Consider the following 56,879-nt stretch of genomic DNA (forward strand, 5'->3'; position numbering starts at 1 on the left):
GAGGGCAACGAAGTCGAACTCGGCGAGACCGAGGCCAACGGCTACCTGGTCCTCGACCAGCCCTGGCCGTCGATGTTGCGCGGCATCTGGGGCGACAACGAGCGCTACAAGGACACCTACTGGTCCAAGTACGCCGATCAGGGCTGGTACTTCGCCGGTGACGGCGCGAAGCTCGACAAGGACGGCGACCTGTGGGTGCTGGGCCGCGTCGACGACGTCATGAACGTCTCCGGCCACCGCATCTCCACCGCCGAGGTGGAGTCCGCGCTGGTCGGGCACTCCGGCGTGGCCGAAGCGGCGGTCGTCGGCGCGTCCGACGCCACCACCGGCCAGGGCATCGTGGCCTTCGTGATCCTGACCGCCGAGGCCAAGGACACCGGCGACGACCTGGTCAAGGAGCTCAAGGCCGAGGTCTCCCGCGAGATCTCCCCCATCGCCAAGCCGCGTGAGATCCACGTCGTGCCGGAGCTCCCCAAGACCCGCTCGGGCAAGATCATGCGCCGCCTGCTCCGCGATGTGGCCGAGGGCCGCGAGCTGGGCGACACCTCGACCCTGGTGGACCCCAACGTTTTCGAGGCCATTCGGGCCGGTAAGGCGTAAGTCCCCCGCTACTCGAGGTAGCCGGCGAGAGCATCGACGGCCCCCTGACCAGACGGTCAGGGGGCCGTGTCGCGTGCAGATCAGATGAGCCTCGCCGACCTGCGGATTCGTGGTGGCGCGTGCGGGCGGTGGTCAAGAAGTTCCCGGCAAACCGTTAGAATTGCGCAAAAGGTGTGCCGGGAAGTCTGGTCGGCATGCGGTTTGCCTACCTCCGATGGATTGGTTACGCACGCCGCTTTTTCGTCGACCGACCGACCGAAAGGTGTGCACGTGATTGTTCAGGTCCGCTCGGAGCTATCCAGATATCTACGGACCGAAACCTTCGGTGGCGCACTGCTTCTTATAGCCGCGGCCGCCGCACTCATCTGGGTCAACTCCCCTTGGGGAGCGAGCTATACGACCCTGATCGAGACCGAGCTGGCGATTCCCGCGCTGCATCTGGATCTGACGCTGGCGGATTGGTCCAAGGACGGGCTGCTCGCCATCTTCTTCTTCGTCGCCGGCCTGGAGCTCAAACGCGAGCTGGTGGTGGGCGAGCTGGCGGATCGCAAGAGCGCCACCCTGCCCATCGTGGCGGCGATCGGCGGCGTGGTCATGCCCGCGGTGCTCGCGATGGCCATCGGCTGGGGTGTGGAGGGCATGGATCGCGGCTGGGCGATTCCGGTCGCCACCGATATCGCCTTCGCGCTGGCCGTGCTGGCCATGACCGGCTCCCGGATCCCGGCCAGCGCGCGGGTGTTCCTGCTCAGCCTGGCGGTGGTCGACGACCTGATCGCCATCATCCTGATCGCGGTCCTGTTCACCACCACGTTGAAGATGCTGTGGCTGCTGACCGCGCTGGTCTGCTTCGCCGCCTGGTTCGTCGCGCAGAAGTACCGTGTCGGCACCCCGCTGGTCTACATCCCGCTCGCCCTGCTGTCCTGGTATGCCCTGCACGAGGCCGGGATTCACCCGACGCTGGCGGGCGTGGCGTGCGGCTTGCTCACCCGCGTCAAGCCGGATCCGGGCGAGGACGAGCACTGTGTGCCCGCCGCCAAGCTGGAGCATTTCTTCCAGCCCATCTCGGCGGCGATCTGCGTACCGGTGTTCGCGCTCTTCGCCTCCGGCGTCCCGCTCGATTCGCAGGTGTTCTCGAAGCTGTTCACCGATCGGTTGTCGCTGGCCATCATTGCCGGGCTGCTGGTCGGCAAGACCCTCGGCATCTTCGGAATCAGCTGGCTCGCAGTGCGTGTCGGCATCGCCGTGAAGCCCAAGGATCTCGGCTATCGAGACATGTTCGCCCTCTCGGTATTAGGTGCGATCGGCTTCACCGTTAGCCTCTTGGTGGCAGAACTCGCACTGGAGGATGTCGGCGACGGGTCGGCGGCCGAACTCGCGAAAGCAGCGGTGTTGCTGACGTCATTGGCGGCTTCCCTGGCGGGTTCGGCGCTACTGTTGCGTCGTGGCCGTGCTCACCAGGCACGACGCGACGAGCGGGCGCTGCAAGATCAACAGTGACCACCGGAGCAGTACCGGGACGACGGAGAAGGGTCGGGCAATTGAGCTTCACACAGGGCGGTAACGGGCAGGACGGGCGTCGCCCCCGCACCATCACCTCGATTCCGTTGTCCGGTGTCGACTCTCGCGACGAGAGCTTCGGCGACCTGGTGCGCGACGCCACCGAACAGATGTCGACGCTGGTGCGCGCCGAGGTCGAGCTGGCCAAGGCCGAGGTCACCGGTGAGATCAAGAAGGGCTTGCAAGGCAGCGTCTTCTTCATCGGCGCGCTGACCGTGCTGCTGTTCAGCTCGTTCTTTTTCTTCTTCTTCCTGGCCGAGCTGCTCGATGTGTGGGTGTACCGCTGGCTGGCGTTCCTCATCGTCTTCCTGCTGATGATCGTCACCGTGGCGGTGCTCGGCCTGCTGGGCTATCTCAAGGTGCGCAAACTGCGCGCGCCGGAGAAGACCATCGAATCGCTGAAAGAGGCGAAGAGCCTGGTGCCCAGTGGTTTCAGCGGCCACGGCAAGCATGAGGCCGACGCTCCGGCGCAGCTCGACACCTACCGCGGCTAGTTCTTCGATTACGCTCCTTCGGCGTGTCGTCGAATTCGCTGCCGGATCCGTCCGCCGTCCGTTACGACGGACCGTGGACCCATCGGGACGTGCATGCCAACGGCATTCGCTTCCATGTCGTCGAGGCCGTGCCCGCCAGTGGCGCGGCCTACGCGGATCCGGATACGCCGCTGGTCGTGCTGCTGCACGGGTTCGGTGATTTCTGGTGGTCGTGGCGGCATCAGCTGACCGGGCTGACCGAGCGCGGGTATCGCGCGGTGGCGGTGGATCTGCGCGGCTACGGCGACAGCGACAAGCCCCCGCGCGGCTACGACGGCTGGACCCTCGCCGGTGATGTGGCGGGCCTGATCCGGGCGCTCGGGCACACCGACGCCACCCTGGTCGGGCATGCCGAAGGGGGCCTGGTCTGCTGGGCCACCGCGGTGCTGCATCCGCGCCTGGTCCGGTCCATCGCGCTGGTGAGTTCCCCGCACCCGGTGGCGTTGAAGCGCGCCGTGCTGCGCGATCGCCGCCAGCGCGCGTCCTGGCTGCCGAACTTCCTGCGCTATCAGCTGCCCCGCTACGGGGAACGGCTGCTCACCGCGCACGACGGATTCGAGATCGAACGGCTGCTGCGGGAGCGCTCGGGCGAACGCTGGTCCGCCACCCCCGAATTCGCCGATACCGCCCGCCGCATGCGCACCGCCATCCGGGTGCCCGGAGCGGCCCACTGCGCCCTGGAGTACCAGCGCTGGGCCTTCCGCTCGCAATGGCGGCCCGACGGCGCACGCTTCATGGCGGCCATGGGTGAGCCCATCCGGGTTCCGGTGCTCGCGCTCTACGGCGATCGCGACCGCTACATCCTGCCGAGCAGCATCCGGCGCGGCGGCGAACTCTCCCCCGATCGCCGTATCGTGCCCATCCCGGACGCGGGGCACTACGCGCATCAGGAGAATCCGGAAGCCGTCACCGCCGAATTGGCGAAGCTGCTCGACTGACCATCCCCGTCATCCCGGCGTGGTTTCGGCCGGGATCTCACTTCCCGCAGTGAGATTCCGGCTAAAAACATGCCGGAATGACCAGGGAAAGTCAGCTGAGTACGCAGCTCCCGGTGCCCACCGGGGTCGAAGCGCCCGGGGCCGCTTGCACTTCCGGCCGCACCTCGTCGAGGGTCAGCACATAGCCGGTGTCGTCGTCGGTCACGGCCGCGCCGAAGACCACGCCGAGGATATTGCCGTCGGTGTCGACCAGCGGACCGCCGGAGTTGCCCGCACGGACCTGGCCGCGGATCGTGTAGACCTCACGCTGCACCTCGCCATCGCGATAGATGTTGGGGCCCTTGAGGTCCAGGGTTTCGCGGACGCGAGACGCGGAGGCGGTGTAGCGCCCGCCGCCGGGATACCCGAGCACGATGGAGGATTCACCCGAGGTCGCCGGCTGCGGGGCCAGCGGGATGACCGGCGCGGTCAGCCCGGGCACCGCCAGGATCGCGATGTCCTTGGACGGATCGAAGAGCACCACCGACGCGTCCAGCTTGCCGCCGGCGATATCCACCGACACCGAGCTGGTGCCCGCCACCACGTGCGCATTGGTCATGATGCGTTCCGGCGCGACCACGAAGCCCGAACCCTCCAGCTGCCGTTGGCAACTCGGGGCGATGCCGCGGATGCGCAGCACGCTGGTTTGCAGGTTCTGGGCGACCGGGAGTTGCAGGACGCTGGCGTCCGGCGGCTCCACGGCGGCGATCGGGACCCGGCCGAACGGGCCGATGACATCCGGCAGGCCCGAGGTGTTGAGCAGGTTGCTGAACTCGTTGGGGATCTTGCGGAGCCAGTCGGGGGCGACCGTATCCACCTTGATCAGCACCTGGGAGTTCTTGACCGCGGCCGCGATTCCCGGTTGCGAGGAGTTGGTCAGCGGCAGCGCCAGCAGCCAGGCGGTGGCGAGCACCGCCACCGCTTGCAGGCCCGCGCCCACCACACTGTCCACGCTGCGGGTGAACGGATCGCGCATCCCGCTGCGGGCGGCGCGGCCCAGCACCATGCCCGCGACCTCGCCGACGATCACCAGCGCCACGATCAGCAGCACGCCCACCAGCACCCGGCTGCGGCCTTCGCTGAGATGGATGAGGATGTGCGGCGCGATCAGAATGCCCGCGACCGCGCCCAGCACCACGCCTAGGAACGCGAGCGCCGAAGCGACCGCGCCCTGCCGCCACCCGGAGGTGGCGGCCAGCAACGCCAGAATGATGATCCCGATATCGAGCCAGCCAGAGGCACTCATAACGTCATCCCAACCGCAGCCAGCGAGGCTTGCAGATCACGCACATCATGGTGGTCCCACTCGTTTTCCCAACCGGACACCGCGAAGAGCCCGGCAAGCACGCCCGCGGTGAAGCCCCACACCAGCATCCCGTCCACCGCGAAGGCGGGACCCATGTATCCGAGCGGATGCCGGACGACGAACCGGTTGGCCGGATCCAGCAGTTCCGACAGCGGTACCCGCACGACGCGGGTCGCCTCGTTCTCACTGACCACGCCCACCTCGCCGGGCGTCCGCCAGTAGGCGACGACCGGCGTCACGTCGAAACGCGACGGCGGCACGAAGATCTTCGGGAGCAGGGCGATCGGTTCGATGCCGCCCGGATCGACCCCGGTCTCCTCCTGCGCCTCCCGCAAAGCGGTGCTGACCGGCCCGTCGTCCTGCGGTTCGACCCCGCCGCCGGGAAAGGCTACCTGGCCGCTGTGCGTGCGCATGGTGGCGGCACGCTGAGTGAGCAATACGTCCGCATCGCCCGGAAGTCCGCCCGGCCCTTGCGGATCCGGCTCCGGCGACCCGCCGAACAACACCAGCACCGCCGCATCCCGCGTCTTGCCGATCGCGCCCAGCGCCCGCATGGCGGTCCGCCGCAGCACCGGATTCACCCCGGTGGGATCGGCCGGATCATGCTCGGCCACCCCGCGCAGCCACTCCGGGACGGCCACACCGTTCGTATCGAGTCTCATCAACACACCTCAACCACAGAAGCCACACCGCAGACCTCACCGAGTATCACCGCTGCGATCGGTTCGGGCGATGTCGGCCATCCGGCGGGTGCGCTCCGATCGACCGCGTTCCGAAGGGGCGAAGAGACGCTCACGCACGCACCCCGAGTTCCGCGGCGACCGTGGCGGAGATGTCCTCAACGCTGGTGAAGGGCCGCACCACGACCTTGGCGACGGTACCGTCGGCGCGCACCAGCACCGAGATGGGCAGCACGGCGGGCGCGCGAACGGCGGTGCGCACCTGCGAGTTCGGGTCCTCGACGCCGGGCAGATGCACGCCCAGACCCGCGAGCCGCGACAGTCCCTTCGCCGTACCGGGATCGCTGTGCACGGTCAGCACCGTGACCGCTCCCCCGGCCTGCTCGGAATACCGTTGCAGCAGCGGCAATTCCTCGGCGCACGGCCCGCACCAGTAGGCCCAGAGATTCAGCAGCGCGGGTTTGTCCGCGAGTGCGGCGGTGAGATCGACGGGCGCGCCGTCCGCCAGGCAATTCAATGTGATGCCGCGCAGCGGGCTGTCCGCTACCGGTGCACCGGTGGGCTGTGGACAGGTTGCGAGCGCGGCGGCCGCGCGATCGGCGGCGGAGACCGCGGCGGCGGGTGGCGTGCCCGCGGCGGTCGAGGCGGTTCCGGCCGATTCGTCATCGGACTTCCCGCCGACCACCGACCACGCCACGATGCCGACGGCCAGCGCGATGACCACGCCCGCGACCGCCCAGCGCCATCCGTTCCCACCGCCGGGCGGCTTCAGCTCACCGCCCGGGTACGAACCCGACGCGCCGCTGTCCGTGGCCTTCGACAGGCCCACGGGCGTGGGTTCTCCGCCGGACGGCGAACCCGCACCGCCGGACGAGGACTCAGCGCTCACAGGCCCACCAGTTCGAGGAGGTGCTCGGTTTCGGGGCCCTTGACGAGTTTGGCGGCGGTCACCGGATCGGTCGGGCCGGCGCCGAAGGACGGGCAGTCCTTGGCGAGGATGCAGGCGCCGCAGGCGGGTTTGCGGGCGTGGCAGACGCGGCGGCCGTGGAAGATGACGCGGTGCGAGAGCATCGTCCAGTCCTTGCGGTCGATGAGTTCGCCGATGGCGTGCTCGACCTTGACCGGGTCCTCCTCACTGGTCCACCCCCAGCGGCGGACCAGGCGGCCGAAGTGGGTGTCGACGGTGATGCCGGGGACGCCGAAGGCATTGCCGAGCACGACGTTCGCGGTCTTGCGGCCGATGCCGGGCAGGGTGACCAGGTCTTCGAGGGTGCCGGGGAGTTCGCCGTCGTAGCGTTCCACCAGGGCTTGGCCGAGGCCGATGAGGGAGCTGGTCTTGTTGCGGTAGAAGCCGGTCGGGCGGATGTACTCCTCCAGCTCGGCCCGGTTCGCCTCGGCGTAGTCGCGGGCGGTGCGGTACTCGGTGAACAGCGCCGGCGTGGTCATGTTGACCCGCACGTCGGTGCATTGCGCCGAAAGGATTGTCGCCACCGCCAATTCGAGGGGCGTGGTGAAGTCGAGTTCGCAGTGCGCGTCGGGAAAGGCGACGGTGAGTTCGCGGTACATGCGCCGGGCACGGCGCACCAATCCGATTCGAGTTTCCTTATCGCGTTTGCGAGCTTTGGTGGGCCGCGCCACATTCCGGGCCGTCGCCGATGGCGCATCCGAGACATCGCCCGGCACGGTCTCCGCTACCGCGGCCGCGCCGGAAACGCCCGGGTCGGCCCCGTCAACGGCCGCATTGGATTCGGTGACACGCACGCGTCCACCTTACGGAACCACTCGGTGGCGACAACCGGGCTGCACACTCCCCGTGTTCCATCTGAGACCTTCGGCGTGTTTACTCACCCCTATGCAAGGACTCGCCGTGGTGCTGTTTCCGATAGCACTGATGCTGTTCGCGTTGGTGATGGAACGGGTCGAGAACCGGCTGCGTAAGCTGCTCGAGCCGGATCCGGAAGTTCAGCAGTACCTCGATCGAGCCACGAATGCCGAGGTCAGTGACCTGACCAAACTGGGTCTTCCGGCTGCGGCGGCTCGGCCCCGGCGCGCTCGCCCGGCCCCCAAGGGTTTGGACGTGGCACAAGCCAGCTGATCTTGCCGATCGGTGTTCTCAGATCCGGGTAGCCACCGGGATTTCCCCGGTCGGTGCCCGGATTTTGATCTTCGCTACCGAATGGGTGCGGCGTGTCGCTAGATTGAAACTCGCGTGTCGCAAAACCGTCCCCGTGTGTCTCGTTATCAAGCGTCGCGTGTCGCGTAATCCGGCCCTGCGTGTCGGAGAATGAGCGTGCCGCGTGGTGTCTATCACTACCCGGCGGTATTGCAAAGTAGACTGCACTGTCGGCCGAGCTCGCTTCGGTCCAGGACAGAGCCATTTCCCATAAGGAGCACATTCGTGGACGAGGCCCTCGCCAGAGCAGGCATCTTCCAAGGCGTCGAGCCCACCGCGGTGGCGGCTCTCGCCAAACAACTTCAGCCTGTGGATTTTCCGCGCGGCCACGTCATCTTCAACGAGGGCGAACCGGGCGATCGGCTGTACATCATCACCTCGGGCAAGGTGAAGATCGGACGCCGTTCTCCGGACGGCAGAGAGAACCTGCTGACGATCATGGGCCCGTCGGACATGTTCGGCGAGCTCTCGATCTTCGACCCCGGTCCGCGTACCTCGACGGCCACCACCGTCACCGAGGTCCGCGCCGTGACGATGGACCGGGACGCGCTCAAGGCGTGGATCGACCAGCGTCCGGAGATCGCCGAGCAGTTGCTGCGGGTGCTCGCCCGCCGCCTGCGCCGCACCAACAACAACCTGGCCGACCTGATCTTCACGGACGTGCCCGGTCGCGTGGCGAAGGCGCTGTTGCAGCTGGCTCAGCGGTTCGGCACCCAGGAAGCGGGCGCGCTGCGCGTGACCCACGACCTGACCCAGGAAGAGATCGCCCAGCTGGTCGGGGCTTCCCGCGAAACCGTGAACAAGGCCCTGGCCGACTTCGCGCACCGCGGTTGGCTGCGACTGGAGGGCAAGAGCGTGCTGATCTCCGACTCGGAGCGGCTCGCCCGACGCGCCCGGTAGGGATCGGAACTTCGGACTCGAAGGGACCGGGTCGTCATCCACCGGGTGGCGTCCCGGTCCCTTCGTGTGTGCCTGCGTCCCTTGGACGTTCGCGGCCCCCGCTGCCGGTCGCAGCGGGGGCCGGGACTCGCCGGTGGAGCGCCTAACCGTGCGAACGGATATAGGCCAGTTGGGCTTTCACCGAGCTGGTCGCGGCCGGCCAGAGACGCTTGTCGACATCCGCGTAGACGAGCGCGACGATCTGCAATGCCTTGGCCTTGGGGCCGAGCTTCTCCAGCGCCGCGCGGACCTGGTTCAGGCGCTCCTCGCGATGCGAGATGTAGTAGCGGATCACCGGTTCCGCGTCGGCGTGCTCGGGGCCGTGCGCCGGGAGCAGGGTGCGGCCGGGTGCCACTTCCAGCAATCGATGCATCGACGACAGGTAGTCGGCCAGGGCGTCGTCGCGCGATTCGAGCACCGTGGTGCCGCTGCCGAGCACCGTGTCGCCGGTGAGCAGCAACCGCTCGCCGTCGGGCCCGTCGACCAGGAAGCTCAGCGAATCCTGGGTGTGCCCCGGCGTAGCCAGCACGGTGATGCGTACTCCAGCAGCCTCGATGACCTCGCCGTCGACGAGTTCGGTGCCGCTCCCACGCAGGAATTCGGCGGACGCGGCGCGCACGGGTGCGCCGGTCTCCTTCACCAGGCGGTCGATGCCCCCGGTGTGGTCGAAGTGTTCGTGGGTGATCAGGACGAGCGCGATGTTCCCGCCCGTCGCCGCGACCACCGCCTCGGTGTGCTTGCGGTCCTTGGGACCCGGATCCACCAGCACGTACTCCGCGCTGCCGGGCGCACGCAACAGCCAGGTGTTGGTGCCTTCCAGGGTCATTCCGCTCGGGTTGTCGGCCAATACGACCGCGGCGGACGGAGTCACTTGCCGCAGTTGCTCATACGCGGGATGGGTGAGCGTCATCTTTACGTCCTAACGCAGGAAGCGCGATGCGTCCAGAGTTGAACGCACCGCGCTTTTGTTATGTCCGCCAAGCACTTTCGCCGAGGAGCCGGTCAGCGCACTTCCGCGATCAGCTCCACCTCGACCGGGGTGTTCAACGGCAGCTCCGAGACGCCGACGGCGGAACGGGCGTGCACGCCCGCGTCGCCGAAGACCTCCCCGAGGAATTCCGAGGCGCCGTTGATCACCTTCGGCTGTCCGGTGAAACCCGGTGCGGAGGCGACGAATCCGACGACCTTCACGATCCGCACCACATTGTCGAGTCCGACCAGGGCGTGCACCGCGGCCAGCGCGTTGAGCGCGCACAGCTTGGCGGCCTCGGCGGCCTGTTCGATGTCGACCTCGGCCCCGACCTTGCCGGCCACCGACAGCTCACCGCTCACCAACGGCAGCTGGCCGGAGGTGTAGACGAGATTGCCGGTCTGCACGGCAGGCACGTACGCCGCGACCGGGGGCGCGACGGGGGGCAGTTCCAGTCCGAGCTTGGCCAGGTTCTCCGCCCACGCGGTTGCCGCGGCCATCAGTTCTTGGGTCGCTTCAGGTAGGCGACATGCTGTTCGCCGGTCGGTCCGGGCAGCACGCTGACGAGTTCCCAGCCATCGCTGCCCCACTGGTCGAGGATCGCCTTGGTGGCGTGCGTCAACAGCGGCACCGTGGCGTACTCCCACGCGGTCACATCACTCATGGTTGGAGATTAGCCGCGCGGCGGGTCGCGCAGGAGGCCGGGACCTCTGGAGTAGCGTGCGCTTTCAGGAAATCCGAGTTTCCGGAGTGGTGTACCAGACAGTTACGCGTCACTCTGGGCAGGAATCAGGAACGAGTTATAGGCTCGCGAGCGTGGGAGTACCGATAGCAGTGCCCGTTTCGGTTGAGCCGGGGGTCGAAGCAGGTTGGCCGGAGCGGGCGGACAAAGCCCGCCTGCATTACGTATCCGGAAAAGGGGGGACCGGTAAGTCCACGGTCGCGGCGGCGCTCGCACTCGCGCTGGCCGCGGGGGGACGCCGGGTGTTGCTGGTGGAGGTCGAGGGCAGACAGTCGATTGCCCAGCTCTTCGACCTGCCGCCATTGCCGCCCACCGAGACTCGGATCGCCACCGCGGAGGGCGGCGGCGAGGTGCTGGCGCTGGCGCTCGACGTCGAGCATGCCTTCCTGGAATACCTCGACATGTTCTACAACCTGGGTTTCGCCGGTCGCGCCATGCGCCGGGTGGGGGCGATCGAGTTCGTCACCACCATCGCGCCGGGTCTGCGGGACGTGATCCTGACCGGGAAGATCAAGGAGTGCGCGGTGCGCGTCGACAAGGCGGGTAAACCGGTTTACGACGAAATCGTCATCGACGCACCGCCGACCGGCCGGATCGCCAGCTTCCTGGATGTCACCCAGGCCATGGCCGAGATCGCGGGCGGGGGCCCGATCGCCTCGCAGGCCGAAGGCGTCTCCAAGCTGCTGCATTCGCCGCAGACCATGATCCACCTGGTCACGCTGCTGGAGGCGCTGCCGGTGCAGGAGACCGCCGACGCCGTCGCGGAATTGACCGCCAACGACCTGAATATCGGCACGGTGATCGTGAACCGGGCCAGCGAGGGCTACCTGCCGCGCGCCGTGCGCGAGCGGGCCGCCACCGGTGATTTCGATGCCGAGGCCCTGCGGCAGGGGCTGGCCGAGGCCGGAATCAGCTTGTCGGAGGCCGATTTCGAGGGCCTGGTCGCCGAGGCAGTGGAGCATTCCGCGCGCCTGGCCGCCCAGGACGAGAGCGCCGCCGACCTGGCGCAGGTGAACATTTCACGCATGTACCTGCCGTCGCTCACCGACGGTATGGATCTGGGCGGGCTCTACGAGCTGGCCGAGGTATTGAGCGCCCAGGGGGTCCGCTAGTCATGATCGTTCCGGCAAGCACTGTGCCCCTGGACATTACGAAGATCATCACCGATCCCACCGCGCGCATCGTGGTGTGCTGCGGCTCCGGCGGCGTCGGCAAGACCACCACGGCGGCGGCCATCGCGCTGCGGGCCGCGGAGGCCGGGCGCAAGGTCGTGGTGCTGACCATCGATCCGGCGCGGCGGCTGGCGCAGTCGCTCGGGGTCAGCGATCTGGGGAACACCCCGCAGCGGGTGGATCTCGGTCACGAGACCGATGGCGAGCTCTACGCCATGATGCTGAACATGCGCCGCACCTTCGACGAGATGGTGCTCGAGCACACCAGCCCCGACAAGGCCGAGCAGATCTTCGCCAACCCCATCTACCAGACCGTGGCCTCCTCTTTCGGTGGCACACAGGAGTACATGGCGATGGAGAAGCTGGGGCAGCTGGCGGCCAAGCGCGAGTGGGACCTGATCGTGGTCGACACGCCCCCGTCGCGGAACGCGCTGGACTTCCTGGACGCGCCCAAGCGGCTCGGTAACTTCCTGAACGGCAAGATGATCCGCGTGATCATGGCCCCGGGCCGGGGTGTCGGTAAGTTCGTCGCCGGCGCCATGAGCCTCGCCTTGCGCGGGGTCTCGACCATCGTCGGCGGCCAATTGCTCAAAGACGCCTCTGTCTTCTTGCAGTCACTGGAATCCATGTTCGGCGGTTTCCAGGATCGCGCCGATCGCACCTACGCCATGCTCTCCCGGCCCGGCACCCACTTCATCGTGGTGGCCGCGGCGGAACCCGACGCACTGCGGGAAGCCTCGTTCTTCGTCGATCGCCTCTCGCACGACAAGATGCCCCTGGCCGGTTTGGTCCTCAACCGCACCCACCCGGTGCTGAGCTCGCTCTCCGCCGAGCAGGCGCAGGTCGCGGCCGATCGTCTGGCCCCGCAGCCGAACGGCAACGGCGCGGCGGCCGACAGCCAGGACACCTCACCGGCCGCGGTCACCGCCGCCGTGCTGCGCATCCACGCCCAGCGCGCCGCCACCGCCAAGCGCGAACAGCATCTGCTGCACCGCTTCACCGGCGCGCACCCCAGCGTCCCGATCGCGGCCGTGACCGCGCTCCCCTTCGAAGTCGCCGACCTCGAAGCCCTCCAGGCCGTGGGCGACCAACTCGCCGAAGCCGGATCAGCGAAGTCGGCTTAGCTCGCCGGGCCGATCCGGGGGTACAACGCCTTCCCCACAGGGGCGTGGGGCGCAGACCCGATCACTCTCACCTGGAACATTTCCGGATGAAACTGCCCGGTCTGGCGCAGATGCCCGATTCGACCCCGGAAACGGACCGAGCCCGCAAGATGCGGGCTCGGTCCGTTCTGCCTATGGGGGGATCGGAGTTAGGGGATACTGCTTACATCGCTACTTTCTGCGAACGCTGGGCGAAGAAGAAGTCGGCCCAAGACGTCACTTCGGGGTGTTGCTTGAGCAGCGCGCGGCGCTGCCGCTCGGTCATGCCGCCCCACACACCGAACTCGACACGATTGTCCAGGGCGTCGGCCCCGCACTCCATCAGCACCGGGCAGTGCCGGCAGATGGTCGCCGCTTTACGCTGCGCGGCGCCTCGCACGAAAAGCTGGTCGGGATCTACTTCCTTGCATCGGGCCTGGGAAACCCAGGCGATTCTCGCTTCGGCCTGCTCCACGTCCAATCGAGCGATCGGGGTAGTCATGTGCATTTGGTGTGCCCCTTTGCAGTCCGAACACCGGGTCACGGCGCTCCAGAATCGCGTACAGCGCGCAGTTACCCAACCCCACTGCGTTCTGCACCACATTCCACTTTGAGTGTTAGCTCTATCACACTGGGTTCTCAATCTAGATAAGAGTGTGAGGCTTGCGCAAGACCGTCCCGAGATTTTCTGGTACGTCCGTCCATGCATTCGTCACCTGAAACCGGGCAGTCGGCACCATTCCGGACGAATGGACACCCCGACGCGAGGGCACCGAGTGTCCCGACGGCCAATTAGGCTGTGGCACGTGCCCATCACACGAACGCTCTGGAGACTGGCCGGCAGCTGCATTCTGGCCGCCGTGCTTCTCGCCGGGTTGCTGTTCCCACTCGCGGGCGGATTCGGTTTCATCTCCAACCGCGCCGCCGACGCCGTCGACAATGTCTCCGCCGAACTGGTGGAGGGCACCGTTCCCGCGGTGTCCACCATGGTCGACACGAACAATCAGCCCATCGCGTGGCTGTACGAGCAGCGCCGGTTCGAAGTGCCCAGCGACAAGATCTCCAACGACATGAAGCTCGCGCTGGTGTCCGTTGAGGACCGACGCTTCGCCGAACACGGCGGTGTGGACTGGCAGGGCACGTTCCGCGCCTTCCTGACCAACACCTCCGGCGGCGAAGTGCAGCAGGGTGGTTCGACCATCGACCAGCAGTACGTGAAGAACTACCTGCTGCTGGTGGTCGCCAAGACCGATGCCGAACGCCGCGCCGCCACCGAGACCACCCCCGCCCGCAAGATCCGCGAGATCCGGATGGCGCTGACGCTGGAGAAGGAGCTCACCAAGGACGAGATCCTGACCCGGTACCTGAACCTGGTGCCGTTCGGTAACTCCTCGTACGGCATCCAGGACGCGGCGCAGACCTACTTCGGCGTCGACGCCAAGGATCTGAGCGTGGTGCAGTCCGCCATGCTCGCCGGCATGGTGCAGTCCAGCTCCAAGCTGAACCCCTACACCAATCCGGCCGGTGTGCTGGAGCGGCGGAACACCGTGCTCGACACCATGATCCAGAACATCCCGAGCCGGGCCGAGGAGTTCCGCAAGGCCAAGAGCGAGCCGCTGGGCGTGCTGGCCGAGCCCAAGGGCCTGCCGCGCGGCTGCATCGCGGCCAACGATCGCGGCTTCTTCTGCGATTACGCGCTGCAATACCTGGCCAATGCCGGGATCAGCCGCGACCAGATCGACAAGGGCGGCTACCTGATCAAGACCACCCTGGATCCGGACGTGCAGAACTCGGTGAAGGCCGCGGTGAACGCCAATGCCGACCCGAACCTGGACGACATCGCCTCGGTGATGAATATCGTGGGCCCGGGCCAGGATTCGCATCCGCTGCTGGCCATGGCGTCCAGCCGGACCTACGGGCTGGACGCGAACGCGCATCAAACCGTGCAGCCGCAGCCGTATTCGATGGTCGGCGACGGCGCGGGCTCGATCTTCAAGATCTTCACCACGGCCGCGGCCATGGAGAAGGGCCTGGGCATCAACGCGCAGCTGGACGTGCCCGGCCGCTTCGAGGCCAAGGGCATGGGTAACGGTGGTGCGCGCGGCTGCCCGGCGGCCACCTACTGCGTCGAGAACGCGGGCAAGTACAAGTCGCCGATGTCGGTGACCGAGGCGCTCGCCACCTCGCCGAACACGGCCTTCGTCAAGCTGATCCAGGCCGTGGGCGTGGCCCCGACCGTGGATATGGCGGTGCGCCTGGGCATGCGGTCCTACACCCAGGCGGGTACTTCCGGGCACGGCAATCAGAGCCTGGCGGACATGATCAAGGATCAGAACCTGGGCTCGTTCACGCTGGGCCCGGTCGCGATCAACCCGCTCGAATTGTCGAATGTGGCGGCCACGCTGGCCTCCGGCGGCAAGTGGTGCCCGCCCACCCCGATCCGGGAAGTGGTCGACCGCAGCGGCAAGACCGTGCCGCTCACCCAGCAGGCGTGTGAGCAGGTGGTGGAACCGGGTCTGGCCAACACCCTCGCCAATGCCATGAGCAAGGACGACGTCAGCGGTACCGCCGCGGGTGCGGCGCAGTCGGTGGGCTGGAACGCGCCGCTGTCCGCCAAGACCGGTACCACTGAATCGCACCGCTCCTCGGCGTTCCTGGCCTTCACCAACGCGCTGGCCGGTTCGGCCTACATCTACGGTGACAGCCCGACGCCCGGCGAGATCTGCTCGTTCCCGCTGCGGAACTGCGGCAGCGGCAACCTGTTCGGTGGTAACGAGCCGGCTCGCAGCTGGCTGGGCGCGGTCAAGAACGTGCTCGGCAAGTTCCCGCCGCCGGGGCTGCCGCCGCTGGACGACAAGTACGTGCGCGGGGCGAACAATTCGCAGATTCCGGATGTGGTCGGCCAGACGCAGGCCGAGGCGACCTCGAATCTGATCGCCGCCGGTTTCCAGGTGTCGGTGGCCACGGCCGCGGGCGCCAACAAGGGGACGGTGCTGAGCATGTCGCCGGACGGGTCGGCGATTCCCGGGTCGGTGATCACGATCTACGTGAGTGACGGCACCGCGCGGCCGGCGCCCGCTCCGGCGGAGACACCGACGGCGCCGGGGATACCGGGGTTGCCGAACATCCAGCTGCCGCCGATACCCATACCCATTCCGATCCCACGCTGAGTGACAGCGGCCCCTCGCCAATGGTGAGGGGCCGCTGCCGTATTCGGCTCGCCCTGTTTGTACTCAATACGAAACGCCCGGAGCGAGAGACTCACTCCGGGCGTTTCGTATTAATGGGGCGTAGCTCTGATCGCGCTCAGAGCCGCGCTTTGACGGCCGCGGAAACCCGGGAACCGTCGGCCCGGCCCGCCGCCAGCGCGGTGGCGATCTTCATGACCTGACCCATCTGCTTCATGCCCGGCCGTTCGCCGATCTGCTCGGCGACATCCGCGATGGCGGTGTCGGCGATGTCGGCGACCTCCGCATCGGTCAGCGGGGTCGGCAGGTACTCGTCGATGATCTGCTCTTCGGCCCGCTCGTTGGCGGCCAGCTCACCGCGTCCGGCCTGCTCGTAGACGACGGCGGCCTCGTTGCGCTTCTTCGACTCCTTCGCGAGCACGGCGATCACCTCGGCGTCGCTGAGCTCGCGCGCGGTGGTGCCGGCGACCTCGGCGGTCTGGACAGCGGCCAGCAGCATGCGCAGCGTATTGAGACGCAGGGCATCCTTGGCCTTCATCGCGGTGGTGAGGTCCGCACGCAGCTTCGATTTGAGTTCCGCCATGCGGGACACGCTACCGCGCGGCCCCGCCCCGCCCGCACGTCTTTTTCGCGGTGTCGGTCCGGCCGGGTCCGCGCGAAGATACCCGCCGGCGCCACAAAGCGTCGGCGTATCGCAGCTCATATGACTCGATGTTTCCCCGCCGGGTCGCCTATTCTGGGCAAATGCCCGTAATCTCGACCTCCGCCCTCACCCGCGCCGCACTCGGAGCCGCTGGGGCCGCGGTCGCCGGTATCGGATACGCCTCGCTGATCGAACGCAACATGTTCACGCTGCGTGAGGCGACCCTGCCGGTACTGGAACCCGGAAAACCGTCCCTGCGCGTCCTGCACATCTCCGACCTGCACATGATGCCCGGCCAGCAGTTGAAGCAGGCCTGGTTGCGCGAGCTGGATCGCTTGGAACCGGACCTGGTGGTCAACACCGGCGACAATCTGTCGCATCAGAAGGCGGTGCCTTCGGTGGTGCAGTCGCTGGGTGGATTGCTGGGGCGCCCCGGCATTTTCGTATTCGGCAGCAATGACTATTTCGCGCCGGTGCCGAAGAATCCGCTGAAGTATTTCGACAAGAACCACAAGCGCGTCTTCGGCGATCCGCTGCCGTGGCAGGATCTGCGCGCCGCCTTCACCGAGCGCGGCTGGCTGGATCTGACCCATGTGCGCCGCGATATCGAGGTCTCCGGGGTGAAGATCTCGACCGCGGGCGTGGACGATCCGCACCTGAAGCGGGACCGCTACGACACCGTCGCCGGTTCGCCGAATCCGTTGGCGGACTTGAGCATCGGACTCACCCACTCCCCCGAGCCGCGGGTGCTGGACCGGTTCGCGGCCGACGGCTACGACCTGGTCATGGCGGGCCACACGCACGGCGGTCAGCTGGTGCTGCCCGGTTTCGGCGCGCTGGTCACCAATTGCGGCATCGATCGTTCGCGGGTGAAGGGCGCTTCCCGCTGGGGAGCCCATACCCGCCTGCATGTCTCGGCCGGTATCGGTACCTCGCCGTGGGCGCCGTACCGCTTCTGCTGCCGCCCGGAGGCGACCCTGCTGACGCTGGTCGGCGCACCGCCGAAGAAGCCGGCCGCGGAATCGGGCCGGGGGCGGACCACGTCGTCGGAGGCTGTCGCGCGTTGAGCTGCTGCCGCGATATACAACGCGGTAGGTAGTCGTCAGTCAGGGGAGCAGTCGTGGCCAGTGGGAACGAGCGGAACGAAGGTGCGGGCGCGGGGCCCGATCCGAACTGGTGGCAGGGCGCGCCCGCGCCGGATTCGGCCTGGTCGAATCCGCAGCAGCCGACGCAGGACGGACCGCCGCCGGGTTACGGTGTGCCGCAACCGGATTCGGGGTGGCAGCCGGGGTATCAGCCGACCGCGCCGTTCCCGGGCGGGCCGTACGGGGCGGCGGATCCCACGCAGCAGTTCCAGCCGTCCGGGCCGAACCCGACGCAGCAGTTTTCGGGCGCGCCGGGTCCGGATCCGACGATGCGGTTCACCGGGCAGCAGCCGTACCAGGTGGGGCCGGGACCGTATGGCGGAGCGCCGGGTTACGGTGGGCAGCCCGGTTACGGCGGCGGGTATCAGCAGCCGCCGGGCGGGGGTAAGCGAAAGATCTGGCTGTTCGCCGGAATCGGCGGGCTGGTGCTGGCCATCGTGATCGCGGTGGTCGCGGTGGCGCTGGTGCGGAATTCGAATGATCCTTCCGCGCAATCGAATACGACGCCGTCGCTGGTGAGCGCACTCACCACGGAGAAGTCGCCGGGCGCGAGCAAGCCGTCGGCGACACCGAAGCCGTCCGTCACCAAATCCGGCACGCCCGCGCCGGTGATTCCCGGGTATCAGACGGTGACGATCCCGGAATTCGAAGCGGCGTACGACATTCCGAAGGATTGGACGATCGACAAGCAGGGCACCGGGGCGTTCGGGACCGGCACCGATCAGATCGTCGCCTTCGGCCTCTCGGAAGAGGGCGTGGACTACTGCACGGGGTACACCCGCACCACCGCCTTCGTCACCGATTCCGACGAGACCGACCTCGCCAAGGCCGCGGCGGATGTCGGCGCGCGCATGGCGAAGATCGGCTACGCGAATTCGACGGGCGCGAAACCCAGTACGTCGGAGAAGTTCTCGACCTCCGACGGCAAGCTCTCCGGCACGTTCGTCGAGCTCACCGGTAGCGCACCCGCACCCGCGGCGGGCTGCGCCTCCACCTACTCGATCTACACCTTCGCGTTCTCCACCAATCAGGGCGCTTACGTTTTCACGATCGTCGCGGATACTGGGGTCGACAAAGCGGTAGACAAGTCGCTCGCGAAGAAGATTCTCGCCAGCCTCCGCCCGATGTAGCGGGCGGCCGGGCGGGGGCTCGACTCGTCCGACAGGGGGTCCGACGATGACCAGTGGATTCGATGACCGGAAGCCGGAGCCCGGCAGCGAGGATCAGACCGCCAACTGGTGGCAGGGGGCGCCGGCGCCGGGGTCGCAATGGGATTCGCAGGCGCAACATCCGATCCAGCCGCCGGGATACGGTCCGCAGCCGAATCCCTATGGGGCGGGCGCGAATCCGCCGAGCGGGGCCAATCCCTATCCGTCCGGAGCGAATCCGCCGATTTCGGTCGATCCCGCACGGACGGGCGCGAATCCGTTCCAGACGGGCCCGAACCCCTATCAGACCGGTCCGGTGCCGTATCAGCCCGCACAGCCGCCCTACGGGGGCAATTACGGACCGCCGCCGGGCGGAAACAACCGAGTGTGGTGGTACGCCGGGATCGGCGCGCTCGTGGTGGCGCTCGTCGCGGTGGTGGCGGTGGTGCTGGTGACCCGGGATTCGGGCACCGGCGCCCTGCCCGCCACCTCCACCTCGGCGGCCGCGACCACCACGTCCAAGCCGCGCACCAGCACGCCCACCACCACGCCCTCGTCGAGCCAGTCGCCGCGGATCCCCGGCTATCAGGTGGTCGTCCCGGCCGGCACCAAGGCGGCCTGGGATGTGCCGTCGGACTGGGCCATCGATCAAACCGCGAACGGGTGGGGTTCCGGCTCCGACCGGATCACGGTCGCGGGGCTGGCGCAGGAGGGCGTCGGCTACTGCCCGAACTATGTGCGCAGCAATATGTTCCTGAGCACCAGCACGCTCTCCGATCCCGCCGCGGCCGCGACCGATATCGGCAAACGCATGGCCAAGCTCGGCTGGGAGACCTTGACCTCGGTCGATTCGGGGGCGCCCGAATCCTTCAGTTCCTCCGACAACGCGCTGCACGGCAGCTTCGTGGAGACCTCGGGCGCGTTCACCCCACCCGATCCCAGCTGCGCCAAAACCTATTCGATCTACACCTTCGCCGTCTCCGGCGGCGAGGGCGCACTGGTCCTCACCATCGCCGCCGACACCGGCGTGGACCGGGCCGTGGACCGTGATTTCGCCCGCCGCCTACTCGCCACTTTTCGACTGCTTTAGGGCATCTGACCAGCCGATTTAACTGTTCCGCCGACGGTGCGCTAAGCTACTTCACGTTCACTTCACGGGGTGTGGCGCAGCTTGGTAGCGCGCTTCGTTCGGGACGAAGAGGTCGCAGGTTCAAATCCTGTCACCCCGACGTGTTGGTTGAGACACAGCAGTAGGGCCCTGGTCATTCACTTGATCGGGGCCCTTACTCGTTTCCGCCCAGCGCACCGCCCGCGAATACGAAAACCGGCAGCCGAATTCGATTCGACCGCCGGCGACGTGAAGTTTTATCCGCGTGGGATCAGGGCAGCACCTGCGGAATGACATCCGGTGCGATGGCGCCGACGATCAAGCCGACCAGCGCGCCCTGGAATGCCGGGCCGAGCGCGCACAGCGGGACCAGCAGAATGCCGACAATGGTGGCGGCGCAGACGACCGCACCGAATACCGCGCCGACAATCGCACCGGCGGCCGCGCCATTGCCGAGCGGATCATGGTTGGCCGCATTCGGATTGGTGGCGATCTCCGAGGCGACCGCATCCACCTCGGGCTGCGCGGCCTCCGGAGCGGCGGGCTGCGCGGCCTCCAGTGCGATGGGCTGCGCGGCGTCGAGGGCCTGCGGGGCCGCCGCCAGCTGCACCACGGGGGCGGTCTGCGGAGCGAGCTCCGGGGCCTCGGCATTGGCCTGACCGGCGCCGGTGACGGCCGCCGCCACCGCGAGCGGCAGCACCGCGACGAGAGCTTTACGACCGAAATTGCCGATGGTCCGACGCATGATATTCATCCTCCAGAACCCCCCTGCACGCGGAATTCGATGGCGTGCAGAACATTTAAGCGTTGCGAATTACAACGCCCAATTTGTATCCGATACCGGTCGCCGAATCAAGTCCCGATACCGTTTATGTGCGCGAGCGGGAATTGTGTTGCACAACACCGGCAATGACCGATACGACGACCGATTCAGTCGTCCACTTCGACGCCGTAATGTCGAGCCAGCGCGGCCAGACCGGTGGGATACCCCTGACCGACGGCGCGCAGTCGCCAATCCTCGTCCCGCGGATACAACTCGGCCAGCAGCAAAGTGCGTTCCTCGGTCGCCGCATCGAGGGTGGCGCGTGCGAAAGTACCGGATTCCGGGCCCGGATCGACCTCGATTTCGATGGGGCCGACATCACCGAATCGGCGCTCGGGATCCCCCAGCGCGGCCGCGATGACTATGCGGCGGCAATGCCCGGGTAGGTCTTCCAGATCCACGCTGACCCCTTGCTCGCTGGGTCCATCCACGGTCAGCCGGGCGCCCCGGGTCTCGGGCTGGTTGTAGAACACGAAATCCGAATCGGCTGCCACGCGGTCGTTTTCGTCCACCAGGAAGGCCACCAGATCGACCTCGGCGGCGCCGTGCTGCGGCCAGCCCGCGCGCACGGACCACTGCGCGCCATGGGTGGCGACCGGCAGGTCCACCACCTGCCCGCGGCTGAGCACGATCGGCTCGCGAGGGCCGTCGCCGGGAGTGCTGTGCATAGCTGGTGCCTGGCCCCTCGGTGCGTCGGGTTCGCCGGCGGCCTCCAGCAGCTCGAGCCCCCAGATCGGGAGCCCGATATCGGCCGCCTTCTTCCACCGCTGATCATTCTCCGCACCCGGCAGGGCGAGCACATCGGTGACCCCCGCGGACATATTCACCGCCGAGGAGCCGCCGAGTTCGGTTATCCGGCGGCGTATTTCGGCGGCCTGCCGATGCGTGCCGCCGAGCACCAGCACCCGGCGGCCGTTCAGCGGCCCCGCCGGTGTGGATTCCATAGCGCGGCCCGGACTCGGAACCCGCTGTCCGGCATCGCCTTTCCGCACGCCAGGCTGTATCGCGGCGAGCAATTCCAGGAATCGCGCTTCATCCACGACAGGTGTGCCGTGCTGTCGCGCCTTGCCCGCCTTGTTCGAACTTGAAGCGGGACGATTGGTCACCAGCAGACTGGTCAAGCGGCTGACGTTCCCGGTCACATCGAGCCCCGCAGCTTCGGCGCGATCGACCAATTCATTCCGATCCATCCCGGTCTCACCACTGAACGCGACCTTCATCCCCTGAATCAGCGCGCCACGCTCCTCGAATCGCCCCGGATACGCGAATGCGCACGGCGCCTTGGCCTTCCCTCGCCACAAATGCCGATTCGCATCCTTCGGCGGGCAATCCAGCAGCGGCGGCGGCACCCCCAGCCAAGCCGCATCCCCGATCAACCCGCGCAACACCCCCACCAGTACGCGAGTGTCATCCAACGCGTCATGCGCCCGCAATTGCGCGATCCCGTAATGCGCAGCCAAACTCCCCAGCTTGTAATCCGCTGTCGGCGGCGCCACCCGTCGCGCCAATGCCAAGGTGCACAGCCGCGAGGAAACCGGCAGCACCGCCCCACTTCGCCGGAATTCCCCCGCCAGAAAGTCGTAATCGAACCGAGCATTATGCGCGACCATCACCCGCCCCTCCAACAACCCGGCCAGCCGCCCCCGCACCGCCCCGAAATCCGGTGCTCCACGCAACTTCTCCCGCGTCAACCCATGCACATGCACCGGGCCGGGATCACACCCCGGATCAACCAGCGAATAGAACTCCTCCGCCACACCCCCTGCCGCATCCAGCCGCAACGCCGCCACCGACAGCACGCGATCCGTCCCCGAGCTCAACCCGGACGTCTCGACATCCACCACCGTGACTGTTTCCAGCCCGATCCCACCGACCCACGAATTCCCTTGCACGAGCGAACCATCGGCGTATCAAGGCGACACGTTCCCCGCGCTCGGCCAACACGCCGCACGGATAGAAGTACTGACCGGAGCGTTCTACCCGGTCCGTATTCAGCAGACTTCCAGCCGAAGTCAGGATGCCTTGCGCTGGTCGTCGTTCTCATGGTGTGCGATTACGGCTAGCAACTCGGTCACCCAGGCGGGCCGGGGAGTGCCGGTACCCGCGGTGGCAATGTCGCGTTCGATCAGCGAACGGATGTACCCAGACTGCGACATACCCAGGGCGGTGGCTCGCGCCTTGCAGGCCTTGTCGAGTTCGTAGGGCATTTTGATGGATCGGGGAACATAAACAGGCTCGGCGTCGGGGCCCACGGTAATGCCAAGGTCTGCCTCGCTCACCGAATCGACGGTGAATTCGAGACGGTCGATCATGGCGGCCATCTCGTCGGGAGTCATGTTGTCCAACGGGTCAGTCATTGCGTGTCGCCTCCCATTTCTCCAATGCGGCGGTCTGGTCCGGGTCGAGGTAGCGGGCCGCGTACACCTCGATGTCGCGGTCTTTGCGACGGGCGTAGACCGCGGTCGGGGTGCCGTTCTCGGCACGCCCCCACAGTATGAACGTCATCAACCCGGTCGCCGGGTCAGTCGCGGTACGAAACCACACCGGGCGGTTCGCGGCTGATCCACGCCTCAACGACGTCGAATACGTCGTCGGGGTCTACCCCGTAGCGTTCGAGCATCTTTGCCAGCGCCCAGAACCATTCGACCGCCACACCTTGAGACTACACCCGAGACTACCGCTGGGGATTACTCTGCTCCGACAGGCGCGTAAGCGATACCGAGATCAGTTTCGCGGGGGATCTCAAGCTTGGCGCTGCCTCGAAAGTCGGTTGTCCAGGAATCACCATGTCTACAGGTCCGACCAGATGTCGGGCGGCACCACCGTGCGGGCACGGCCGTAGCTGTCGAGGATGCGGCCGAGCAGTTTCTCGTGACGGAGGGTGATGGTGCGTTCGGCGATCACGAGTTCGGGATGGCTTGCTGCCAAATGGCTTTCGAAGCGCGCTACCTCTGCGACGGAGTGCAGGTTGGCCTGTACTACCAGGTTGTGAGTACCGCTGACGGCGGCGCAGTTGCGGGTCTGCGGTAGTCGGATCAGGGCGTAGCCGAGTTCGGGTAGTGCGGCGGCCGGTGCGGTTGCCCAGAAAGTGACCGCCACCGGCCAGCCGCCGAGGGGGCGGGCGAAATCGCAGCGGAAGGCGAGCAGTCCCAGGCGGATCAGTTCGTCTATGCGGCGCTTCACCGTTGATCCGCTGGTGCCCACGGCGGTGGCGATCGCGGTGTGGGTGGACCTGCCGTCGTCGGCCAGCCGGGTGAGGATGGCGCGATCCAGTTCGTCGAATACCCGGCGCTGCGGGAACGAGGAGGCGGCCGGGACCGGGGTGCGGAGCTGGTCGCGCTGGCCGGGGGCGAGGGCGTCGATGCGCCAGCTGCCGCCTTCGGCGAACCAGTGCGTGACGATCCGGGTTCGGACGGCGGTCAGGTGCGGCAGGGTCGGCAGTACATCGAGGGTGTAGTGCGAGAACTGCGCGAAGTCACGGGCGGCCACGGTGGCCAGGATCCGGTCGCTGCCGCCGGCGCGTTCGAGGGTGAGCATCTGCGGGTGTTCGGCCAAGGCTCGCACCACGGCATCGGTTTCCCCTGTCGCGCAGTCGATGTGGACGAAGGCGGCGCAGCACAGGTCGAACATGGCGGGACCCGGCGAAGCGCACACCCACGCCTCGCCGCGATCGCTCAGCCGCTGCCAGCGCCGGGCCACGGTCACCGGATCGACATCCAGGACGCCGCCGAGTTCGGTCCAGGAAGCGCGCGGGCGCAGCTGGAGGGCATTGATCAGAGCAAGATCGTCTTCATTGAGCAGCTCGGCGAAATCCTGCATTCATCCCGCCTCTGTGAGAGCTTCCTGCGATTTGGGCAGGTTCGATGCCGAGTATTTCACTATTGCGGGAGCGGCATCCACGAGAGGGAGACATCGGCGTCATGGCCTACGGGGACTTTCAGAACGAGATCTACTTCAACGGCCTGCGCGGGGTGATTCCGAAATGGCCGGTGAACTTCGCCGAACTGGCCGAGCGTGCGCAGACAGCGCTGCCGCCGTCGATCTGGTCGTATGTCGCCGGCGGCGCGGGTGACGAGCGCACGCAGCGCGCGAATGTGGCGGCCTTCGATCAGTGGGGGCTGATGCCGCGCATGTTCGTGGGTGCGAAAGAGCGGGACCTGTCGGTCGAGCTGTTCGGAACAACTTGGCCCGCACCGGTTTTCATGGCTCCGGTCGGTGTCATCGCGCTCTGTGACCGGGACGGTCGCGGCGATCTCGCGACCGCGCGGGCAGCGGCCCGGACCGGCGTCCCGATGGTCGCCTCCACCCTCATGGAAGATCCGCTGGAGGATGTCGCGGCCGAATTCGGTGACACCCCAGGGTTTTTCCAGCTCTACACGCCCACCGACCGCGACCTGGCGGCTTCGCTGGTGTCGCGCGCCGAGCAGGCCGGGTACAAGGGCATCGTGGTCACCCTCGACACCTGGATCACCGGATGGCGGCCCCGCGACCTCGGCACCGGCAATTTCCCCCAGCTGCGCGGGCACTGCCTGGCCAACTACTTCACCGATCCGGTCTTCCGCGCCGGTCTCGCGCAATCCCCGGAACAGGACCCGCAATCGGCGATCCTGCGCTGGATTCAGCTCTTCGGCAATCCGCTCACCTGGGATGATCTGCCCTGGCTGCGCTCGCTGACCACGCTGCCTTTGATCGTGAAGGGTATCGGGCATCCCGATGACGCGCGCCGCGCCCGCGACCTCGGTGTGGACGGCATCTACTGCTCGAATCACGGTGGGCGGCAAGCCAATGGCGGCTTGCCCGCGCTCGACATGCTTCCCGGCGTGGTCGAGGCAGCCGACGGCCTTCCGGTCCTGTTCGATTCGGGTGTTCGTTCCGGCGCGGACATCATCAAGGCCCTGGCCCTGGGCGCGTCCGCCGTCGGCATCGGCCGCCCTTACGCGTACGGTTTGGCGCTCGGCGGCGAGGACGGCATCGTGCACGTCCTGCGCACCCTGCTCGCCGAAGCCGATCTGATCATGGCCGTCGACGGCTATCCGACGTTGAAAGACCTGACGCCCGAATCACTTCGGGCCGTCAGGGTCTGATCGCCACCTCGAAGCGGGGGTGTGGGGGTTGCGACCCCCACACCATTTACTTGCCCTGGAAGTTGGGCTTGCGCTTCTCGGCGAAGGCGCGCGGGCCCTCCTTCGCATCGTCGCTGAGGAAGACCGGCAGGCCCACCTTCGCGTCGATCTTGAAGGCGTCTTCCTCGTGCAGGCCCTCGGTATCGCGAATCACCTTCAGGATCGCCTGAACCGCGAGCGGCCCATTGTTATTGATGAGTTCGGCGATCTCCAGGGCCTTGTCGAGCGCGGTCCCGTCCGGCACCACGTGTCCGATCAGCCCGTACTCCTTGGCCTCGGCCGCCTTGATGTGCCGTCCGGTCAGCAGCAGATCCGCCGCGATGGTGTACGGGATCTGGCGCGGCAGGCGCACCGCCGACCCGCCCATCGGGAACAGGCTCCACTTCGCCTCGGAGATACCGAATTTCGCGCTCTCGCCCGCGATGCGAATATCGGTGCCCTGCAAGATCTCGGTACCACCCGCGATGGCCGCGCCTTCGACGGCGGCGATCAGCGGCTTGGTCAGGCGGCGGCCCTTGAGCAGGCCGGGCATCCGGGTGGGATCGAAGGCGCTGCCCGCCTTCATCCCCTCGGCCGCGCCGCGATTGTTCATGTTCTTCAGGTCCGCGCCCGCGCAGAACGCCCCGCCGGCGCCGGTGAGAATGCAGGACCGGATCTCGGGATCGTTGTCGACGGTGTCCCAGGCGTCGGCCAGGATCGCCAGCATCTCGCCCGTGAGCGCGTTCTTGCGTTCCGGCCGGTTCATGGTGACGATCAGCGTCGCCCCACGCTTCTCGACGAGAGCATGAGGCTCGGTGTTGCTACTTGTTTCAGCAGTCGCAGCGGTCATCGCCGACCTGTCCTTCCACGTGGCCAATCCTGGGATTCGGGGACGAAACTACCCCGCACCGTTGTCCTGAACAATAACGTGTTCTAGTTTGGATCATGGTGACCGCCGTCACGGGCGGCAAGTAACGGAGAGACGACGACCATGAGCACAACGAGCACGCAGAGCGGCTCCCGGGCGAAGCTGCCGCCCCGCGTCACGGAATCCCTCATCAACCGGCTGACCGCAATGGTGACCGCGGGCAAGGCGGGCGAGGCCCGCGACCCGTTCGAAATGATCGAGGTCTACACCGGCGATGTCGTCGGCTACCTGCCGCAGTCCTCGCCCGAGGATGTCGTCAAGGTCGTCGAGATCTCGCGCGCCGCGCAGAAGGAATGGGCCGCTCGCCCGCTGGACCAGCGCCTCGCCGTCTTCGAACGCGCGCACGAACTCATTCTCTCCGAGATCGAGACCATTGCCGACCTGATTCAGATCGGTTGCGGCAAGGCGCGCCGGATGGCCATCGAAGAGGCGTGCGATACGCCGATGGTCATCGCGCACTACCTGAAGACCGCGGCCAAGACGCTCAAGCCCAAGAAGCGCAGCGGGCCGATGCCGATCATCACCAGCTCCACCGAGGAGCACCGCCCCAAGGGCGTGGTCGCGGTGATCGCGCCGTGGAACTTCCCGTTCGCCATCTCCATGTCCGACTCCACCCCCGCGCTGATCGCGGGCAACGGCGTTGTCATGAAGCCGGACAACAAGACCGCGCTGTGCACGCTGTACGGCATCGAACTGCTGCACCAGGCGGGCCTGCCGCGCGGTTTGGTGCAGGTCGTCACCGGCATGGGCCCGGATGTCGGGCCGACCCTGATCGACAATGTCGACTTCGTCATGTTCACCGGCTCCACCGCCACCGGCCGCACCATCGGCGAGCAGTCGGGTCGCAATCTCATCGGATGCAGCCTCGAGCTCGGCGGCAAGAACCCGATGATCGTCCTGGACGACGTCAACCTCGACGAGGCCATCCCGTCGGCCATCTTCGCCGTGTTCGGCAATACCGGCCAGGCGTGCATGCACATCGAGCGCATCTACGTGCAGGAACGCATCTACGACGAGTACCTGCGCCGATTCGTCGCCGCCGCAGAGGAACTCGGCGCGAAGATGGGCGCGACCTACGACTTCGATCCCGAAATGGGTTCGCTGGTCTCGGTCGACCACATGAAGCGCGTCGCCGCGCACGTCGACGAAGCCCGCGAAAAGGGCGCGACCGTCGTCACCGGCGGCAACCCGCGCCCCGACATCGGCCCCGCCTTCTTCGAGCCGACCGTCCTCACCGGCGTCACCAAGGACATGGCGCACGCCACCATGGAGACCTTCGGACCCGTCGTCACCATCTACAAGTACAAGACCGAAGACGAGGCGATCGCCCTCGCCAACGACACCGCCTACGGCCTCAACGCCAGCATCTGGACCGGAAACATCGACCGCGCAACCAAACTCGCGGAACGCGTAGAAGCCGGCGCCATCAACATCAACGACGGCTTCGTCACCAGCTACGCCGCCAAAGGCACCCCCTCCGGCGGCGTCAAGCAATCCGGCGTCGGCACCCGCCACGGCGCCGCGGGCCTGCTCAAGTACACCGACACCATCAACGTCGGCGTCCAGAAGAAGCAGATCATGGCCGCCCGCGCCGGCATGCCCTACGAAAAGCAACTCAAGTCCACCCTGGTGACCCTGCGCCTCATGCGCCGCCTGCACCTGGGCTGAAATCCGTTCCGACGCGAAGACCCCGGCGTTTCCCCCGCCGGGGTCTTCGCATATAACGACAATCGAGGACATGACGGATCCTGGGCTGACCGCCGAACGCCGCGACGAGCTGACCGCGTTGTTGTCCGACGAGCACCGTCTCCGCACCGAATATCCGAAAGTCGCGGACTACTTGGACACCGCCTCCCGCCTGCCGGGAACCGATGACCCTCGAGCAGACACCGCATTCGACCTCCGCCTCGTGCACTTCATGACCGGCGGCACCTCCCCCACCGGAAACCCCTACTGGGACATAGTCGGCCCCTCCGTCAACGCACAGAATGGCCGTCGCGTCGTCAACGGCGGCCGCGCGACCGGCAGCGCGCGCCTCGGCTACGCACAAACCATCCTGCAATCCGTCTACGCCTATGCGGTGCCGTCACCGCAAACACTGAACTGGATCGCGGATTGCTGCGCGGGTTCGCCGATAGTGGAACTCGGTGCGGGCCGCGGTTATTGGGCGGCCCAACTGGCGGCAGTCGGGTGCGCGATCGACGCCTACGATTCCGAACCTCCGGGCAAGGCGGAAAACCTGTCCTTCCCGGCCTCCGTGGGGCAACGCGACACCTGGCACCAGGTCGGCGACCTATCCGAATACACCGTGCGGGCAGCTCCACCCGATGACCACACCCTTTTCCTGTGCTGGCCGCCCGGTTGGGGAAACCGGATGGCCTCGGAAGCCCTCGCCGCCTATGAGAAGTCCGACGGCACCCGAGTCGTCTTCATCGGTGAGCCGAAGGGCGGCAAGACCGGCGACGATGCCTTCTTCGACGCGCTGACCGCACGCTGGAAATTGGAATCACAAGATCCGCAGTTCGTTTCGTGGTGGAATCTCGCGGACGTCGCACAACTCTGGATCCCGCGCTAGCCGAAGGTTCTTCTCCGATCGGTCCAACCTCGGGGATCAGGACTGGTGTCGGAGCAGTGCAGTGCGGATCAGCGCTCGTGCCGCATCGCCGGTCACGGATTGACCGGCCAAGATATCGAATGCGCGACCGTAGAGGGCGATCTCCCTGGGCTGCGTCACTGTCAGTTCGGCGGTGTGTGCCTCGACCTTCACCATGCGGTTGTCGAACATCATGAATCCTTCTACGACCACATGCGCTTCAGCCATCAGCGGGACGATTCCGAGGGTGACGCGAGGCATTCCGATGATCGCTTGAAGTCGGTCGAGCTGACCACACATCACGTGGTGGTCGCCGACAGTTGTATACAGCGACGTTTCGCTGATCAGGAAGTGGAATTGGTGAACTCGCCGGTAGAGAATCTGCTGCCGCTCCAGGCGTTTGGATACGCCGGCGTCCAAATCATCAGGCAGGCGGTAGAACTCGATCACTCGCTTCAGCTTGGCCTCGGCGTATTCGGCGGTTTGCAGCAGTCCCGGAATGATCTGCGGCTCATAGTTCCGGATGATGGTTGTCTCGGCTTCGAGTTTCAAAGCCAGTTGCTGGCCGCGTTTCACCCCCGTGCCGAGTAGTCGCCGCCATTCGAGCCACGCGGAGTCGATGTTGTGCAGGCTGGCGAGCAGGTCCGGCAGCTGGTCGCCGGCATCGCAATGGGCACAGTAAGCACGCAGATCCGCGGTCGATGGTCTGGCTTTGCCATGTTCGATACGCGAGACCTTGGACTCATGCCAACCCTCACGGGCAGCTAGCTCTCGGCCGGTGACCCCGGCGTCACGGCGGATCTCCCGGAGCCGCTTGCCGAGAGCCTCGCTCGCCTCCTGTACCGAATCGACCACTATCGGTGGTTCACCGGAGATTCGTTGACGTACTCCAGGAACGGCGTTGCAGCGGCCAGCAGCCTGTTCTTCACATCACGGCAGTACGCTGCGATCTTCGGATCAGTTGTCACCGCCACACCGGCGGACCGGCCCAGTCTATCGATCAGGTTGAAGGCCACCCGACTACCGTCGAACAACCACCAATCATCGCGTGGAACCTCTTCCGGATCGATGAGATGCCTTGGCAGATAACGGATATCCTCGCCCGCCTCGACGTTTTCACCTGTGACGGACAGCAACCATCGCTGGTAATCACTGTGCGGCACCGTGACAACACGAACGCGGCTGACTACAACGCCGCGTCCCGTCATCTCGCGGATCAAGTCGGTCCAGTCGGACTTGTCATAGTCCGGTGGCGTCTCGCCCGCGAGAAAGCGCCGGAGGGGCTCGGATTCGCTCGCGACCGCATAGGTGTCGCGAACCTCCATGTGGTAAGCCGACTCTCGGCATTCGTGAAACAGATCGTCCCAGTCGTCAACGCCGCGAAATTCCACCGAAGTACATCCTCTCCGCTCTCGGAACCTCGATCGCTGTCTCGAAGTCTTCCATGGTGAGCTGTTCGAGTGCTCCGCTATCGGTGATCGGCCGACCCGAGAGGATGAAGGACCCCCTGCCGGTATCGGCCACTTGCGTGAGTTTGAACTAACACCTCCAATGGTCCTCTGGCTGTGTGAATCTCACTGAAAATCCGATTCATTTGCGCAAGTTTCCGCAAGGTTGTGGATTCGTCGCCATGTCGGTTTCTAGCGCCGAGTCAGGTGTTCGCCGGAGGACAGGCGACCGAGATGAACCGACTCCCCGGGCTTTTCAGGGTTACCGGTGAAGTCTTGGAACTGCGAAGTTTCGGGGAAGACGACTGTCCTGGGTTCGGGCCGACGTGTTTGGGCTATCTGCGCACGGATGTGTCTGGGAGGGGGCAGCTTTGGGATGAGAGCCAGGCGGTGATTGCGCCCAGCGCTGCGCACTTCGAAGGGGTGCGATTATGGGGGTGCTGGTTCGGCAGGTCGATGTGATAACGGTGTCCCCGGAAGTCGCTATGCGCGTTAGCGGGCGGAGACCTCTTCTGCGAGGAATCCGCCGGACTGGTGCCGCCAGAGTTGGGCGTAAGTGCCTTCGGCGGTGAGTAGTTCGTCGTGGGTGCCTTGTTCTACGATGCGGCCGCGGTCGAGGACTACGAGTTGGTCCATGCCGGCTACGGTGCTGAGGCGGTGGGCTACTACCAGGGCGGTGCGGCCTTCCATCAGTTCCCAGAGGGCTTGTTGGACGAGGAGTTCGCTTTCGGAGTCGAGGGCGGAGGTTGCTTCGTCGAGTAGGAGGATGGGGGCGTCGCGGAGGATGGCTCGGGCCAGGGCGACTCTTTGGCGTTGTCCGCCTGATAGTTTCACGCCGCGTTCACCGATCAGGGTGTCCAAGCCTTGGGGTAGGCCCTCGGCGAATTCGGTTACGTGGGCGGCTTTGGCGGCGCGGATGATTTCCTCGTCGGTGGCTTCGGGGCGGGCGAAGCGGATGTTCTCGCGGAGGGTGCGGTGGAACATGGCGGGATCCTGTGGCACGTAGGACAACTGGCTGCGGAGGTCGGATTGGCGGAGCCGGGAGATGTCCTGGCCGCCGATGCGGATGCTGCCGTCCTGGATGTCCATCATGCGCAGGAGTAATTGGGTGATGGTGGTCTTGCCGCCGCCGGAGCGGCCGACCAGGCCGAATTTGGCGCCGCTGGGCACGAACAGGTCGAGGCCGTGGAAGAGGCGGGAGGCGCCCGGGTGGGCGAAGGTCACCTGGTCGAAGCGAATGTCGGAGCCGTTGGGGCGCAGGGGTTCCGGGTCGGGAACGTCCACTACGGCGGGGGCTTCTTTCAGCAGCTCGGTGAATTGGGCGGCTTCGGTGAGGGTGCCTTCGAGGCGACGGAAGATCTGGTTGAAGCGGAACATGATGCCGGTGGCGTTCCAGTAGTAGGTGAAGGCCACGATGATCACTTCGACGCTCGCATGCCCGCCGCGAATGCCGAGGGCGAGGAGCAGGCCGACCATATTGGTGAGCGCGACCAGTGGCGTCACCACGGTGTCGATGCGCAGGTTGGCGTAGTCCCAGGAGCGCAGGGATTTGCGGCGGGATTCCGCGACGCGACGCCGATGTTCTTCCGCTTCTTGGGGTTCGGCCGCGAAAGCCCGCACCACCTGCATATTGGACAGGCTGTCGGCGACGTGCCCGGACACCAGCGCGATGGCCGCCTCGCGTTCGTCCACCAGCCGCTGCCGGCGGTGGATGAGCGGGGCGACGATCAGCGCGGTCACCACCAGCATGCCGAGCAGCACGAGCACCAGTAACGGGTCGTAGCGCCACAGCACCACCGATGCGAAGGTCAAAGGGATGAGCGCGGCGAGGATTTCGAAGGCGAAGGTGTCGACGAATTCCTCGAAACGGGCCGCGAAGCTCAGCGAACGCTTGGTGAGCGAACCGGCGAAATTGTCGTGGAAGAACGCGGCGTCCTTGGCGAGCAGTTCGTCCATGGCGGTGATGTAGAGGTGTTCGATGCCGTAGGCGTCGAGGCGGTTCAGGCAGTGAATGCCGATGCGCCAGAACACTTCGGCGAGCAGCAGCAGGCCACCGAAGGCGAGTACGTAGGGCGCGAGGGCGCCGAAACCGGAGTCGCCGGTGCCGGCCACCTTGCCGACGACGACGGCCACCACCAGGGGTGCCACATAGAGCTGGTAGGTGGTGCCGAGTGCCGGTGACAGCATGGCCGTGGCGGTGAGGGGTTTTCGCCTCGCCAATTCCCGGCCGTAATAGCGCAATACCAGCATGATCGCGGACGCGCGGGAGTTCATCCGTCCCCTCTCGAATCGTGTTCGAGCAGTGCAGAACAGACATCGTGCCCGGTCAGGGAAGTTTCACGCCACTGATTTTCCGCGCGGAGGGATGTTCGGCGCTGGGCAACCGCAGAGCCTCGGTTGCCCAGCGCCGGGGTTTGGGTGCCGATCGGAGCACGTGCCGGCACCCAAGCTGGGGGTCAGTCGGTCGGGTGGATCGACTTCTTGACGATGGCGCGAGCCACGCCGGGCAGGAAGCGCCGCATCAGGTAGGCGGGGCGCGCCTGGCCGGGGAAGACGAACAGCGGCGTCTTCGGTGCGGCGAGCGCCTTTTCCAACGCGTCGATGATGGATTCCGGTGTGACGCCGCCGGATCCGCCGAGCACGCTGGCGTTCTCCTCACGGACCTTGTCCAGGAACGCCGTCTCCACCATGGGCGGGCAGAGGGTGAGCAGCCGCACCCCGGTGCCGTCGAGTTCGTAGGAAAGGCTGTCGGCGAAGCCGATGACCGCGAACTTCGAGGCCGAGTATCCGGCCAGCCCGGGCGAGGGCAGCCAGCCGGCGAGCGAGGCGAACAGCACCACCGTGCCGCGGCCCGCCGCTTTCATCGCGGGGATCACGGCCTGGCACAGGTTGACCGTGCCCAGGTAGTTGACGTCGATCATTTTCTTGATCTGGCGCACATCGTGATCGAGCGCGGAGGCGTGCACGTGCGCCATTCCGGCCGCGTGCACCAGCTGGTCGATCGCCCCGAGTTCGGCGCGCACCTTCTCCACGACCGCGGCGACCTGCTCGGGATCGGAGACATCGCAGGTGTAGGTGTGCATGTTCGGCGAGCGGGTGGCGGTGGCGGTCAAGCCCTCGCCGTTCAGGTCGACGGCGGCCACCCGATGTCCCGCCGCGGCCATGCGCTGGGCGACGATGCGGCCCATGCCGCTGGCCGCGCCGGTGACGAGAACGGTCTGGGTCATCGGACCTCCCGGGTTTGCAGGACGGTGGCGGCGTCCTCGAAAGTCATCGCGAGCGCGCCGATCCGGCTGGAGAACAGGGCCGCCTTGGGCAGCCCGAGCGCGCGCAGCTGTTCGGCGACCGGGTGATCGCCGAGTTCCACCCGCGCACCGCCGGGTCGCATCCGCACCTTGGCGGGGTTCATGATCCAGGGCGTGCGCCGCAGCAGGCCGTTGCGCGAGGTGTAGGCGTCGATGGACGCGCCCCCGGCGCCGCCGGGCACGGGCAGGCCGTCGCCGATCCGCAGCCCGATCACGAATTGCCCGTCGACCCGTACTTCACAGCGCCCGTCCGCCGTGATGTCGATATCGGCCATGAGCTTGGGGAAGCCCCAAATCGATTGTCCCGCTTCACAGGTGAAGCTCTGATTCACCGGCAGCCAGTGGATGTAGGCCCCGGTGCTGTTGCGGCGGCCGGGCTGGCGCGCCATCAGCGAGAAGGCGAATTCGTGGTACGGACCGAGGTCACCGTCCACGTAGCGCACGAAGGCGAGCGAGAGCATCGCCTTGCCGGGCAGCACCTTCAGCGGTTCCAGGCCGGTGCCGTCGAGCAGTTCGGCCGCGGCTGCGGCATCGACGAGGAAGAGCGCGGAGGCGGCATCGGCATGACGGATCTGCACCGGCATGCGGACTTGTTCGCCGAGTACGGAGTGTGCCGCTGCCATTTCCAAATTAGAACAGGTTCCCATAATTCTCGTTGTGGTTTCGGCCCAGGAATCCCGGTGAACGGGCGCCGGGCGGGAGTGGAATTCCGACACGGGTTATCACGCCTGGTGATCGGGCGGGTGCGCCGCCGCGTGCGCCTTGGCGGAGCGATAGTCCGGCTTCCCGCTGGGCGTGCGCGCCACCGCGTCCACCACCCAGATCGAGCGCGGCGCCTTGTACCCGGCGAGATGCGCCCGCACCTGCCGGTCCAGCGCCGCGAAGTCGATCTCGCCGTCGGCCGCCGATACCACCGCGGCCACCTGCTGCCCCCAGCGCTCGTGCGGCACGCCGATCACGACCGCGTCGTACACCGCGTCGTTCGCCTTGAGGATGGCCTCGACCTCCTCCGGGAACACCTTCTCGCCGCCGGTATTGATGACCATGTTCCCGCGCCCGATGAGCGTGACCGAGCCGTCCGCCTCGACCCGCGCCCGATCGTCGGTGATGACCATCCGCACCCCGTCCACGGTGCGGAACAGCTTCTCGGTCTTGACCGGATCCTTGTAGTAGCCGATCGGCACATTGCCGGTCTTGGCCACCCAGCCCTCGCCGCCGGGTTCGACGGCGCGCCCCGCATCGTCGACCACGAGTGCGCCGCGACCGGTGTTCACCCGCGGCCCGCGCGCCGGATCGTCGTCCTTGGCCGCGAAACCGATTCCGCCGAAACCGGTTTCGGAGGAGCCGATGGATTCGGTGAGCAGCACGTTCGGGAAGAGTTCCAGCAGCGCGTTCTTCACCGGCTGGGTCAATTGCGCCGCCCCCGAGCCGATGGAGAACAGCGACGAGGCGTCCACCGGCGCGGCCCGGTAAGCGTCCACGAGCGGGCGAGCGATCGCGTCACCGGTGATGACGAGAATGTTCGCCCGCTCGCGCGCCACCGCCTGCCAGATGCGTGCCGGTTCGAAGCGCGGTTCGAACAGCACGGTGTTCCCCGACCAGAGCGCGGTGAAGGTCGGCATCATGGCGGCGGCGTGAATGAGCGGCGGCAGGACGAACCAGCGCAGCGGCTGGTTCTGCGCGCCGTGGCGGGATTGCTGGTATTCGTCGGCGACGGGTTCGCCGGTGTAGAAGTCGATGCCGCCGCCGAGCACCCGCCACATGTCCTCCTGCCGCCACATCACACCCTTGGGCAGGCCGGTGGTGCCGCCGGTGTACATGATGAACAGGTCGTCGGCGCTGCGCGGGCCGAAATCCCGGTCGGGCGAAGCGCTTTCGAGCGCCTGCTCGTAGGGCGTCGAAGAACTCTCCGGCCCCTCGCCCTGCGCGTCCTCGACCACGAGTGCGTGCCGCAGCTTGGGTAGTTGCGGGCGGACCGCTTCGATCAACGGCGCGTAGCAGCGGTGATGCACCACCATCTCGAGGTCGGCATTGTCGTAGACGTAGCGCAGTTCCTCGGCCTGATAGCGGTAGTTGATGTTCACCGGCACGGCGCGAATCTTGAAGCAGCCCAACAGCGTTTCGAGGGTCTCGATGCCGTTGTGCATATGGAAGCCGATATGCGTGCCGGGCCCGGCGCCGGCGGCGGCCAGGTGATGCGCGAGCCGGTTCGCCCGGGCATCGAGTTCGGCGAAGGTGAGCCGCCGTTCGCCCTCGATCACGGCGAGCCGATCGGGGACGGCGTCGGCGGCATGCTCGTAGAGGTCGGCGAAGTTGCTGGCCATGACAGCTCGCTTTCTGACTACCGGACGGTGAGCGGCAGGGGGATGCCTCGATCGGTGAAGGTGAAGGCGGCACCGGTGCTGAAGCGGGTGATGGTGACCTCGACGGCTTCGGGAAAGGCGTGGTCGGCCAGGCCGATCTCGAAGGTGAGCGCGCAGTCCTCGGCTTTGCGCAGGCGGCTGCGGAAGCGCGGGTTCACGCCCCGTACCAGCGCGTCGAGCGGTTCGAGGTGATCGGCGTCCAGCAGCATCGGCCAGGCATCGTCATCCGCGCCGCCGCAGGCGCGGCCGATCCGCAATTCGACGATCTGCTCGCCGCCGGTGGTCTCGGTGGCCACCTCGATATCGAGATAGGCGGCCGGATTCAAGACCGGATGCAGGCGCAGCACCTTCGCCAGCGCCGCCGCGTCGTCGCCGAGACCCAATGCCTTGCAGAGTCTTTCGGACGTGAGTCCCGCGATGCCGGTGAACTGCTTGCGCACGATGTCCAGCACGGCGTCCGTGCGCGCCTCGACCGCGCACCGGAACCCCAGCCCGAGCAGATGGTGTTGCAGGCACACCTCGTCCGCCATCCGGATCAGGGCCGGACGGGAGAAGTCCTCGAAGCGCAGATCGTTCAGCAGCGGACCCGAATAGTCGTGCAGTCCCTCGCCTTCAGGAACGATCGGCTCCAACACCGTTCCGGCGGCCTGACTTCCGGCGACCAGGTGCGCATCGGCTATCGGCTCGGGCGGCTCGTGCGCCGGGTCGATGACGACCGTCCACGCGCACACCGGTTTCCGGTCCGCCGGCACCCGCGGCGGCCGATGCACCGGCCGCACCTGGGCGTGCGGATTCGTCGCCAGCGCACTGGCATCGAAGGTCGGATCCTCGATGTGATGGCACATGGCCACCACGAACTCCTCCCCCATCGGCTCCACATCGGCCAGCGCGCCGCAGTGATCGAGATGGAATTCCCCGTGGTCGTGATCGTGCACCCGGTAGCGGAAGTCCATGAACTGCGGCGGTGCGCCGATATCCAGCTGGAAGCCTTTGAAGATGGCGTCCACCCCGTCACCGGTGACGCCCAGCGCTTTTCGCATCCGCCGGGTGTACACCGGGCTGGCCAGCCGCCATTCGTCGATGGCCACCTCGGTCATGCCCTCCCGGCCGAGCGCGGCGATCACATGCGCCATTCCGGACCGGTCGATGAGGTGCCCGCACAACAGCAGCTCCGGCACCAGCACCGCGAGTTCGGCGCGGTTCAGCGCCGCGTATCGGCTCGTCACCACTGCGGTACCGGCCCCTTCCCGGTCGGGTACCACCCGGGCAGGGGCTGGCCGGCCATCGAGCGTTCGATCCGCTTCTGCATGCCGGGCGAGAGCGCGTTGTCGGTCATCATCTCGACGAAAAGCGCTGTCACATTGCCGAAGTCGAAGAAGTCGCGCTGCCAGGACCATTGGAAGTCGCCCGCGTACCGGAACCAGCTGCCGCCGATGCCTTCCGGACTGTAGGGCCGTCCGTCGGGCCGGTGTTTCTCGTTGATCTGCTTCCAGAAGCCGATGACGCTGCCGCTGCGTTCGTCCACCACGAATTCCTGGTAGGGGTAGGTCCAGCCTTCCAGGCCGAACATCTCCTGGCCGAGGGCGATATCGCGGATCTCGTCACGCCCGACGGCCATGAACTCCTGTTGCGGACCGTAGTTCCAGCCGTAGGTGGCGTCCTCGGTATAGAAGTGCGCCAAGGGTTTCCAATCCCCGAGCGCCTCACAGTCGCGGTTCTCCTCCACCCAGCGGCGGATCATTTCGTCGAGTTCGTCGCGGGACCAAGACATAAGCGTCACCTTCGGTCTTCCATGCTGTCGTCGACCAGCGACAGCGCCTGGGTCGGGCAGTAGCGGACGGCGAGGCGGGCGGCCTCGAGATCGGTCCCGGGATCGGCGCGCAGGATTTCCACCTGCCCGGTCTTGGGGACCTGGAAGAGTGCGGGCGCTTCGTCCTGGCAGACGGCGTGCCCCTGACAGAGATCGAGATCGACGACGAGTCTCACGGCTCCTCCCCCGGTTCGTCGCGCGGGCGCAGCGGGGCCTCCGGCTGCACCTCGACGAGGACGAGATGCGCTCCGCGCGGGGTGGATACGACGGCGGCGACGGCGGCCGCGATATCGGCGGCGCGCAGGAACTGGGGGTGCCGGGCGAAACCCCACTTCACCCACTCCTCCAGCATGGGACCGACCACCTCGGGTTCGGCCTGCATGCCCATGCCGGTCAGGGTCTGCCCCGGGCGGACGATGCTGGAGCGGACGCCGGTGCCCTCGAGCTCCATGCGCAATTGCCGCGCATAGGCTTCCAGGCCGGACTTGGCGGCGCTGTAGGCCCCGGAGAACGGGCGTACCCGGTCGGCGCAATCGGAGCCGATGAAGACGAAATCGCCGCGCTGCCGCTCCACCATGCCGGGCAATACCCGGTTCGCGAGACGCTGCGCACCGACCAGGTGGACGTCGATCTGGCTCGCGAACGTCTCCGGACCCATGGCCCAGCCTGACCCGAACTCGAGATCGCCCGCACCGGAAACGACGATCTCGCAGGTGCCCAGCACGTTTTCGGCAGCGGAGACGAACTCGTCGATGGAGGCGGCATCGGTGACATCGAGGCGGTGCGCGAACGCCTCGCCGCCGTCCGCGCGGATCTTCTCCGCCATGGTCTCGCAGATCTCCACGCGGCGCGCCCCCAATGCGACCGGATGGCCGAGTTCGGCGAGCGTGACGGCGGTGGCGGCCCCGATACCGGAGGACGCGCCCGCGATGAGGACCGGGCGGCGGGCCGGATGCGGTGCGAAGCGCGGCATCACCGCACCTCCACCGAGACCGGGAGCTTCGAGAAGCCGCGCACGTTCACCGAATGCACGCGCTCGCTACCGGATTCGCGCAGGCCGTACGCCTTGACGCGCGCGGTGAACTCGCGCAGCACCACCGAGGCTTCCAAACGCGCCAGGTGTGCGCCGAGGCAGAAGTGCACGCCGCGCCCGAAGCTGATCAGCCCGCCCTTGTCACCGCGTTCGATGTCGTAGCGGTCGGGTTCGTGGAAGACCGCGGCGTCCCGGTTGGCGGATCCGATGAGCAGCAGCACCTTCGCACCCTGCGGGATGGTGCGGCCGTAATACTCCAGGTCGATGGCGGCGGTGCGAGCCAGGATCTGACTGGAGGCATCGAAGCGCAGCGTCTCCTCCACCCAGTCGTCCACCAACTCCGGATGCGCCGCCACCTTCGCGTACTGCTCGGGGTACCGCCCCGCCCAATACAGTGCGTTCCCCAGCAGTTTGGTGGTGGTCTCATTGCCCGCCACCACCATCAGGAACATGAAGCCGAGGATCTCCTCGTCGGTGAGGCGGTCGCCGTCGGCTTCGGCTTCCAGCAGCGCCGAGGTGAGATCGGTGGAGGGCCGGCGCCGCCGTTCGGCGATCATCTCGTGGTAGTAGCCCATCAGGTGCAGAGCGGCCTCCATGGCCGCGACCGGGACGTCCAGAACGCCGTCCTCGCGATGCACCAGCAGGTCGGCCAGGCGGCGCAGTTCGGCGCGATCGGCCTCGGGGACGCCGAGCAGTTCGGAGATGACGTCCATGGGCACCTTGCCCGCCACGTCGTCGATCCAATCGAAATCGCCTGCCGCCAAGGCGGGTTCGAGATAGCGCAGGGTGATCTCCCGAATGCGATCGTGCATCTCGGTGACCCGGCGCGGCGTGAAGCCCTGATAGACGAGCTTGCGCAGGCGCAGATGCGCGGGATCGTCCATGGCCAGAAAGGACATGGTGCGATGCGCGTGCGGGCCCCAGGCGGCCGGATCCAGGGACACCCCGTTGCCGCTGGAGAGCCGCACATTGTCGCGGAAGCCCGCGGCCACATCGGCGTGCCGCGACAGGGCCCAGAAATCCAGCTCGGGATTGTGATACACCGGCTGCTCGGCGCGCAGGCGCTGATAGACCGGGTACGGGTCGTCGTGGACGCGGTAGTCGTAGGGGTCGAAGAGCAGCGGCTCGACGGAGGCTGCGGTCATCGTCTCGGCACCTCGTATTCGGTAACGCGTTCATCGGCTCTGATGAACGCGGGCAGCCGCGAGGGACACGCGGCTGGACACGTGTCTGTACGGTACTAGCAGGGCGCTGAGCTGACAATGGATTCTGAAATTTGCCCGAATAGGACACGGCCACCGAGCGCCATTCTGAAACATGTTCTTGCGCGTCTCGAAGCTCCGAACCTATAGTCCGTACACGTGTCCGGACAGCATGGGAGCTACCGATGAGCCCGAACGATCTCATCCCTGACGGCGGATCGGGACTGCTGATCGGAGGCAAACTCGTACCCGGCGGCAACGGGGTGTTCAACACCTCGAATCCGGCCACCGGAGCGGTGCTGGGCCAAGCGGCCAATGCCGACCTCGCCGACCTGGACGCCGCCATCGCCGCGGCACGCACCGCCTTCGACGACACCGGCTGGTCCCGCGATCCCGGCTTCCGGGCGAATTGCCTGCGGCAGCTGCGGGATGCGCTGCGGGGGCATATCGAGGAGCTGCGCGAGATCACCATCGCCGAGGTGGGCGCGCCGCGCATGCTGACCGCCGGGCCGCAGCTGGAGGGGCCGGTCAACGATCTCGGCTACTTCGCGGACCTGGCCGAAAACTATTCGTGGGAAACCGATCTCGGCATCGCCTCGCCCATGGGCATCAAGAGCAGCCGGCGGGTGCGGCGCGAGCCCATCGGGGTGGTGGGGGCGATCACGCCCTGGAACTTCCCGCATCAGATCAATTTCGCCAAGCTCGGGCCGGCGCTGGCGGCGGGGACCACGGTGGTGCTCAAGCCCGCGCCCGATACGCCGTGGTGTGCGGCGGCGGTGGGGCGGATCATCGCCGAGGAGACCGATATTCCGGCCGGGGTGGTCAATATCGTGACCTCCGACGATCACGCCCTGGGCGCGCGGCTGGTCACCGATCCGCGGGTGGACATGGTGTCGTTCACCGGGTCGACGCAGACCGGGCGCGCCGTGATGAGCGCTGCCGCAGCGTCTTTGAAGAAGGTGTTCCTGGAGCTGGGCGGGAAGTCGGCGTTCATCGTGCTGGACGACGCGGATATCGCGGCGGCGGCGAGCTACGCGGCGTTCGGGGTCTGCGTGCACGCGGGGCAGGGGTGCGCGATCAGCACGCGGCTGCTGGTGCCGCGGGCGCGGTACGACGAAGCCGTGCAGGCGGCGGCGCGAACGCTGGCGAATATCAAGCCCGGTGATCCGTCGAAGCCAGGAACCGTGTGCGGCCCTTTGATTTCCGAACGTCAGCTGGCACGCGTCGAACGCTATCTCGAGCTCGCCCGCGCCGAGGGCGGCACCATCGTCACCGGCGGCGGCCGTCCGGATCGGCTCGATGGCTGGTTCATCGAACCGACTCTCATCGCCGGACTCGCCAACAGCTCGACCGTGGCGCAGGAAGAGATCTTCGGCCCGGTGCTGGTGGTCATCCCGCACGACGGTGGCGCGGATGCGGTTCGGATCGCCAACGACTCCCCGTACGGGCTCTCCGGATCGGTGTGGGGCACCGATACCGAACGCGTGCGCGCGGTGGTGGAAGGCGTGCGGACCGGCACGCTCAGCGTCAACGGCGGCATCTGGTACTCGGCCGACGCACCCTTCGGCGGGTACAAGCAGTCCGGTATCGGCCGGGAAATGGGCGTCCTCGGGTTCGAGGAATACACCGAGACCAAACTCATCGCGACCGGCTGCTGAAGGAGCACGGACATGGCCCGCTTCACCGATAGATCAGTCATCGTCACCGGAGCCGCGCGCGGCATCGGGGCGGAGTACGCCCGGGCGCTGGCGGCCGAGGGGGCGAAAGTCGTTGTCGCCGACCTGAACAGCGAACGCGGCCAGGAAGTGGCCAAACAGATCACGGCCGACGGGGGCACGGCCGTGTTCCACGAGGTCGATGTCGCTTCGCCCGAATCCGCCGCTGCCGTAGCGGAATTCACGGTCGCCGAGTTCGGGGCGATCCACCATCTGGTCAACAATGCCGCCATCTACGGCGATATGAAGCTCGATGTGCTGCTCACGGTGCCGTGGGACTACTACAAGAAGTTCATGGGCGTGAACCTCGACGGCGCGCTGAACATGACGCGCGCGGTATGGCAGCCCATGGTGGCGGCCGGCGGCGGGTCCATCGTGAATCAGTCTTCGACGGCCGCGTGGCTGTACTCGGGGTTCTACGGGCTGGCCAAGGCCGGAATCAACAGCCTCACCCAGCAATTGGCGCATGAGCTCGGGCATTCCAAGATCCGGATCAATGCCATCGCGCCCGGACCCATCGATACCGAGGCGACCCGGACCATCGTGCCCGACGTGATGGTGGACGCGATGATGAACCAGCTCGCCATCAAACGCCTCGGCACGCCCGACGATCTGGTCGGCGCCTGCCTCTATCTGCTGTCCGACGACGCCGCGTGGGTGACCGGACAGGTACTCAATGTCGACGGGGGGCAAGTTTTCCGACCATGACCGAAAACAGTGAATTCTCGATAGGTTTCATCGGACTGGGCAATATGGGCGCGCCCATGGCCCAGCGGCTGCTGGAGTGGCCCGGCGGGCTGGTGGTCTGCGATATGCGCGCCGAAGTCGTGCAGCCGTTCACCGACGGCGGGGCCACGGCGGCGGCGAGCGCCGCCGAAGTGGCGGAGCGCTGCTCGGTGGTGTCGGTCGTGGTGCTCGACGATGCCCAGGTGCGGACGGTGGTCAGCGGGGCGGACGGCATTCTCCAGACCGCGAAGCCCGGCACCGTCATCGCCGTGCACTCCACCATCTCCGATCACACGGCCGTCGAGCTGGCGGCCGAATGCGCCGAGCGCGGAGTGGAATTCGTGGACGCGCCGATCAGCGGTGGAGCACCGGCGGCGCAACGCGGGGCGCTGGCCGTCATGGTCGGCGGCAGTGACGCGGCGTTCGCGGCGGTGCGCGGGCCGTTCTCGCGGTTCGCCTCGATGATCGTGCACGCCGGCGAGGTGGGTTCGGGTACGCGAATGAAGCTGGCGCGCAACCTGCTGCACTTCATCGCCTTCACCGCGGCCGCCGAATCGCAGCGGCTGGCCGAGGCGGCCGGGCTGGATATCACCGAGCTCGGGAAGGTGGTGCGGCACTCCGATTCGCATACCGGCGGGCCCGGGGCGATCATGCTGCGCGACACCACCGCGCCGGTCGAACCCGGCGACTTCTGGTTCCCGATCCTCGGACATGTCCGTGATCTCGGGGAGAAGGACCTCAGCCTGGCGCTGGACCTCGGTCGGCGGCTGGGTATCGAATTGCCGTTGGCCGCACAGGCGCTCGACGGACTCGGGACCGGGCTCGGTGTGGGGCCCGGTCATCTCGCTAAGGAGCAGTCATGACAGCATCGCGCAGCGATTCGGTGGGGGGCGGCGGCCGGGCGACGGGTGGGCCGGATGAGCGCAGGCAGCGTGGGCTGAAGAAGATGAGCGAGGTGTACGGGTTCGATCTGCCCGACCTGCAAGGGGATCCGTTCTACGAGGTCACCGTCGATCATCTCTTCGCCGATGTGTGGAACCGGCCGGGGCTGTCGCTGCGGGATCGGCGGCTGTTGCTGCTCGGTGCCGTTGCCGCCCAGGGCAATGCGGAGATCGCCGAGATCCAGGTGGGCGCCGCCTTGCGCAACGAAGAGCTCGATGCGGATCAGCTGCGCGAGATCGCGGTGTTCCTCGCGCACTACGTGGGCTGGCCGTCGGCGACCAAGCTCGACGGCGCCGTCCGCAAAGTGCTCGCCAAGAAGAAGTCCTAGTCCAAGAGGGTTCGGGGGCGAAGCCCCCGGGAGCCTCGAGAGTTGTACCTACCGCAGTTAGGAATTCAGAAGATCATGGCTGAAACCGCGACCGTGCGACCGCTCCAGGCCGGTGAGGTCGAATCCTGGGACCTCGAAGCCGATGTGGTCGTCGTCGGATACGGCATCGCCGGGGCGTGCGCCGCTATCGAAGCGGCCCGGGCGGGTGCCGATGTGCTCGTCCTGGAGCGCACCGGCGGTTGGGGTGGCGCGGCCGCCATGTCCGGCGGGTTCATCTACCTCGGTGGCGGTACCGCCCTTCAGAAGAAGCTCGGCTTCTCCGATACCCCGGAGAACATGGAGAAGTTCCTGACCGCAGCGCTCGGCCCCGGCGTGGACAAGGACAAGATCCACGACTACTGCCAGGGCAGCGTCGAGCACTTCGATTGGCTGGTCGCCCAGGGAGTTCCGTTCAACGAGGTCTTCTGGGGCGAACCCGGTTACGAACCGCCCGCCGACGAGGGCCTGATGTTCTCCGGCGGTGAGAACGCCGCCCCCTTCAACACCATCGCCGATCCGGCCCCGCGTGGACACCTGGCCTGGACCAAGGACAAGAAGCTGGGTGAGAAGGGCGGCGGCTACATGCTGATGGAGCCCCTCGCCCAGACCGCCGAATCCCTCGGCGTGCGGCACGAATACGATGTCCGCCTGCGCCGCCTGGTGGTGGACGAGGACGGCCGCGTGGTCGGCGTAGCCGCCACCCGCTACGGCAAGCCGGTGCTGGTGCGCGCGCACCGCGGCGTCGTCCTGGCCACCGGCAGCTTCGCCTACAACCACGAAATGGTGGAGCGCTTCGCCCCCAAGATCTCCGGCCGCCCCGCCGCCACCGTGGAAGAGCACGACGGCATCGGCATCCGGGTGGCGCAGGCGCTCGGCGCGGACCTGGCGCATATGGACGCCACCGAGGTCGCCCTCGTCGCCGACCCACAGGTGATCGTCCGCGGCATCCTGGTGAACGGCCACGGCCAGCGTTTCATCACCGAGGACACCTACCCCGGCCGTATGGGCCAGGCGGTCCTGCAAGAGCAGGGCAACAAGGCGTACCTGGTCATCGACGAGGAGGCCCTGGAAGCGGCGTTCGCCACCAAATCCTCCATGTCCTTCCTGCGCATCGCCCCCACCTGGGTGGCCGAGACGGTCGAGGAACTCGAGGCCGAAATGGGCCTGCCCGCAAAGACATTGCAGACCACACTGGACCTCTACAACCATCACGCCGCCAATGGCGAAGACCCCTTCCTGCACAAGAAGCCGGAGTGGGTGAAGCCCATCGGCACTCCCCTGGGCGCCTACGACCTGCGCGGCTACACCGGTGGTTTCACCCTCGGCGGCCTGCGCACCGATCTCGATTCCCGCGTCCTGCACGCCTCCGGCGAACCCATCCCCGGTCTCTACGCCGCGGGCCGCGTCACCTCCGGCATCTGCGCCGGCGGCTACGCCTCGGGCTGCTCCCTCGGTGACGGTTCCTTCTACGGTCGCCGCGCCGGCGTCTCCGCCGCCAAACAGAACTGAAAGGGGCCACCGCACATGCGTTTCGGCATCGTCCAATTCACCAGCGACCGCGGCATCACCCCCGCGGCAGCCGCCAAAGCCGCCGAGGACCGCGGTTTCCAATCCTTCTTCGTCCCCGAGCACACCCATATCCCCGTGAAACGCGAAGCCGCACATCCGGGTACGGGAACCTCCGAACTCCCCGACGACCGCTACACCCGAACCCTGGACCCGTGGGTGGCATTGGCCACGGTCGCGGCGGTCACCTCGCGCATCGAACTATCCACGGCGGTAGCGCTTCCCACCGAAAGCGACCCCATCACGCTGGCCAAGACGATCGCGACCCTGGATCATCTGTCCGGCGGACGCGTGACCCTGGGGGCCGGGTTCGGCTGGAACACCGACGAGCTCACCGATCACGGCGTGCCGGGCAACAAGCGCCGCACCGTCCTGCGCGAGTACGTCGAGGCGATGCAGGCCCTGTGGACCCAGGAAGAAGCCTCCTACGCGGGCGATTTCGTCTCCTTCGGTCCCAGCTGGGCCTGGCCCAAGCCGGTCCAGTCCCACATCCCGATCCTGATCGGCGCGGGCGGCACCGAAACCACCTTCAAGTGGATCGCCCGCTCCGGCGACGGCTGGATCACCACCCCGCAGGAATCGGACGTCTCGGCCTCCACGGCCCTGCTCATGAAGCACTGGAACGACGCGGGCCGCGCGGGCACCCCCCGTGTGGTGGCGCTCGGCTTCAAACCCGATGCGGGACAACTGGAGAACTGGGCCGAGGCCGGCGTCACCGACGTCCTCTACGGCATGCCCGACAAGTCCGAGGACGAAGTCCTGGCCTACCTGGACCGGCTGGCCGGCAAGCTCGCGCCGTTGGGCTTGCCGAGCTGAGGGTTCAACCGCAGGCCGCGGTGCGTTGCAGGATGCGCAGGGAGTCGATTCCGGGCAGTTCCCGGAACTTTCCGGAATCGACTGCGCGGCCGTAGCTCCGGTCGGCCGCCGGAGCGGCGGAGACGCCGTGGATGGCGAGCAGGCCGCCGCCGGCGATCCAATGGGTCCAGTTGTCGTAGTCGCGTCGCACGGCGTCCTCCGGCCGGGTGCCGTCCAGCACGAGCAGGCGCAGTGGGGTGCGCCAGGTGCGGGGGTCGGCGGCGGCCGGGTCGGTCATGGCGGCGCGGGTGGCGCCGTAGGTGTGAGCGGCTTCGAGCAGGACCCGGCTTTCGGCGGCGGAGAGCGCCGCGGGGAGTTGCCCGGCGAGTGCGGACAATTCGCGGGAGTCGCCGGAAAGGTCGGCCGCGGACATTCGAAAACCTTTCTGGAACATTCTCATTGATGCGGAATGCGCATTGGTGAGTTGCTCGGAGGGTTCGGCCATAGTAGCATCTGGACACGTGTCTGATTCCAATTCTGCCCGGTCAGTGGTGAGCATGGAGGCCACTCGGCGGCGGCTTACCGAGAAGCAGGCGGATACCGTCGAGAAGCTGACCCGGGCCGCGATGGAGGTGCTTTCGCGAGAGGGGTTCGCGGGGCTCACCGTGCGGATGGTGGCGGCCGCCGCGGGAGTGGGTACCGCTACCGCGTACACCTACTTCTCATCGAAGGAACACCTGGTCGCGGAGATGTTCTGGCGGCGGTTGGCCGCCACTCCACCGCCCGAGAACGAGGGCGCGGACAGCACGCAGCGGGTGGTCGCGGTGTTGCGGCAGGTGGCCATGCTGGTCGCCGATGATCCGGCGCTCGCGGGGGCCGTCACCAGCGCCCTGCTGGGCACCGATCCGGATGTGGCGCATCTGCGGCTGCGGATCGGCGCGGAGATCCGGAATCGGCTGGTGGAAGCGCTCGGGGCCGACTTGGATCCGAAATTGGTCGATACGCTCGAAATGCTTTACGCCGGTGCGATGTTGCGAGCGGGCATCGGATACGGGTCGTATGCCGAAATTGCCGATCGGCTGGAGAAAGCGGCGCGGCAGGTGCTGCCGAACTGAATTGCGCTGCGGGCGATTCCGGCTGCGCGCGAAGATTTTTCGTTTCACCGGAAAGCCTTGCCGGGCAATGCGACCCGTTGTAGCGTCTGGACAGGTGTCTACTCCAGTGCGGGAGGTTTCCGATGACCCTGGTCAAGCCGCGGCAGGTATCCGGTGGAGAGCATGAACACGGCCATCTCGAGGAGTTCCGGACCGACCCGATCGCCTTGATGGCGCGGGTGCGGGCGGAGTGCGGAGATGTCGGGTCGTTCCGGCTGGCACAGCGCGAAGTGGTGTTGCTGTCCGGCGCGCAGGCCAATGAGTTCTTCTTCCGGGCGGCCGACGAGGACCTGGATCAGGCGGCGGCCTATCCGTTCATGAAGCCGATCTTCGGGGAAGGGGTGGTGTTCGACGCTCCCCCGGAGCGGCGCAAGGAAATGCTGCACAATTCGGCACTGCGGGCCGAGCAGATGCGCGGGCACGCGAGCACCATTGCGCGCGAGGTGGATCGGATGCTGGAGCGGTGGGGGGATGCGGGGGAGATCGATCTGCTGGAGTTCTTCGCGGAGCTGACGATCTACACGTCTTCGGCGTGTTTGATCGGCAAGAAGTTCCGGGAGGAGCTGGACGAGCGGTTCGCGCATCTCTATCACGAACTCGAGCGTGGGACCGACGCGTACTGCTATGTGGATCCGCACGCGGATATCGAGAGCTTCCGGCGGCGGGACGAGGCGCGGTGGCAGCTGGTGAAGCTGGTGCGGCACATCATGGCGGGTCGGTTGGCGAATCCGCCCGGGGACAAAGACGATCGGGACATGCTCGATGTGCTGGTGTCGGTGCGGGACGAGCAGGGCAAGCCGCGGTTCTCGGCCAGCGAGGTGACCGGGATCTTCATTTCGATGATGTTCGCCGGGCATCACACCACCTCCGGAACGGCCGCTTGGACGATCATCGAGCTGCTGCGCAATCCCGAGGTGATGGCGCGGGTAACCGCCGAGCTGGACACCCTCTACGCGGACGGCGCGGATGTGAGTTTCCATGCGCTGCGGCAGATTCCGCATCTGGAGGCGGTGCTGAAGGAGGTGCTGCGAATGCATCCTCCGCTCATCATCCTGATGCGGGTGGCGCAGGACGAGTTCGACGTGTGCGGATATCGCATCGCACCCGGCGACCTGGTCGCCGCGACTCCCGCCGTCTCCAACCGGATTCCGGAGGATTTCCCGAATCCCGACACCTTCGATCCGAGCCGGTACCTCGACCCGAATCAGGCCGATCTGGTGAACCGCTGGACCTGGATTCCGTTCGGCGCGGGCCGGCATCGCTGCGTCGGTGCGGCCTTCGCTCTGATGCAGCTCAAAGCGATCTTCTCGATCCTGTTGCGCGACTGGGAATTCGAGCTCGCCCAGCCATCCGACAGCTACCGCAACGACCATTCCAAGATGGTGGTCCAACTGGAACAGCCGTGTGCGGTGCGCTATCGGCGTCGCGCTCGGTAATTCGAAAGAAATCAGCCCCCCGACCTTACGGTCGAGGGGCTGTGATTCTCGGTGAAGAAGACTAGAGCGCGCCTTCGATGGCCGCGATCACCGAGGCGTCCTTCGGCTCGGTGCGCGGCCGAATCCGCGCCAGCACCGACCCGTCGCGTCCGATCAGGAACTTCTCGAAGTTCCACTGCACGTCGCCGGCCTCACCGGCGGCATCGGCGACCTGGGCCAGCTCGGCGTAGAGCGGATGCCGGTTCTCGCCGTTGACCTCGGTCTTCTCGGTCAGCGGAAAGTCCACACCGTAGGTGGTGGAACAGAATTCGGCGATCTCCTCGGCGGTACCGGGCTCCTGGCCGAGGAACTGGTTGGACGGCACGCCGACCACGGTGAAGCCCTGCGGACCGTAGGTCTGCTGCAACTCGACCAGGCCGCCGTACTGCGGGGTCAGACCGCACTTGGAGGCGACATTCACCAGTAGCACCACCTTGTCCCCGGCCAGTTCGGCCAGGGTGGTGGGCTTGTCGTCCAGCGTGCGCAGCGGAATTTCGCGAAGGTTGGTCACAAGCACGAATTCTAGAACGAGTTCGTGACCGGCATCGGTTCACCCGTAGCGCACCGGCCAATGTTTGATGCCGTTGATCCAGCCGTGCTGGAGGCGTTGCGGCGGCTCGACCTCGCTGATGTCGGGCATGGCATCGGCGATGGCGTTGAACATGAGCTCGATTTCCAGCCGGGCCAAATTCGCGCCCACGCAGAAATGCGGTCCGGTGCCGCCGAACCCGAGCTGCGGATTGGGATCGCGGGTGATGTCGAAACGGAACGGATCCTCGAACACCGTGTCGTCGAAATTGGCGGAGCTGTAGAACAACCCCACCCGCTCCCCTTCGCGAATCACCTGTCCGCCGATTTCGGTGTCGCGCATGGCGGTTCGCTGGAACGAAGTGACCGGAGTCGCCCAGCGCACGATTTCATCGGCGACGGTGCGCGGCCGTTCCTTCTTGAACAGCTCCCACTGATCCGGATTGTCGACGAACGCTTTCATGCCGTGCGTGATGGCATTGCGCGTGGTCTCGTTGCCCGCCACCGACAACAGGATGACGAAGAACCCGAATTCGTCGGAACCCAGGGCCTCCCCCTCGATATCGGCATTCACCAGCTGGCTGACGATGTCCCCCGTCGGCTGCGCCCGGCGCTGCTCGGCCATGGTGTAGGCGTATCCGAGCAGCTCGGCGTTGGCGGTCATATTCGCCCCGGCGAACTCCGGATCGTCATAGTTGAGCAGCTGATTCGACCACGAGAACAGCTTGTGCCGATCGTGCTGCGGCACCCCGATCAGTTCCGCGATGGCCTGCAAGGGTAATTCGCACGCGACCTGCTCCACGAAATCGCCGCCGCCGCTCGCTTTCGCCTCCGCGACGATCGCCCGCGCGCGTTCGGTCAATGCGGCCCGCAGGTTTTCGATGGCGCGCGGCGTGAAGCCCTTGGAGACGATGCGCCGCACCTTGGTGTGTTTCGGCGGATCCATATTCACCAGCAGCGCATCGAAGGTGAGCTCCATCTGCTCGGGCGCCGAATCCGCGGGCGGCCGGATGATGGAACCCTTCACATGCGAGGACCAGATTTCCGGTCTGCGGGATATCTCCTTGACATCCTCGTACCGGGTAATCGCCCAGTAACCGGAATCGGTGAAGGGCAAAGCGGTTTCGGGTGTTTGCGCGATCCAGAATGCCGGGGCGTTCGCGCGCAGGGCGGCGAACTCCTCGACCGGTACCCGGTCGGCCCAGATCGTGGGATCGGTGAGATCGAATCCGGCCGGAAACGACGGAACAGACACTGTTCCTCCTCGGGCAGGTTGCCGCTATGATCACGAAATTGGAACGTGTTTCACAGAAATTGAACCACGCCGATGCCCCGGTCGGGACAGGTTTCCAGACACCATCCGCACCCGCGCGACAGCCCCCTCGCCAGCTACCCGATAGCAGGCTTCTAGAACTCGTTCACATCGCTTCGGACTGCGGGATATTTGCGTCCGCAAACGTCCTGAACTTTGATCTTGTGACTGGACATGATGTCCAGTGTGTGCGCAGACTAGAACTTGTTCTACAGTGATCAGAGGCACACTCGAGGATGAGGTACTGAAATGAGCGCTTCTCCGCGCTACGCGGACGCCACCGAAGCCGATTACGTCGTGATCGGCGCGGGCAGCGCCGGCGCCGTCGTGGCAGGCCGGCTCGCCGAGCGCGGCGAGAGCGTGATCCTGCTGGAGGCCGGGCGCAAGGACGACACCCGCATGGTCACCATGCCGGGCGCGATCAGCATGGTGCACACGGTCCCGCAGCTGAAGAAGCGCGTGACCTGGAAGCAGTTCTCCATCCCGCAGAAGCACGCCAACGATCGCCGGATCCCGATGACCCGCGGCAAGGTGCTCGGCGGGTCCAGCTCGGTCAACGGCATGCTCTACGTGCGCGGCAACCGCGCCAACTTCGATTCCTGGGCCGCCGAAGGCAATACCGGCTGGAGCTACGACGAGGTCCTGCCCGCCTACAAGCGGCTGGAGAACTGGCAGGACGGCGCCAGCGACGTGCGCGGCGTGGGCGGTCCCATCGAGGTCACCCGCCAGCAGGAGCTGACGCCGATCGCCCAGGAGTTCATGGTCGCGGCGTCCGAGACGCTCGGCGCGCCGATCATCGAGGATTACAACGGCAAGTCGCAGGAGGGCATCTCGATCTTCCAGCAGTCGGTGAAGAACGGCCTGCGCTACAGCTCCTCGCGCGGCTTCATCACCGATCGCCCGGACTCGGGCCTGAAGGTGCTGACCCACGTGCACGTCACCCGCGTCGTCATCGAGAACGGCCGGGCGACCGGCGTCGAGATCGCGGAGAAGAACGGCAGCCGCCGCATCGTGCGCGCGGGCAAAGAGGTCATCGTCTCCGGCGGCGTCATCGGCTCGCCGCAGATCCTCATGCTCTCGGGCATCGGCCCGGCCGCGCACCTGCGCGAGCACGGCATCGACGTGGTCGCGGATCTGCCGGTCGGCCAGAACCTGCACGACCACCTGTTCGTGCCGATGACCTACATCTCCAAAAAGGCCATCCACCGCGGCATTCCGACCCACTTCGCCAGTGGCATCATGCAGGAGCTGCGGCGTCCGGGCAGCTCCTGGATGGGCCGCACGGTCTTCGAGGCGTGCGGCTTCGTCAAGACCAAGTTCGCCGACGGCGACTACCCGGACATGCAGATCCACACCCTGCCGTGGAGCTACCCGATCCCCAACCAGGATGAGGACAAGCTGCACCTGGTCGACCGGCGGCCCGGCTTCACCATCTTCCCGAGCCTCATCTACCCGAAGAGCCGCGGCGAGCTGAAGCTGGCCTCGGGCGATCCGTTCGCCGCGCCGCTCATCGACCCGGGCTATCTGAGCGATCCCCGCGATACCGAATTCCTCGTCGAGGGCATCCGGATGATCCGGGAGATCATGGCGCACAGCAGCATTCGCGCCGACTGGACCGAGGAGCTGGCCCCCGGGCCCGCGTTGCAGGACGAGACCGCGCTGCGCCGCGAGCTGCCCAACCGGGTGCACTCGATCTACCACCCGGTCGGCACCTGCCGGATGGGCGTGGACGAGCGCGCCGTGGTGGACCCGACGCTCAAGGTGCTGGGCATCGAGGGCCTGCGGGTCGCCGACGCCTCGATCATGCCGAGCATCACCGGCGGCAACACCAACGCGCCGAGCTACCTGATCGGCGAGAAGGCCGCGGAGTTCATCTGATCCGCAGACCTCGGGTCACCGGCCACGACCACCGGTGACCCGAACCGCCCCGGGCCGGCTCCCGTTATCGGTCCGGGGCGGAGCTCTCTCCACACCGGACTCCGGAGGAATGCCGTGTCCGCCCTGCCCCTGGATATCTGGCTCAACGCACCGCTGGGCGAATCCGCCACCCGGACAGCGGAATTGCGCGCGCTCGGGGTGGACGGGGTGTTCACCTTCGAGGGCCCCAACGATGTGTTCCTGCCGCTGGCGCTGGCGGCCACCGTCCCGGATGCGGCGATCATGACCAATGTGGCGATGGCCTTCCCGCGCAGCCCCATGCATCTCGCGCACACCGCCTACGATCTGCATCGATTGTCCGGCGGGCGCTTCCGGCTGGGGCTCGGCAGCCAGATCCGGCCGCATATCGAACGCCGTTACGGGACAACCTGGTCCGAGCCGGTGGAGCGGATGCGCGACACCGTGCGGGCGGTACGGGCGATTCTGCGCGCGTGGCAGGACGGCACCCAGCTCGACTACCGGGGGCGGTTCTGGCAGCACACGCTCATGACGCCGCAATTCGATCCGGGGCCGAATCCCCATGGGCTGCCGCCGATTCTGGTGGGCGCGCTGGGCCCGCGCATGACCGAGATGGCGGCCGCGACGGCGGACGGATTACTGGTGATGCCGTTCAATACCGAGCGCCACTTCCGGGAACGAACCCTGCCCGCGGTCGCCAGGGGACGGGGCGAGCGGCCGTTCGAGATCATTGTCGAAGCCATTGTGGCGATGGGTGATTCGGAGGCGGAGATCGAGCAGGCGCGCCGGGCGGTGCGGAACCTGCTCGCCTTCTACGGTTCGACGCCCTCCTACCGTCCGGTGCTCGACGTCGAGGGCTGGGGCGAGCTGCAACCCGAGCTCAACACCCTGTCCAAACAGGGCCGCTGGCGCGAGATGGCCGGATTGATCGACGATGCGATGGTCGACGCACTGGCCGTGAGCGGAACTCCCGGCCAGTGCGCCGACATCATCCGGAAACGGTTCGGCGACAGTGCTTCCCGAGTGTGCGCGTACTTCCCCGGCTACTCGCCCGGTGATCACGCCGTCGCCGAACTGTCCGCCGGTCTCAATCGATCATGATCGGGTTCTCCAGCTCGTAGAGGCTGCGGTTCCCGGTCATATCGGTGACCACCAGGCGGGGCAGGTTGGGCCCGCCGGCGGTATAGGCATGCGAGACCGTCGCGGTCCGCGTGCTGGCATGTTCGCCGTCGCCGAAGTACCAGTCGTACTGGAGGATGGCCGCTCCGGCGGGGGCGGCATCGAAACTCACCGCTGCCCCCCGCACCGCCTTGGTGTGGGAGACGGTGAAGCCGGACCCGGAAGGTCCACCGCCGCCGAACCATTCGCGCAGACGGGGATTGAGCAGGAAGGCGTCGGCATAGGGCCGGGCATCGGCCAGGCTGAGATTGGCGATGGCGGACCTGCGGCATTGCGGTGGGAGATCGCCCAGCGGCGGGCAGGCGAGCAGGCGCAGCGCGAAGGATTCGTCGCCGAGCGGATTGAGCGCCGGCTTCCGCGTCGCGCCGAGCCCGCCGGTGTCCTCGGTGAACAATCCGTCGGCCGCGACCGCGAAGGGTTCGGCGGCAGCGGCATTGGCGTCGGCGGCCGCCCGCCGGAACACCTCCGCGGAGGCGCGCACGAATTCGGACCAGCGCTCCCGCAAGCCCGCCGGGGTCTCGGTGTCGCCGTCGTGGAAGTAGTCGGCCACCACCACCTTCGGGCTGCCCGGCAGCGCGTGCGCGAGTTCGATGGCATCGCGCATGCCGCGTCCGCCGTAGCCGAGGGTGGCCCCGCTGAAGTACGGCACATGCGCCGCGGGATTCGTCGATTCCGCTCCGACGCCGCCACATTCGCGCTCCACCGCGGCGGTCAGATCCTCGGTGCCGGGGGTGACGCCCACCGGGATGCCGAAGAACGGATCGAGATCGTTCATGCAGCCGTCGAGCAGCACCACATCGAAGCGGTAGTCGTGCTCGGCGGCCTCTTCGGCGGCCTGGTGGAGTTGGCAGAAGACGTCGGGGCTCGCTTCGGCGGATTCGGCACCGCACTGCGTGCCGTCGGTGGGCGTATCGAGCAGCGCGCCGGATCGCGAATAGTCGTGAACCTGCACGGCCCTTCCGGTTTCGGCGCCCAGCGCCTCGGCGGTCAGGTGCGCGAATTTGCGTTCCAGGTCCAGGCCCTGCCCCCACAGCACCGAATCGCCGATCGAGGCCACGTGCAGCGGGCCGCACTCGCGGGTGACGCGGAAATTCCAGGGCTTGCCGTAGGTCCCGGCCTGGCCGCCGGGAACTCGGGTGCGGGCGTCCACCCGTAGTCGGCCGTCCGGGGGCAGCTCATCGCGGCGGATATCGAATCCGACCGTCACCACGTCATTGGTGATCGCGGTGATGCCGGTGCGAATCGGCTGCTCCCCGGCCAGGATTCGCCATTCCACATCCGCCTGTCCGGGTTGCGCGGACGGGACGTAGACGGCGGTGGTGCCGCGCAGTGCGCCGTTGCACAGCCCGTCCGGCGCGGTGCTGACATCGATGATCAGCGGGTTGTCCGCGGGAAAATCGGCCACCGCGGGCACCGGGCCGGCCACCGCGATCACACCCGCGAGGGTCGGCAGCATCACCGCGCGACAGCGGGATCGCCACACCTTCACATGCTCCTCCTAGGGAGTTCAGCAACCTGACAGCAGACATAGAAGAGGGCGGTGCGCGAAACAGCCCGGCAGCCACGCCGAAATGGCCGAATTTAGCTGGTTCTACCTGCGGATATGCTAGACAAATGGGATTAATGCGAGAAAACGCACGCTCGCTTCCAGCCGCTCGCCGCGAGTGAAACCTCGCCGATTCGCTATCCGACGGCAGTTGATTCGCGATCCGACGGCTATGCCGCCCCGAGAGGCAGGCCGCCGGGGGCGCCGGAGCCGAAAGACCGGCCGCGGCACGGATGTGCTAACCACCGTGGACAATTCGCATCCACCGTCGGGCGAGATCACGAAAACAGCCCACCACCAGCATGTTTCAGGTTTGCAAGATCTTGTTAAGGCCACACCAAGGCCCGCGAAGCATTGTTTGTCTCAACACCGGAAGGCGCAAGGTCAAGGTCCGGCCCGTCCAACGAGGGGTGTCGGGTCGGATCCCACACCGAAGCCGACCGGTTTCCACGGGCGCGAATGGCCTGCCGCGAAGGGGGCGGCAGGCCATTCGTTACCGATCTTGCACCGTCATATCCTGGCCGCGGTCCCGTCCGGCGGCGCATCATGGACAGTAAGTGCGCCACGGAGATTGGGAGTTCAACGATGGAAACGGTGGTCGTCTTCGTGCTGGCTTGCCTGTTCTACTGGTGGGGCCTGCTCTGAGCTTGCCGTTCGACCCCACCGCGCTGCGCGACGGCCACCAGGGCGTCCGCGATCCGGCGGCAGAACTCGTCTTCGCTCTCGGTGCCGTGGGTGAGCGCGCGCAGCAGGGTCGCACCGCGCAGGAACTCGAAGACCGCTTCGACATCGCAGTCCGGGGCCGCCTGACCGGCCGCCGCAGCGCCCGCGAGTAGCTCCCGCAATGCCTCGATGGTGGGGCGTTCACCGCGGTCCAGCAGCCGGCGGTAGCTCTCCTGGTCGTCGTGATACTCCGAGAGCAGGCCCGGAATGGCCGAGCGGGCCGCCGGATGCGCGGCGGCGGACAGGAACAGCCGGGTCCAGGCCAGTAGATCGGCCGCCAGATCGCCACTGGGAATCGGATTGTTGGCGTTCTCGAGGGCGAAGA

57 protein-coding genes and 1 tRNA gene (1 of these 58 running past the window's edge) are annotated in these 56,879 nt (G+C 66.9%); 26 read left to right on the forward strand and 32 right to left on the reverse strand.

Going from position 1 to position 56,879, the window contains the following annotated elements:
• The 4 genes from NI1_RS25270 to NI1_RS25285 form a co-directional block, all read left to right on the forward strand.
• Positions 1-600: AMP-binding enzyme (locus NI1_RS25270; protein ID WP_157535337.1), on the forward strand; the 600-nt coding region annotated here is incomplete at its 5' end.
• Positions 601-870: 270 nt separating this feature from the next.
• Positions 871-2,097, forward strand: coding sequence for a Na+/H+ antiporter NhaA (gene nhaA, locus NI1_RS25275; protein WP_067825568.1), 1,227 nt, complete (start codon positions 871-873; stop codon positions 2,095-2,097).
• A 41-nt stretch (positions 2,098-2,138) separates the two neighbouring features.
• Entirely contained in the window at positions 2,139-2,651 is a 513-nt protein-coding gene (locus NI1_RS25280) for a phage holin family protein (protein WP_067825433.1), read from the forward strand.
• Between the two features lie 23 nt (positions 2,652-2,674).
• Positions 2,675-3,628 (forward strand): alpha/beta fold hydrolase, encoded by a 954-nt coding sequence (locus NI1_RS25285; protein ID WP_067825434.1) that lies wholly within the window; start codon positions 2,675-2,677, stop codon positions 3,626-3,628.
• A 91-nt stretch (positions 3,629-3,719) separates the two neighbouring features.
• Here the strand turns inward: NI1_RS25285 and NI1_RS25290 are convergent, their stop codons facing one another.
• The 4 genes from NI1_RS25290 to nth form a co-directional block, all read right to left on the reverse strand.
• Positions 3,720-4,913, reverse strand: coding sequence for a MarP family serine protease (locus NI1_RS25290; RefSeq protein WP_067825436.1), 1,194 nt, complete (start codon positions 4,911-4,913; stop codon positions 3,720-3,722).
• On the reverse strand, positions 4,910-5,635 hold the full coding sequence (locus NI1_RS25295; protein ID WP_067825570.1) for an NUDIX hydrolase: 726 nt from the start codon (positions 5,633-5,635) through the stop codon (positions 4,910-4,912). The genes NI1_RS25290 and NI1_RS25295 overlap by 4 nt, the downstream gene beginning before the upstream one ends.
• A 130-nt stretch (positions 5,636-5,765) precedes the next feature.
• Complete coding sequence (locus tag NI1_RS25300; protein WP_067825572.1) at positions 5,766-6,425, reverse strand: TlpA family protein disulfide reductase; 660 nt, start codon at positions 6,423-6,425, stop codon at positions 5,766-5,768.
• Positions 6,426-6,538: 113 nt separating this feature from the next.
• A complete protein-coding gene (gene nth, locus NI1_RS25305) occupies positions 6,539-7,219 on the reverse strand; it encodes an endonuclease III (RefSeq protein WP_084523679.1) in 681 nt (226 codons plus the stop codon).
• Between the two features lie 286 nt (positions 7,220-7,505).
• Between nth and NI1_RS25310 the strand changes: the two genes are divergently transcribed.
• Both NI1_RS25310 and NI1_RS25315 read left to right on the forward strand, forming a co-directional pair.
• A complete protein-coding gene (locus tag NI1_RS25310; protein ID WP_067718579.1) occupies positions 7,506-7,748 on the forward strand; it encodes a hypothetical protein in 243 nt (80 codons plus the stop codon).
• A gap of 303 nt (positions 7,749-8,051) precedes the next feature.
• Positions 8,052-8,726 (forward strand): Crp/Fnr family transcriptional regulator, encoded by a 675-nt coding sequence (locus NI1_RS25315; protein WP_019044571.1) that lies wholly within the window; start codon positions 8,052-8,054, stop codon positions 8,724-8,726.
• 142 nt (positions 8,727-8,868) lie between these two features.
• On the opposite strand, the gene NI1_RS25320 is transcribed toward NI1_RS25315, so the two are convergent.
• The 3 genes from NI1_RS25320 to sp36 form a co-directional block, all read right to left on the reverse strand.
• A complete protein-coding gene (locus NI1_RS25320) occupies positions 8,869-9,675 on the reverse strand; it encodes an MBL fold metallo-hydrolase (RefSeq protein WP_067825438.1) in 807 nt (268 codons plus the stop codon).
• A gap of 92 nt (positions 9,676-9,767) precedes the next feature.
• Positions 9,768-10,235 carry a RidA family protein gene (locus NI1_RS25325; protein ID WP_067825441.1) on the reverse strand — a complete coding sequence of 156 codons (468 nt, stop codon included), beginning with the start codon at positions 10,233-10,235 and terminating at the stop codon, positions 9,768-9,770.
• Positions 10,235-10,399 carry a Sp36 family protein gene (gene sp36, locus NI1_RS38155; protein WP_157535338.1) on the reverse strand — a complete coding sequence of 55 codons (165 nt, stop codon included), beginning with the start codon at positions 10,397-10,399 and terminating at the stop codon, positions 10,235-10,237. Before sp36 ends, NI1_RS25325 begins: the two co-directional genes overlap by 1 nt.
• A gap of 170 nt (positions 10,400-10,569) precedes the next feature.
• Between sp36 and bagA the strand changes: the two genes are divergently transcribed.
• Entirely contained in the window at positions 10,570-11,589 is a 1,020-nt protein-coding gene (gene bagA, locus NI1_RS25330; protein WP_067825443.1) for an ATPase BagA, read from the forward strand.
• Between the two features lie 2 nt (positions 11,590-11,591).
• On the forward strand, positions 11,592-12,773 hold the full coding sequence (bagB, locus tag NI1_RS25335) for an ATPase BagB (protein ID WP_067825445.1): 1,182 nt from the start codon (positions 11,592-11,594) through the stop codon (positions 12,771-12,773).
• A 202-nt stretch (positions 12,774-12,975) separates the two neighbouring features.
• Here the strand turns inward: bagB and NI1_RS25340 are convergent, their stop codons facing one another.
• Positions 12,976-13,299 (reverse strand): WhiB family transcriptional regulator, encoded by a 324-nt coding sequence (locus NI1_RS25340; RefSeq protein WP_067718558.1) that lies wholly within the window; start codon positions 13,297-13,299, stop codon positions 12,976-12,978.
• 298 nt (positions 13,300-13,597) lie between these two features.
• On the opposite strand from NI1_RS25340, the gene NI1_RS25345 reads away from it, so the two are divergent.
• Complete coding sequence (locus NI1_RS25345; RefSeq protein ID WP_067825448.1) at positions 13,598-15,961, forward strand: penicillin-binding protein; 2,364 nt, start codon at positions 13,598-13,600, stop codon at positions 15,959-15,961.
• Positions 15,962-16,097: 136 nt separating this feature from the next.
• Here NI1_RS25345 and NI1_RS25350 read toward each other — a convergent pair whose 3' ends face one another.
• Positions 16,098-16,562, reverse strand: a complete 465-nt coding sequence (locus NI1_RS25350) for a GatB/YqeY domain-containing protein (RefSeq protein WP_067825450.1) — start codon at positions 16,560-16,562, stop codon at positions 16,098-16,100.
• Between the two features lie 161 nt (positions 16,563-16,723).
• On the opposite strand from NI1_RS25350, the gene NI1_RS25355 reads away from it, so the two are divergent.
• The 4 genes from NI1_RS25355 (at position 16,724) to NI1_RS25370 (ending at position 20,144) form a co-directional block, all read left to right on the forward strand.
• Positions 16,724-17,689, forward strand: coding sequence for a metallophosphoesterase (locus NI1_RS25355; RefSeq protein ID WP_067825452.1), 966 nt, complete (start codon positions 16,724-16,726; stop codon positions 17,687-17,689).
• Between the two features lie 53 nt (positions 17,690-17,742).
• Entirely contained in the window at positions 17,743-18,897 is a 1,155-nt protein-coding gene (locus NI1_RS25360) for a DUF8017 domain-containing protein (RefSeq protein ID WP_067825454.1), read from the forward strand.
• Between the two features lie 46 nt (positions 18,898-18,943).
• Positions 18,944-20,005 carry a DUF8017 domain-containing protein gene (locus NI1_RS25365; protein ID WP_067825457.1) on the forward strand — a complete coding sequence of 354 codons (1,062 nt, stop codon included), beginning with the start codon at positions 18,944-18,946 and terminating at the stop codon, positions 20,003-20,005.
• A 65-nt stretch (positions 20,006-20,070) separates the two neighbouring features.
• Positions 20,071-20,144 (forward strand) — tRNA-Pro (locus NI1_RS25370).
• Positions 20,145-20,294: 150 nt separating this feature from the next.
• Here the strand turns inward: NI1_RS25370 and NI1_RS25375 are convergent.
• The 6 genes from NI1_RS25375 to NI1_RS25390 form a co-directional block, all read right to left on the reverse strand.
• Positions 20,295-20,768, reverse strand: coding sequence for a hypothetical protein (locus tag NI1_RS25375; RefSeq protein ID WP_157535339.1), 474 nt, complete (start codon positions 20,766-20,768; stop codon positions 20,295-20,297).
• A 185-nt stretch (positions 20,769-20,953) separates the two neighbouring features.
• Entirely contained in the window at positions 20,954-22,738 is a 1,785-nt protein-coding gene (locus NI1_RS25380) for a TerD family protein (protein ID WP_067825461.1), read from the reverse strand.
• 120 nt (positions 22,739-22,858) lie between these two features.
• Positions 22,859-23,203 (reverse strand): hypothetical protein, encoded by a 345-nt coding sequence (locus NI1_RS25385; protein ID WP_067825463.1) that lies wholly within the window; start codon positions 23,201-23,203, stop codon positions 22,859-22,861.
• Complete coding sequence (locus NI1_RS38160; RefSeq protein WP_157535340.1) at positions 23,196-23,351, reverse strand: hypothetical protein; 156 nt, start codon at positions 23,349-23,351, stop codon at positions 23,196-23,198. Before NI1_RS38160 ends, NI1_RS25385 begins: the two co-directional genes overlap by 8 nt.
• Before the next feature lie 16 nt (positions 23,352-23,367).
• Positions 23,368-23,499, reverse strand: coding sequence for a hypothetical protein (locus tag NI1_RS39925; protein WP_281179511.1), 132 nt, complete (start codon positions 23,497-23,499; stop codon positions 23,368-23,370).
• Positions 23,500-23,636: 137 nt separating this feature from the next.
• Entirely contained in the window at positions 23,637-24,665 is a 1,029-nt protein-coding gene (locus tag NI1_RS25390; protein ID WP_067825465.1) for an Lrp/AsnC family transcriptional regulator, read from the reverse strand.
• Between the two features lie 101 nt (positions 24,666-24,766).
• Between NI1_RS25390 and NI1_RS25395 the strand changes: the two genes are divergently transcribed.
• The gene (locus NI1_RS25395) at positions 24,767-25,930 is read left to right on the forward strand and encodes an alpha-hydroxy-acid oxidizing protein (protein ID WP_067825467.1); all 1,164 of its coding nucleotides are present in this window, start codon (positions 24,767-24,769) and stop codon (positions 25,928-25,930) included.
• A gap of 46 nt (positions 25,931-25,976) precedes the next feature.
• Here the strand turns inward: NI1_RS25395 and NI1_RS25400 are convergent, their stop codons facing one another.
• Positions 25,977-26,798 (reverse strand): crotonase/enoyl-CoA hydratase family protein, encoded by an 822-nt coding sequence (locus NI1_RS25400; RefSeq protein ID WP_067825469.1) that lies wholly within the window; start codon positions 26,796-26,798, stop codon positions 25,977-25,979.
• 141 nt (positions 26,799-26,939) lie between these two features.
• Between NI1_RS25400 and NI1_RS25405 the strand changes: the two genes are divergently transcribed.
• Entirely contained in the window at positions 26,940-28,544 is a 1,605-nt protein-coding gene (locus tag NI1_RS25405; RefSeq protein ID WP_067825471.1) for a succinic semialdehyde dehydrogenase, read from the forward strand.
• A gap of 70 nt (positions 28,545-28,614) precedes the next feature.
• Positions 28,615-29,451, forward strand: a complete 837-nt coding sequence (locus tag NI1_RS25410) for a hypothetical protein (protein ID WP_067825473.1) — start codon at positions 28,615-28,617, stop codon at positions 29,449-29,451.
• 36 nt (positions 29,452-29,487) lie between these two features.
• Here NI1_RS25410 and NI1_RS25415 read toward each other — a convergent pair whose 3' ends face one another.
• From NI1_RS25415 to NI1_RS25470, 11 genes are all read right to left on the reverse strand, one after another.
• The gene (locus NI1_RS25415; protein WP_067825475.1) at positions 29,488-30,324 is read right to left on the reverse strand and encodes a helix-turn-helix domain-containing protein; all 837 of its coding nucleotides are present in this window, start codon (positions 30,322-30,324) and stop codon (positions 29,488-29,490) included.
• Positions 30,324-30,860 (reverse strand): DUF6879 family protein, encoded by a 537-nt coding sequence (locus NI1_RS25420; RefSeq protein ID WP_067825477.1) that lies wholly within the window; start codon positions 30,858-30,860, stop codon positions 30,324-30,326. Before NI1_RS25420 ends, NI1_RS25415 begins: the two co-directional genes overlap by 1 nt.
• Before the next feature lie 549 nt (positions 30,861-31,409).
• Positions 31,410-33,191, reverse strand: a complete 1,782-nt coding sequence (locus NI1_RS25430; protein ID WP_084523662.1) for an ABC transporter ATP-binding protein — start codon at positions 33,189-33,191, stop codon at positions 31,410-31,412.
• Positions 33,192-33,373: 182 nt separating this feature from the next.
• A complete protein-coding gene (locus NI1_RS25435) occupies positions 33,374-34,144 on the reverse strand; it encodes an SDR family NAD(P)-dependent oxidoreductase (protein WP_067825480.1) in 771 nt (256 codons plus the stop codon).
• Positions 34,141-34,845 carry an acetoacetate decarboxylase family protein gene (locus tag NI1_RS25440; RefSeq protein ID WP_067825482.1) on the reverse strand — a complete coding sequence of 235 codons (705 nt, stop codon included), beginning with the start codon at positions 34,843-34,845 and terminating at the stop codon, positions 34,141-34,143. Before NI1_RS25440 ends, NI1_RS25435 begins: the two co-directional genes overlap by 4 nt.
• A 99-nt stretch (positions 34,846-34,944) precedes the next feature.
• Positions 34,945-36,546 (reverse strand): acyl-CoA synthetase, encoded by a 1,602-nt coding sequence (locus tag NI1_RS25445; protein WP_067825484.1) that lies wholly within the window; start codon positions 36,544-36,546, stop codon positions 34,945-34,947.
• A gap of 17 nt (positions 36,547-36,563) precedes the next feature.
• Positions 36,564-37,814 (reverse strand): hypothetical protein, encoded by a 1,251-nt coding sequence (locus tag NI1_RS25450; RefSeq protein WP_067825578.1) that lies wholly within the window; start codon positions 37,812-37,814, stop codon positions 36,564-36,566.
• On the reverse strand, positions 37,808-38,356 hold the full coding sequence (locus NI1_RS25455) for a nuclear transport factor 2-like protein (RefSeq protein WP_067825486.1): 549 nt from the start codon (positions 38,354-38,356) through the stop codon (positions 37,808-37,810). Before NI1_RS25455 ends, NI1_RS25450 begins: the two co-directional genes overlap by 7 nt.
• A gap of 5 nt (positions 38,357-38,361) precedes the next feature.
• Positions 38,362-38,571, reverse strand: a complete 210-nt coding sequence (locus NI1_RS25460; RefSeq protein WP_067825488.1) for a ferredoxin — start codon at positions 38,569-38,571, stop codon at positions 38,362-38,364.
• On the reverse strand, positions 38,568-39,368 hold the full coding sequence (locus NI1_RS25465) for an SDR family oxidoreductase (protein ID WP_067825490.1): 801 nt from the start codon (positions 39,366-39,368) through the stop codon (positions 38,568-38,570). The genes NI1_RS25460 and NI1_RS25465 overlap by 4 nt, the downstream gene beginning before the upstream one ends.
• Positions 39,368-40,573: a cytochrome P450 gene (locus NI1_RS25470; RefSeq protein ID WP_067825492.1), complete on the reverse strand. Its 1,206-nt coding sequence runs from the start codon at positions 40,571-40,573 to the stop codon at positions 39,368-39,370. The genes NI1_RS25465 and NI1_RS25470 overlap by 1 nt, the downstream gene beginning before the upstream one ends.
• Positions 40,574-40,815: 242 nt before the next feature.
• Between NI1_RS25470 and NI1_RS25475 the strand changes: the two genes are divergently transcribed.
• From NI1_RS25475 to NI1_RS25500, 6 genes are all read left to right on the forward strand, one after another.
• Entirely contained in the window at positions 40,816-42,288 is a 1,473-nt protein-coding gene (locus NI1_RS25475) for an aldehyde dehydrogenase (protein WP_067825493.1), read from the forward strand.
• Positions 42,289-42,300: 12 nt separating this feature from the next.
• Positions 42,301-43,053: an SDR family oxidoreductase gene (locus NI1_RS25480; protein ID WP_067825495.1), complete on the forward strand. Its 753-nt coding sequence runs from the start codon at positions 42,301-42,303 to the stop codon at positions 43,051-43,053.
• Entirely contained in the window at positions 43,050-43,934 is an 885-nt protein-coding gene (locus NI1_RS25485; RefSeq protein ID WP_067825497.1) for an NAD(P)-dependent oxidoreductase, read from the forward strand. The genes NI1_RS25480 and NI1_RS25485 overlap by 4 nt, the downstream gene beginning before the upstream one ends.
• The gene (locus tag NI1_RS25490) at positions 43,931-44,341 is read left to right on the forward strand and encodes a carboxymuconolactone decarboxylase family protein (protein ID WP_067825499.1); all 411 of its coding nucleotides are present in this window, start codon (positions 43,931-43,933) and stop codon (positions 44,339-44,341) included. Before NI1_RS25485 ends, NI1_RS25490 begins: the two co-directional genes overlap by 4 nt.
• A 75-nt stretch (positions 44,342-44,416) precedes the next feature.
• A complete protein-coding gene (locus tag NI1_RS25495; RefSeq protein WP_067825501.1) occupies positions 44,417-45,889 on the forward strand; it encodes an FAD-dependent oxidoreductase in 1,473 nt (490 codons plus the stop codon).
• 15 nt (positions 45,890-45,904) lie between these two features.
• A complete protein-coding gene (locus tag NI1_RS25500) occupies positions 45,905-46,762 on the forward strand; it encodes an LLM class F420-dependent oxidoreductase (RefSeq protein WP_067825503.1) in 858 nt (285 codons plus the stop codon).
• A 4-nt stretch (positions 46,763-46,766) separates the two neighbouring features.
• Here the strand turns inward: NI1_RS25500 and NI1_RS25505 are convergent, their stop codons facing one another.
• The gene (locus NI1_RS25505; RefSeq protein ID WP_067825505.1) at positions 46,767-47,174 is read right to left on the reverse strand and encodes a hypothetical protein; all 408 of its coding nucleotides are present in this window, start codon (positions 47,172-47,174) and stop codon (positions 46,767-46,769) included.
• Positions 47,175-47,292: 118 nt separating this feature from the next.
• On the opposite strand from NI1_RS25505, the gene NI1_RS25510 reads away from it, so the two are divergent.
• Positions 47,293-47,856 carry a TetR/AcrR family transcriptional regulator gene (locus tag NI1_RS25510; protein ID WP_067825507.1) on the forward strand — a complete coding sequence of 188 codons (564 nt, stop codon included), beginning with the start codon at positions 47,293-47,295 and terminating at the stop codon, positions 47,854-47,856.
• 122 nt (positions 47,857-47,978) lie between these two features.
• A complete protein-coding gene (gene cyp51 / locus NI1_RS25515; RefSeq protein ID WP_067825509.1) occupies positions 47,979-49,331 on the forward strand; it encodes a lanosterol 14-alpha demethylase in 1,353 nt (450 codons plus the stop codon).
• A gap of 61 nt (positions 49,332-49,392) precedes the next feature.
• Here cyp51 and NI1_RS25520 read toward each other — a convergent pair whose 3' ends face one another.
• The gene (locus NI1_RS25520) at positions 49,393-49,857 is read right to left on the reverse strand and encodes a glutathione peroxidase (protein ID WP_084523683.1); all 465 of its coding nucleotides are present in this window, start codon (positions 49,855-49,857) and stop codon (positions 49,393-49,395) included.
• Positions 49,858-49,920: 63 nt separating this feature from the next.
• Positions 49,921-51,153 (reverse strand): cytochrome P450, encoded by a 1,233-nt coding sequence (locus NI1_RS25525; protein ID WP_067825513.1) that lies wholly within the window; start codon positions 51,151-51,153, stop codon positions 49,921-49,923.
• 306 nt (positions 51,154-51,459) lie between these two features.
• Between NI1_RS25525 and NI1_RS25530 the strand changes: the two genes are divergently transcribed.
• Positions 51,460-53,088 (forward strand): GMC family oxidoreductase, encoded by a 1,629-nt coding sequence (locus NI1_RS25530; protein ID WP_067825515.1) that lies wholly within the window; start codon positions 51,460-51,462, stop codon positions 53,086-53,088.
• A gap of 123 nt (positions 53,089-53,211) precedes the next feature.
• Positions 53,212-54,207 (forward strand): TIGR03617 family F420-dependent LLM class oxidoreductase, encoded by a 996-nt coding sequence (locus NI1_RS25535; RefSeq protein WP_067825580.1) that lies wholly within the window; start codon positions 53,212-53,214, stop codon positions 54,205-54,207.
• Here NI1_RS25535 and NI1_RS25540 read toward each other — a convergent pair.
• Together NI1_RS25540 and NI1_RS25545 are read right to left on the reverse strand one after the other, a co-directional pair.
• The gene (locus tag NI1_RS25540) at positions 54,194-55,774 is read right to left on the reverse strand and encodes a PKD domain-containing protein (protein ID WP_157535342.1); all 1,581 of its coding nucleotides are present in this window, start codon (positions 55,772-55,774) and stop codon (positions 54,194-54,196) included. The genes NI1_RS25535 and NI1_RS25540 overlap by 14 nt on opposite strands.
• 680 nt (positions 55,775-56,454) lie before the next feature.
• Positions 56,455-56,879, reverse strand: the 3' portion of a protein-coding gene (locus tag NI1_RS25545; protein ID WP_084523666.1) for a TetR/AcrR family transcriptional regulator. 208 nt of this gene lie beyond the right edge of the window; only the last 425 of its 633 coding nucleotides appear in the window; its start codon lies beyond the right edge, outside the window; the stop codon is at positions 56,455-56,457.

Origin of the sequence: Nocardia inohanensis NBRC 100128 (assembly GCF_001612945.1) — a bacterium.
Taxonomy (GTDB): Bacteria; Actinomycetota; Actinomycetes; order Mycobacteriales; family Mycobacteriaceae; genus Nocardia; species Nocardia inohanensis.

Excerpts from the sequence above, each read along its gene's own strand:
- NI1_RS25475 (WP_067825493.1), top strand. The coding sequence starts at position 40,816 with ATGAGCCCGAACGATCTCATCCCTGACGGCGGATCGGGACTGCTGATC.
- NI1_RS25530 (WP_067825515.1), top strand. The coding sequence starts at position 51,460 with ATGAGCGCTTCTCCGCGCTACGCGGACGCCACCGAAGCCGATTACGTC.
- NI1_RS25455 (WP_067825486.1), bottom strand. The coding sequence starts at position 38,356 with ATGTCTTGGTCCCGCGACGAACTCGACGAAATGATCCGCCGCTGGGTG.
- NI1_RS25365 (WP_067825457.1), top strand. The coding sequence starts at position 18,944 with ATGACCAGTGGATTCGATGACCGGAAGCCGGAGCCCGGCAGCGAGGAT.
- NI1_RS25390 (WP_067825465.1), bottom strand. The coding sequence starts at position 24,665 with ATGCAGGATTTCGCCGAGCTGCTCAATGAAGACGATCTTGCTCTGATC.
- NI1_RS25320 (WP_067825438.1), bottom strand. The coding sequence starts at position 9,675 with ATGACGCTCACCCATCCCGCGTATGAGCAACTGCGGCAAGTGACTCCG.
- NI1_RS25430 (WP_084523662.1), bottom strand. The coding sequence starts at position 33,191 with ATGAACTCCCGCGCGTCCGCGATCATGCTGGTATTGCGCTATTACGGC.
- NI1_RS25410 (WP_067825473.1), top strand. The coding sequence starts at position 28,615 with ATGACGGATCCTGGGCTGACCGCCGAACGCCGCGACGAGCTGACCGCG.
- NI1_RS25490 (WP_067825499.1), top strand. The coding sequence starts at position 43,931 with ATGACAGCATCGCGCAGCGATTCGGTGGGGGGCGGCGGCCGGGCGACG.
- NI1_RS25400 (WP_067825469.1), bottom strand. The coding sequence starts at position 26,798 with ATGACCGCTGCGACTGCTGAAACAAGTAGCAACACCGAGCCTCATGCT.
- NI1_RS25470 (WP_067825492.1), bottom strand. The coding sequence starts at position 40,573 with ATGACCGCAGCCTCCGTCGAGCCGCTGCTCTTCGACCCCTACGACTAC.
- NI1_RS25500 (WP_067825503.1), top strand. The coding sequence starts at position 45,905 with ATGCGTTTCGGCATCGTCCAATTCACCAGCGACCGCGGCATCACCCCC.
- NI1_RS25505 (WP_067825505.1), bottom strand. The coding sequence starts at position 47,174 with ATGTCCGCGGCCGACCTTTCCGGCGACTCCCGCGAATTGTCCGCACTC.
- cyp51 (WP_067825509.1), top strand. The coding sequence starts at position 47,979 with ATGACCCTGGTCAAGCCGCGGCAGGTATCCGGTGGAGAGCATGAACAC.
- NI1_RS25325 (WP_067825441.1), bottom strand. The coding sequence starts at position 10,235 with ATGGCCGCGGCAACCGCGTGGGCGGAGAACCTGGCCAAGCTCGGACTG.
- NI1_RS25310 (WP_067718579.1), top strand. The coding sequence starts at position 7,506 with ATGCAAGGACTCGCCGTGGTGCTGTTTCCGATAGCACTGATGCTGTTC.
- NI1_RS25340 (WP_067718558.1), bottom strand. The coding sequence starts at position 13,299 with ATGCACATGACTACCCCGATCGCTCGATTGGACGTGGAGCAGGCCGAA.
- NI1_RS25465 (WP_067825490.1), bottom strand. The coding sequence starts at position 39,368 with ATGCCGCGCTTCGCACCGCATCCGGCCCGCCGCCCGGTCCTCATCGCG.
- NI1_RS25485 (WP_067825497.1), top strand. The coding sequence starts at position 43,050 with ATGACCGAAAACAGTGAATTCTCGATAGGTTTCATCGGACTGGGCAAT.
- NI1_RS25295 (WP_067825570.1), bottom strand. The coding sequence starts at position 5,635 with ATGAGACTCGATACGAACGGTGTGGCCGTCCCGGAGTGGCTGCGCGGG.
- nth (WP_084523679.1), bottom strand. The coding sequence starts at position 7,219 with ATGTACCGCGAACTCACCGTCGCCTTTCCCGACGCGCACTGCGAACTC.
- NI1_RS25495 (WP_067825501.1), top strand. The coding sequence starts at position 44,417 with ATGGCTGAAACCGCGACCGTGCGACCGCTCCAGGCCGGTGAGGTCGAA.
- NI1_RS25350 (WP_067825450.1), bottom strand. The coding sequence starts at position 16,562 with ATGGCGGAACTCAAATCGAAGCTGCGTGCGGACCTCACCACCGCGATG.
- NI1_RS38160 (WP_157535340.1), bottom strand. The coding sequence starts at position 23,351 with ATGACGTTCATACTGTGGGGGCGTGCCGAGAACGGCACCCCGACCGCG.
- NI1_RS25480 (WP_067825495.1), top strand. The coding sequence starts at position 42,301 with ATGGCCCGCTTCACCGATAGATCAGTCATCGTCACCGGAGCCGCGCGC.
- NI1_RS25445 (WP_067825484.1), bottom strand. The coding sequence starts at position 36,546 with ATGGCCAGCAACTTCGCCGACCTCTACGAGCATGCCGCCGACGCCGTC.
- bagB (WP_067825445.1), top strand. The coding sequence starts at position 11,592 with ATGATCGTTCCGGCAAGCACTGTGCCCCTGGACATTACGAAGATCATC.
- NI1_RS25435 (WP_067825480.1), bottom strand. The coding sequence starts at position 34,144 with ATGACCCAGACCGTTCTCGTCACCGGCGCGGCCAGCGGCATGGGCCGC.
- NI1_RS25385 (WP_067825463.1), bottom strand. The coding sequence starts at position 23,203 with ATGACTGACCCGTTGGACAACATGACTCCCGACGAGATGGCCGCCATG.
- NI1_RS25395 (WP_067825467.1), top strand. The coding sequence starts at position 24,767 with ATGGCCTACGGGGACTTTCAGAACGAGATCTACTTCAACGGCCTGCGC.
- NI1_RS25290 (WP_067825436.1), bottom strand. The coding sequence starts at position 4,913 with ATGAGTGCCTCTGGCTGGCTCGATATCGGGATCATCATTCTGGCGTTG.
- NI1_RS25405 (WP_067825471.1), top strand. The coding sequence starts at position 26,940 with ATGAGCACAACGAGCACGCAGAGCGGCTCCCGGGCGAAGCTGCCGCCC.
- NI1_RS25375 (WP_157535339.1), bottom strand. The coding sequence starts at position 20,768 with ATGCGTCGGACCATCGGCAATTTCGGTCGTAAAGCTCTCGTCGCGGTG.
- sp36 (WP_157535338.1), bottom strand. The coding sequence starts at position 10,399 with ATGAGTGATGTGACCGCGTGGGAGTACGCCACGGTGCCGCTGTTGACG.
- NI1_RS25440 (WP_067825482.1), bottom strand. The coding sequence starts at position 34,845 with ATGGCAGCGGCACACTCCGTACTCGGCGAACAAGTCCGCATGCCGGTG.
- NI1_RS25355 (WP_067825452.1), top strand. The coding sequence starts at position 16,724 with ATGCCCGTAATCTCGACCTCCGCCCTCACCCGCGCCGCACTCGGAGCC.